Origin of the sequence: Serratia sp. 2880STDY5682894 (assembly GCF_001537385.1) — a bacterium.
In the GTDB taxonomy this organism is placed as follows: domain Bacteria; phylum Pseudomonadota; class Gammaproteobacteria; order Enterobacterales; family Enterobacteriaceae; genus Serratia; species Serratia nevei.
This window is the reverse complement of sequence record NZ_FCJA01000007.1, coordinates 1-56,145: the sequence shown is the minus strand read 5'-3', so window position 1 is coordinate 56,145 and position 56,145 is coordinate 1. Positions and strand designations below refer to the sequence as shown.

Here is a 56,145-nt window from a genome sequence, read left to right as displayed (position 1 = left end):
AACCGGATTTATCGCAGGGTTAAACACGATAACAGGCATTATTGCCATCGCTAAAACCGATGACGATAAATCCGTCGAGCAAATTGCCGAATCAGTTTACGCAGGATCCGCAGGCGAAAAAAGCCGCTTTTATCGGTTACTTGCGCAGCGCCAGTTTCACCGCGCCGGCGCCCAGCGCCATCAGCAATGCGGCGGCGATCAGCACCGTAATAAACGCGCGATCAAAGGCCAGACGCGCCAGCTGCGTCAGCTGCTGCGCGCGATCGGCCGCCAGCCCGGCCGCCAGCCGCAGGGCTTCGTCGATGCTGTCGTAGGCCAAATCGCTGACCGGCAGCTCCGCCGGCAGTGCCAGGCTGTGGCTGTAAACCGCCGTCATCAACCCGCCGAGCAGCGTCACGCCCAGCACGCCACCCAGTTCGTAGGAGACGTCTTCGATGGACGCCGCCATGCCGGACTTCTCCTCCGGCGCGTTCAGCATGATGGCGGTAGAAGCGGCGGTGATCACGCCGCCGAGGCCAAAGCCCACCAGCGCCAGGCTGACCAATTGCGGCGCCATGCCGCTCTGGTACCACACGGCAAGACCGGCGATGCCGAGGGTAGTCAGGACAAAGCCGCCGAGGATGATGCTGCGTTCGCCGTAGCGCGGCAACAGCAGGCCGGCTACGGGCCCCGCCAGCGCCGAGGCCAGCGGGATCGGCAAAATAAACAGCGCCGCCTGCAGCGGGCTGAGGCCGAGCACCAGCTGTAGGCGTTGGCTGAGCACCAGCTCGACGCCGATCAGCGCCACCATCGACAGCAGGGCCACGCCGATGCCGCCTGCGAACAGCCGGTTGCGGAACAGGGAGAAATCGATCATCGGGTGGGCGCTGCGCTGCTGACGACGCACGAACAGCACCAGGAACAACACGCCGATCAGGGCCGCCACAAGCAAGGCGCTCACATCAGGCGTCGGCTTGCTCAGCTCCTTCAGCGCATAGATGGCGCCGACCAGACCCATCATGATCTGCACCGAACCGACGATGTCCGAAGGGCGCGGGTTATCGCCACCGCAGCGCGGGATCAGTTTCCACGCCAGCGGCCAGACCAGCAGTACGACCGGCACATTGATCAGGAACACCGACCCCCACCAGAAATACTCCAGCAGCAGGCCGCCGACCACCGGGCCGATGGCCGCGCCGCCGGAGGCCACCGAGGCCCAGATGCCGATTGCCAGCGCGCGTTCGCGTTCGTCGGTAAAGACGTGGCGCACGATGGACAGCGTGGCGGGCATCATCATTGCCGCGCCAACGGCGAGGAACACCCGGGCGGCGATCAGCCACTCGGCGGTGGGCGAGAACGCGGCGCACAGCGACGCGACGGCAAACACCGGCAGCCCGGCGAGAAACAGCCGCTTATGGCCGATGCGGTCGCTCAGCATGCCGGCGCCGGGCAGCAGGCCGGCCACCACCAGCGGGTAGGCGTTGACGATCCAGAGTTTTTGCGAGGCGCTGGCGTCCAGCGCCTGGGTTAAGCGCGGCAGGGCGGTATATAACACCGTCATATCGATGACGATCAGGAAAAGGGCGCTGGCGACCATCGTCAGGATCAACCAGCGGTTCTTGGCGTACATAATTCATATCCAGTTAACGTGGGCGGCGCGGAGGCGCCGCCATTGGGGTAACCCACCGGCGATGCCGGGTGGTATACTGATGATAATATATATCCATACGTTCGTATTGAAAAGAAGGGTTTCTTAATGGGACGTCAACGCAGCATCGATCGCGACAAGGTTTTGGACACCGCCGAAGAGATCGTCGCCACCCAGGGGGCCGCCGGCTTGACCATCGACGCCGTCGCCAAAGCGATGGGGATCTCCAAGGGCGGGGTGCAGTATTGTTTCGGCAGCAAAGACGCCCTTATCGATGCCATGTTCGATCGCTGGGGCAGTGCCTATGAGACGCTGTTCACGGCGATCGCCGGCGACGAGCCTTCGCCGCAGACCGCCGTGCGGGCGCATATGCTGGCCACCCACAGTTCGGATCAGACCTCCAGCGCCAAGGCCGCCGGGCTGATGGCGACGTTGATTCAAACGCCGGAGCATCTGGCGAGCACGCGCGAGTGGTATCGCAGCCGCATCGCCGGTTTGGATTTGACGACCGAAGAAGGCAAGCGCGCGCGCCTGGCGTTTCTCGCCACCGAAGGCGCCTTTATGCTGCGTTACTTTGGTTTGATGGATATCGACCAGGCGGAATGGGAAACGATGTTCGCCGATATGCAGGCATTGATATTGACGGGCGGCGACAAGTAAACGCCGGGACAAGCGGCAGGAGCAGCCTGCCGCGGGCTAAGCCTGATTATTTATAGGCTATCGCATTGATGGTTTCGAAGGTGGTTTTCCCCTCGCGGCCGATAATGACGTAATACTTACCGCCTTTTTCATCTACCGCTTTCGACAGACGCGCATGGTCGATCCCCACGGTGTCGTCGCCGTCTTGTGAAATGGTCACCGGACCGATCTCGGTATGTTTCGCCGCCTCTTCCCGAGTGATTTCAATTGCCGCCAGGGAAGAGAATGAGGTGAACGCCAGCAGTGCCAAGAGATATTTAGTTGCCTTCATAATTATTCCTTTTGGAAGATAAAAACGACCCGTAACTGCATCTTGACTACGGCTCAAGTGTAGGTCAGCGGCGGCGCTTTACCATGCAACGGCAAAAAATAGTCTCAGACGGCGGCGCCTATCACACTGATAGTTAGTCAAGGGGGCGGCGAAAGGCGTATGTTTATCGAACAAGATATTCCCTCGAAGAACCTTTAAGCCAGCCACTCCGTGCTGGCTTTTTTTTTGCAGACAAGTGCCATAGCAGGGCCCCCTGGAGCCAGGGGGCGGGGGATTATTTGCGGGCATCCAACAGCGCTTGAGCGTTCTCTGCGGTAACGACGGTCCACGGAATGTAGTAATGCTTCTGCGTGCCGCCCTCCCATTTCAGATCCTTGGCGTACTGCTTCCAGATATCCGACTGAGGTTGATAGCTTTCACCTTTCACGGCGCGCAGCGCGACGTCGATGGACCCCTGCATCTGGCCTTTGGCATCTTGCAGGATAGAGACCATTTCACCGGCCTGCACCGCATGAATCGCGTCGGAAACGCCGTCAACGCCGGCAATCGCGAAGTCTTTCACATTCAGGCCGGCGCCTTTGATCGCCTCGATAGCACCCAGCGCCATCTCGTCATTTTGGCCGATCACGCCGTTGATTTTACCCCGGTGTTTCTGCAGCCAGTTTTCCATCAGCGGCTGCGCTTCCGCGCGTGACCAGTTGGCCGTTTTGCGCTCAAGTACCGTGACCTGGCCGGCGCCGCACTCGGCAATCGCTTTATCGTTGCCCTTACCGCGCTGGATCTCGCCGCTGCCGCCTTTCGGGCCTTCGATAATCACCACGTTTACCTTGTGGTTCTTGCAGTCGAGTTTGTCCAGGACGGCTTTGGCTTCCAGATACCCCCCCAACTCGTCATTAGACACCACTTCAGACGTCATCGCGTCCGTGTTCAGGCGCGCGTTGGTGACCACCACCGGGATTTTGGCTTCGTTGGCATTAGTGACGATATCGATATTGGCCTCAAAATCCATAGGGTTGACGATAATGGCATCGGCGCGCGTCTGGATAGCGGTGGCGGCCTGATCGTTTTGCACCGATGCATCATAACGTCCATCGTAGAAGGTCAGCACGGCTTCGCCGCTTTTCACCGCCGGGTGTTCCTTGCCGAACCTTTCCATCAATTGCACGAACTCGGCTTTGTTGCCGTACATCAATACCGCGATTTTAACCGGGGCGGCCTGAGCTGCCGACAGGCTACCCAGCATCATGGCTGAGGCAAACAACGCTATCTTGGTCTTATTCATGGTTTTCTCCTGGTAGAGTTGGGTCTGATGTTATTAATCGCGCTGTTGCTTACGCGAGGGGTCGAGCAAGACGGCAAGAACGATCAATGCGCCTTTGATAATCTGTTGGTAATACGATTGCACGCCGAGCAGATCGAGGCCGTTATTCATCACCCCGATAATCAGCACGCCGAAGAAGGTGCCGACCAGCGTACCGACGCCGCCGGCCATGCTGGTGCCGCCGATCACCACCGCCGCGATGGCGTCCAGCTCATACCCAGCACCGGCGTTGGTCTGCGCCGAGCCGGTGCGCGCCGTGAGGATCAGGCCGGCGATGCCGGCCAGCGCGCCGCACAGCGTATACACCAGTATTTTGATGCGGGTGACGTTAATCCCCGAGGTGCGCGCGCTTTTCGGGTTGCCGCCGACGGCGTAGATGTAGCGCCCGAAGAGGGTTTTATTCAGCACGAGCCAGGCGAGGGCGAACAGCACGATGAAGATGATGACGGGCACCGGAACGCCGCCGACATAGCCATTGCCCAACCAGCGGAAATCGCTGTTCAATTGCGATACCGGATTGCCGTTGGTGGTCAACATGGTTAAACCGCGCGCCGCGGAGAGCATGCCCATGGTGACGATAAACGGCTGCAGGCGGTAGCGGGCTAACACGGTGCCGTTCACCAGGCCGCAAACGATGCCGATACCGAGCGCCACAATCAGCGGTGCCATGACGGCGGTCGCGGTATCGCCGATAGCCAATCCGCTGTTGTTGGTAGCGAAGCGGGCGGCGACGATCCCGCTTAGCGCCAGCACCGATCCCACGGAGAGATCAACCCCGGCCGTGATAATGACGAAGGTCATGCCGATGGCAAGAATGCCGTTGATCGAGACCTGGCGCAGGACGATCAGGGTGTTTTCATTGCTGAGAAAATAGTTGCTGCTCCAGGCCCCCTGAGCGACCTGATATTCGCCAATCAGCGCCACGGTCAGGCACAGGGCGAAAAAGGCGATGATAATGCCGTATTTGTGCATGCGGCGCTTATTGCGGGTGAAAAATGAAATTCCTGGTGATAAGGAGTGGGCGCTGCTCATTTTTTTTCTCTCTCTGTTAAACCGCAAGTTTCATCAGTGCTGCCTGGGTCGCATCGGCTGCCGAAAGCTCGCCGGCCAACTGCCCGTCACGAAACACCAATATGCGATCGCTCATGCCGATAATTTCCGAAAGCTCGGAGGAAACCATGATGATCCCTTTGTTTTGCAAGGCGAACTCCGACATAAATCGATAGATCTCTTTCTTGGCCCCGACGTCGATACCGCGCGTCGGCTCGTCGAGCAGCAAAACCTCCGGATCCAGCAGCGCCCAACGGCCCAGCACGACCTTTTGCTGGTTGCCGCCGCTCAGGTTGCCCACCGGCTGTTCGCCGTCATGGGTTTTAACGTTGAAGCGCTGGATCATGTCGCGGGTCCGCGCCTGCTCCCGTTTCTCGCTGACAAACCCCATCCGGCTGATGGCGGCAAAAGAGGCGATATTGATGTTTTCACTGACGGAGCGGCACAGCACCAGGCCGGTTTCCTTGCGATCTTCCGTTACGTAGGCAATACCGCTGTCGATGGCCTTGCGCGGAGAATGGCGGTTCAGCGTCTTGTCACCCAAGCGGATCGTGCCGCTGTCGGCATGTTGAATGCCGAAGATAAGATCGAGAAACTCGCTGCGGCCCGAGCCCACCAGCCCATAGATGCCCAGGATCTCACCGTGCTTAAGCTGCAGGCTGATATCTTTTATCTTGCTGCGCCAACACAGGTTGTTGACCTCCAGCAAAACCTCTTCGCCGGGCTGATTGAATTTGGCGAACTCGCTGTCGTACTCGCCGCCAATAATGTGTTCGATCAGCTGTTCACGGGTGATGTCGGCGATATAGCCTTCATGGATGTAGGCGCCGTCGCGGAAGATGGTGTAGCTGTCCGCGATTTGGAATATCTCTGACAAACGGTGAGAGACGTAGATAATGCCTTTACCTTTCGCCGCCAGTTGCTGAAGCGTCTGAAAGATTTTCTGCGCATCCTCTTCGCCAATCGCCGAGGTGGGTTCATCCATGATGATGATGTCGGCATTGGCATGCGACAGCGCCTTGGCGATCTCGACCAGCTGTTGCTCGGCGACGCTCAGGTTGCGCATTTTTTCTCGGGCGTCGATCTTGAAATCGAGTTCTTTGAGCAGGCGGGTCGTGCGCTGGTTGAGCGTTGCGAAGTCGACGAACCCCAAGCGTCTCGGCTCGCGGCCCAGCCAAATGTTTTCGGCCACCGTCAGATCCGGGATCGCGCTCAGTTCCTGCTGCACGATGGCGATGCCGGCGTTGAGGGCTTCCCGAGGGTGATGAAATTCACAGCGTTGGCCATTGATAAAAATGTCGCCGCCATCGGGTTGAATAAAGCCCATCAGAATGCTGAGAAAGGTGGATTTGCCCGCGCCGTTGCCGCCGCACAGGGCATGGATGGATCCGCGCCGCAGGCAAAACTCCGCATTCTTGAGCGCCACGACCGGGCCAAAGGCTTTTTTGACGCCGCTGACCTCCAGCAGGTAGGCGGGCGCTGGCGTATGGGGATCTTGCGTCACAGTTGCACCTCCGGGTAGGTCTGCTGCAAGCGTTGCAGGTACCGTTGATAAAGCGTCTCGTATTGTGCCTGTCTGCCGGCGTTTGGCCGTGTGCGCGTGGCCTCATCCAGCGCAACGAAGCGTTGGCACAGTTCGGCCAGCAACGCGCCGGCGTTCCGGCGCGGATCGTCAGCCAACATTGTCGCCCACATCGCCTGAATGGCGCCGCCCAGCGCGGCGGTCTCTTTGGCTTTCAGACAGACCACCGGGCAGCCCATCACGTCCGCGACGATTTGTCGCCAGGCGGCGCTGCGGGCGCCGCCGCCGGTGAGGCGGATTTCGCGCGCTTCGATGCCCTGACGGCGAAACAGCTCGATGCCATAGCGCAACCCATACGTGGCACTTTCGACTACCGCCAGGCAGAGATTGGCGCGGGTAAAGTTGTCGCTATCGAGGTTATGCAGGCTGGCGCGCGCGTGGGGCAGCGGCGGAACGCGTTCGCCATTGAAGAACGGCAGCATTTCGACACCGCCTGCGCCGGGCGAGGCCTGCGCCAACAACGCGTTAAAGCCGGCAAGATCTTCATCCAGCAGCGTTTGCACTGCGGTGGTGGCCGAGGTGACATTCATGGTGCAAATCAAGGGCAGCCACCCGTTGGTGCTGGAGCAGAAGCCGGCAATCATGTCCGATTCCGCCGCGACGGGGGCGGCAGACCAGGCGAACAGCGTGCCGGAGGTGCCCAGGCTCAGGGTGAGGGTGCCGGCCTCGATGTTGCCGGAACCGATGGCCGCCATCATGTTGTCGCCGCCGCCGGTCGATACCCGTACCGTTGGGCCGAGGCCGAGTTTTTCCGCCGCGGCGGGGCGCACCGTGCCGATGCAGCACTCCGCGCTTTTGAGCGGCGGCAAAGCTTGCCACAGGCGGCCGCTGTCATCGATGAGCTCGACGGCGGTTTTGCTCCAACTACGGCTGCGCACATCGAACAGCCCGCTGCCGGAAGCGTCGCCATATTCTGCTACGCGCTCCCCGGTCAGCCAGAAGTTCAAATAATCATGGGGCAGCAGCACGGTGTGCAGTTTTGCCCACAGCGCCGGATGGTGCGTCTTGAACCAAAGGATTTTTGACGCGGTATAGCCGGTGGCGAGCCGCAAACCGAGTGTTTCCAGCGAGCCGTTGGCGCCGCCGAGCTGTTGCAGGAGCCGTGCGTTTTCTTCCGCGGTTTCGGTATCGCACCACAGCTTGACGCTGTGCAGCACGTTGCCGTCTGCGTCCAGCGGCACAAACCCATGTTGTTGGCCCGATACCCCCAGAGCATGAATCTCCCGCGCATCAACGCCAGCGTTAGTCACGGCTTGGCGAAAAGCGATGACTAACGCCTCAATCCACCAGTCGGCCTCCTGTTCGCGCCGGCCATTGGCTTGGCTGATGAGACGGTGAGGGGCATTGCCCTCACCGAGGATCGCGCCCTGTGTGCTGTCGACAATCACGACTTTCGTGCCTTGCGTACCGCAGTCTATGCCAGCATAGAGCGTCATAGGATTACTCCATCTCCAGCATGATTTTGATGTCCGAGGCATGTCCCGCCGCCGCGCGCTCGAAGGCGGCCACGCTGTCGGAGAACTTGTAGGTTTGGCTTATCAACGGCTGGACGCGCAACTTGCCGCTGCTCAACAGCCGCAGCGTGCGCGGGTACATGTTGGCGTAGCGGAAAATGGTCTTGAAGGTGATTTCTTTGGCCTGCGCGGCGACGATATCCAGCGGCGCGGCATCGATCGGCATGCCGACCAGCACCGCGGTCGCCCCTGGCGCCGCATGTTCGGCCAGCGTTGCGATAGCCGGTTTTGCGCCGCTGCATTCAAACACGACATCGGCGCCATTGCCGCTGGTGAGCGTGGCCACTTTCCCCGCCAGGTCGCCGGTTTTGATATTGACGGCGTGCAGCCCCTCGTAACTGGCCGCCACGGCGAGTTTCTCGTCAAACTGGTCGCAAATAATGACGTCCGAGCAGCCGCCCGCCAGCGCCGCGAGGGCGGTGACCACGCCGATCGGCCCGGCGCCGATCACCAGGGCGATATCGCCGGGTTTGATCCCGGCTTTGGTGGCCGCTTGCATGCCGATGGCCAAGGGTTCCACCATGGCGCCTTCAGCGAAACTGACGTTGTCCGGCAATTTGAACGTGAAGGCGGCAGGGTGGATGACGGTTTCGCGCAGGCAGCCGTGCACCGGCGGCGTCGCCCAGAAGCGAACGGCCGGGTCAAGGTTGTAAATACCGGCGCGCGTCTGGGCAGAGTTGAGATCGGGAATGCCGGGCTCCATGCAAACGCGATCGCCGACGCTGAGGTGAGTGACGTTTTTACCTGTCGCGAGCACCACCCCGGAGGCTTCATGGCCGAGCACCATCGGGGCGTTAACCACGAACGGGCCAATGCGGCCATGCTGGTAATAGTGCACATCACTGCCGCAAATGCCTACGGAATGAATTTTTATCTGTACATCATCGGGCCCCAACGCCTCGGCAAGCTGGACGTCCTCGATAGCGATTTCTCCCGCCTTCGCCAACACTAATGCTTTCATATGGCCTCCTGGTGAATCATTTTTATGGTAACGGTATCATTTTAGTGAGGCGATATTGGGCCAAAGCGAGTGGTTAAACTGTGATCAATGTTGGAATTACTCGACGGGGGTTAATTTTGCTGGTGGGTTGTTATTCAATATGGGGATAGCGATCACAAAATCGGCGGGGCAATGACGGTTTTAATATCAGCGCGTTGATATCGATACCGTTACTTTGCAGGGGGAAATGATGAAGATACACCAAAGCGCCAGAGCCGCTACGCTGGGATATTTGCGCCAGGCGGACATTGTCCTGACCGATGAAGAGCAGCAACGTATTGAAATTGCAACATTTGGCTTGGCCGACTATCCCGTGTCAGGGCTGCAGCTGCTGACCTACGTCAACTCACCTCGGTATTGTGCGAAAGAGCTGGTGCTGTTTCCGGGGCAAACCTGCCCGGAACATTTGCATCCTCCTTTCGCCGGCACGCCCGGCAAGCAAGAGACTTTCCGCTGCCGTTGGGGCGCGGTGTTCCTGTTTGTCGATGATGAAAACCTGACGCTTAATGACGCCGGCGGCGAACCGGTATGCCGGGTACCCGAGGGCGCGGAGCCGTGGTATACCTGCAATCGCTATATCCTTTTGCGGCCCGGCGAGCAATATACCATCGCGCCCAATACCCGGCACTGGTTCCAGGCTGGCGAGCAGGGCGCCGTGGTGTCCGAGTTTTCTTCCGAGAGCCGTGATGAGCTGGATATTTTTACCGATCCCCGGATTAATCGTCTTGCCGGCGTAAACCATTAGCGCCATGAACCAAGTTCTGTCATGATGCTAAAAATGATACAAAATGATACCTTAAGGCTAAGGAGCTGCATTTGGCAGGGGATCGAGGACGGAAAGCGACGCTGGCTAGCGTCGCCGCACAGGCAAACGTCAGTAAAATCACCGCGTCGCGGGCATTTTCACAGCCGGACAAGGTTCATCCGGAAACGCTGCGCCGCATTCGGGAGACCGCTGCCGAGCTCGGCTATGTGGTCAATGCCGCGGCGCGCAACCTGCGGGCAAAAAGCAGCAGAACCATCGGCATCGTCAACCCTGATATGGCCAACCCGTTCTTTGGCGGCCTGACGCGGCTGATGACGCTTGAAGCGCAAAAAATGGGATATGACACCCTGGTGTTCGACTCCTATGAGTCTCAGGAAAGCGAAGACAGAATCATCGACAAACTGATTGGCTACAACGTCGATGCGATCATTCTCTCGGTCATTTCCAACGATCATTTGTACCAGCCTTCCTACCTAAAACGGTTGGAAACCTTGAATATTCCGGTGGTGCTGATCGACCGGGAGCTGGACAATCGCCACTGCAGCGGGGTGTATATCGATAACCTGGACTGCGGCCTCCAGGCGGGGCGCTGGCTGCTGGAACAGAAGGCGCAGCGGGTGGTGGTGGTCTCCGGGCCGGAAAATTCCAACGTGGCGCGTGACAGGGTCACTGGCTTGCAAGCGGCATTACAAGGCAAGGTGGCGTCGCTTGAAGTGCTGTATGCCGATTTCTTTATGGATGTCGCCTGGCAAGAGACGAGCCGTTGGCTGGCCAATAACCGCGCGCCGGACTTTTTCGTTGGCTGCAATAACCAGATCTCCCTGGGTATTATCAAGGCCTGTATCGAACATCGGCTGCCGTTGATGCAGGACGTGTCGCTGTTCAGCATCGATGAGGTTTCACATGCCGAGATCTACGGTTTTCATTTCCCCTGCGTGTCACACGATTTGCAAGAGATCGCCTGGCAAGCGTTGAATCTGGCGATCCGCCGCATTGCCGACCCCGAGATCAAGCCGGGCAAGGTGGTGGTGCGGGGAAAACTGGTCATATAACGCGGCGCACGACACCTGATGGGCGGCACAGGGGCTCACTGAGCCTTGACGTGTCAGTTTGTACCCAGCCCAAACAGCGCTGCCGCATTGCGATCCAAAATGGCGTTCACCTCTTCCTCCGGCAAACCTGCTCGCCGGATGTAGTCTACCGTGGTTTGAAACAGGTCGCCTGGTTGGAACGGAAAATCGGTGCCGAACAGCAACCGCTGTGCGCCGAACGTCGCTGCCGCCGCTTGCAGTGCGGGCACCTGATCGTGGCCTACCGTGTCGTACCACATGCGCAGGGCGGCGCGGCTTGGGGGTTCCGGCGTATTCGGCGCCTCCCACGCGACGGTCTGGTCGAGGCGTTCCAGCGTCATCGGCAGCAGGCCGCCCAGATGCGGCACAATGATTTTCATCTCCGGAAAGCGTTGAGGGAGGCCGTTGAGGATAAAGTGCATGGCGGCGACCGTGTCTTCGATCGGCGCGCCGATCGACCAGGTCAAGGCGTAGTCGGCGATGAGCGGCGAGTGCGCGCCGCGGCCGGCGGGATGAATGGCCAACACGCTGTGGCGGCGGTTGAGTTCCTGATAGAGCGGCTCGAACAGCGGGTTGGCGATAGACAACCCGAGCACTGAGGTGGTGATGCAGGCGCCCAGCATATTGAGCTGGGTAAAGGCCCTTTCAAGCTCGCGTAACGCAACGTCGATATGCGGCAGCGGCAAGGAAGCGATAGCCCGGAAGCGGGTGGGATAACGCGCTACCAGCTCCGCATATTCATCATTGATCCGGCGCGCGGCATCAACGGCCGCCTGCTCGTCTTCCAGATGCGGCGACAGCGGCGTCGCCGACAGGATTTGCATGTCGATGCCGGCCTTATCCAGCAGGGCGAAACGCGCGTCGAGCTCGCGCTCGGTGCGGCCGGCGCCCAGGTGCCGATAGGCGGCAACTTCATGCACGCCATGCGCTTGCAAAAGATCCAGATACTCTGTGCTCCACAGGTGGGCGTGTACGTCGAGTCGCATCGGTCGATCTCCTGAGTTCGCGGCGATGCCGCGGGTTCAGAAGAGTATAGGCAGGCGACGCGACAGCCCCTGGAGGGAGGGCATTTTTTCTACCGACGGGTTAGGGTGAGAGCACGCATTGATCCGGGAACGGCGCGCGAACGGGCGTTCCCGGTATTGGGCGGGCTGGAGATCAGAACACCTGCTTGAACGGCTTCACCGTCACGTCGGCATAGACGCCGGCGGCGATATAGGGATCCTGCTGCGCCCAGGCCTGGGCTTGCGCCAGCGACTCGAATTCGGCGATCACCGTCGAACCGGTAAAGCCGGCGGCGCCGGGATCGTTGCTGTCGATGGCCGGGTTAGGGCCGGCGACCACCAGGCGGCCGGCGTCGCGCAGCGCCTGCAGGCGCGCCAGGTGTGCCGGGCGCACCGCCAGACGGTTTTCCAGCGAGTTGGGGACGTCTTGCGCGTAGATCAGATAAAGCATGTTTCACCTTTAAAATCATGGCTATAAAACGGTGCTACCAAGGTAGCGCAAAAGGCGCGGCAGGGGAACGGTGCGCGGCGAATTTCCCGGCGGATTGGCGCTTATACCTTGAAGCCGCTACTTTTTATTCGTATAGTGCGGCGCGCTTAAACTGATATGCCATTGAGGTGAGGATATGACGGAACTGGTAAGGGAAAAACTCGATTTGCCGGCGGGCAAAAGTAAACTGCTGCTGCACTCTTGCTGCGCGCCCTGTTCCGGCGAGGTGATGGAAGCGATCCAGGCGTCCGGGATCGAGTACGCCATTTTCTTCTATAACCCTAACATTCACCCGCAAAAAGAGTATCTGCTGCGCAAGGAAGAGAACATCCGTTTCGCCGAGCAGCACGGGGTGCCGATCATCGATGCCGATTACGACACCGACAACTGGTTCGCCCGCGCCAAGGGGATGGAGAATGAGCCGGAGCGCGGGATTCGTTGCACCATGTGTTTTGACATGCGTTTCGAGCGCACGGCGCTGTATGCGCATGAGCACGGTTACGACACCATCTCCAGCTCGTTGGGCATTTCGCGCTGGAAGAACATGCAGCAGATCACCGACTGCGGCATCCGGGCGGCGGAAAAATATCCCGATTTGGTGTACTGGGATTACAACTGGCGCAAGAAGGGCGGTTCGTCGCGCATGATAGAGATCAGCAAGCGCGAACGCTTCTATCAGCAGGAATACTGCGGCTGCGTCTATTCGCTGCGCGACACCAACCTGCACCGCAAGGCGCAAGGGCGGCCGCTGATTAAGCTGGGCGTGCTTTACTATGGTGATGAAGAATAACGCTTAATCACCGCAATCAACCCGCTACGGCGGGTTTTTTATTTTTTGACGCCCGGCCAAACGTTAATGAAGCGTGTTGTTCCGGCGATAAAAAAGCAACGGTGAGGTTAATATCCTTATGAGTTTGCTGGTTTTAGCCGCGCAGACTGACGATTAAAGCGATAGTTTGCCTTTCGTTATTGAATATGATTGCTATTTGCATTTAAACTTGGCGAACCAGAGGAAACAGAATCATTATGCCGCTAAAAAAGATGTTCCTTAATCGCCGTATATCCGTGCCTTTCGTCTTGTCCGTAGGCCTGCACAGCGCCCTGGTGGCGGGATTGCTTTACGCTTCGGTAAAAGAAGTGGTGGAGCTGCCGAAGCCAGAGGACGCGCCGATCAGCGTCATGATGGTCAACACCGCCGCGATGGCCGAGCCGCCACCACCGGCGCCGGCCGAGCCGGAGCCACCGCAGGTCGAACCTGAGCCGGAGCCAGAACCGGAACCTATCGTGGAGCCGCCGCCGAAGGCGATCGTGAAACCCGAGCCGGTCAAGCCGAAACCGAAGCCTAAGCCGAAGCCGAAGGTCGAAAAACAGGTTAAACCGGAGCCGAAGAAGGTTGAGCCGCGCGAGCCGTCGCCGTTCAACAACGATTCACCGGCCAAACCGATCGATAAAGCGCCGGTGAAACAGGCGCCTGCCGCGCCGGTGCAGGGCAACTCGCGCGAGGTCGGGCCAAGACCGATCAGCCGCGCCAATCCGCTCTATCCGCCGCGGGCCCAGGCTTTGCAGATCGAAGGCAACGTGCGGGTACAGTTCGATATCGACAGCGACGGGCGCGTCAGCAACGTGCGCATCTTGTCGGCCGAGCCGCGCAATATGTTCGAGCGTGAAGTGAAGCAGGCGATGCGTAAATGGCGCTATGAGGCCAAAGAAGCGAAAGATCGCACCGTCACTATCCGCTTCAAGCTGAACGGCACGACCGAAGTGAACTGAGTCCGGTAACCACCCAAAAAGAAAGGGTCGCCTCGGCGACCCTTTTTGTATTTGCGGTACAGCCGCCGGCTTATTCTTCGAAGCCAACGCGGAAATTCATTTTGCCCTCAGGCAGCGCGCGCGAGTTGCCTTCCGCATCGACCGCCACATAGGTGAACACCGCTTCGGTCGCCCGGTAGCGCTGGCCGATCGGCGCGGAAGAGACTTTCTTGACCCACACTTCGATATTGATGGTGATCGAGCTGCGCCCGGTGCGGATGCAGTGCGCATAGCAGCAAACCACGTCGCCGACCGCCACTGGTTTCAGGAAGGTCATGCCGTCCACGCGCACGGTCACCACGCGCCCTTCGGCGATCTCTTTTGCCTGGATGGCGCCGCCGATGTCCATTTGCGACATCAGCCAGCCGCCGAAGATATCACCGTTGGCATTGGTATCGGCCGGCATGGCCAGCGTGCGCAGCACCAGCTCGCCGCTGGGTAAAGGTCGTTGTTGTGTCATAGCAGTCTGCTTTTAAAAGGAGGGAATAACATCATACTGCCCGCGGCAAGCGCCGCAGGCATTAACAATTTTGTAACTATTTTTTCTGTTCTTCCGGCATGTGCCGGTAAATATAGATACCGCTGAGGAGGGTGAAGACCAGCGTCAGCACCGTCAGGCCAAAGACTTTGAAATTGACCCAGACGCTTTGCGGCAGCCAGAAGGCGACATAGATGTTCGCCAGGCCGCAGGCCAGGAAGAAGACCGCCCAGGCCAGGTTGAGGTTGCTCCACACTTTGTCCGGCAGCGTCAGCTCTTTGCCCAGCATGCGTTGAACCAGCGGTTTTTTGAGCACCCATTGGCTGATCAGCAGCGCCAGCGCGAACAGCGCGTAAATCACCGTGACCTTCCATTTGATGAACAAATCGTTGTGGAACACCAGCGTCAGGGTGCCGAACACCAGCACCATCAGGAAGGTGATCAGCGTCATCTTCTCGACCTTGCGGTATTTCACCCAGGTGAACACCAGCGCCAGCGCGGTGGCGACAATTAACGCGCCGGAAGCGACGTAAATGTCGTACAGCTTGTAAAAAGCGAAAAAGACAATTAGCGGGAGGAAATCAAGAAACTGCTTCATAAATCAATCCATCATCTGTTCATCGGCCGACTATACCGGATTCGGCGAGCTCTGTGTACCGCCGGGCGTTGCCGATTATCGGCGTTTGGCCGGCGGATTTCTGCCGCGAAAGCAGGAATTTGCATAAACTTACGCAAGAAAGCGCGGGCACATTGCCAGTGCGGGCCGCAGGCCGCATAGTAAGTGTCATAATAACCAGATAATTTACCGCGGAAAACAGCATGCAGTGGAAATCTCTCCAGGCCTTGACGCCGGGTTTGACGCATTTATTGGGGTATCAACGCAGCTGGCTCAAGCCGGATATTCGCGCCGGCCTTTCCGTCGCCGCCGTCGCCTTGCCGGTGGCCATCGCCTATGCCGAGCTGGCCGGGGTCAGCCCGGTGGTGGGGCTCTATTCCTGTATCTTGCCGATGGTGGCCTATGCGCTGTTCGGCTCGTCGCGCCAGCTGATCGTCGGGCCCGACGCCGCCACCTGTGCGGTGATCGCAGCGGTGGTGACGCCGCTGGCGGCGGGTAATATGGAGCGCCATTGGCAACTGACCATCATGATGACCGCGATGATGGGCGGCTGGTGCCTGCTGGCCAGCCGGTTCAAGCTGGGGGCGCTGGCGGATCTGCTGTCGCGGCCGATCCTCAGCGGGCTGCTGAACGGGGTGGCGATCACCATCATCGTCGATCAGATCGGCAAGGTGTTGGGATTCACGGTGCGCCCGGCGCAGCTGATCGAGCGCATCTACGCGCTGCCCGGCAACCTGCTGCACAGCGACTGGTTGACGATGGCGGTGTCGTTGTTGACGCTGGTGACGCTGCTCGGATTTAAAAAATGGCGGCCTAACTGGCCGGCACCGCTGTTTGCCATCGTGCTGGCGGCATTCGTCACCTGGGCCGGCGGCCTGCAGCAGCATGGCGTGGTGACGGTGGGCGGTTTCAGCGGCGTGTTGCCGATCGTCCAGTGGCCGGACTTCCAGCCCGGCTTGCTGCGCGACATGGTGATCCCGGCGCTTAACCTGGCGGTGGTGAGTTTTGTCAGCATGATGCTCACCGCCCGCAGCTTTGCCGCCAAGAACGGTTATGAGGTGAACGCCGACGCCGAGTTTCGTGCACTGGGGCTGGTGAATATCGTCTCCGCGCTGTCGCAAGGTTTCGCCATCAGCGGTGCGGACTCGCGCACCGCGGTGAATGACGCCAACGGCGGCAAGAGCCAGCTGGTGTCGGTCATCGCCGCTGCGGTCATCGCCTTCGTCTTGCTGTTCCTGATGGCGCCGCTGCAGTTTATTCCGGTGGCAGGATTGGGCGTGGTGCTGATGTATGCGGCCTGGTCGCTGCTGGACATTCGCGGCATCTGGGTTTTGCGCCGCCGCAACGCGCAGGCGTTTCGCCTGGCGCTGTTTACCTTCCTCAGCGTGCTGCTGGTGGGGGTGATCAGCGGCATCGGGCTGGCGGTGTTGCTGGGGCTGATGCAGTTTCTGCGCACCGTCTTCCGGCCGACGGAGCAGCTGCTGGGCGTCAACGACGAAGGCATGATCCATTCCATGGGCAACAACAATGGGGTGAAGGCGGTACCTGGCGTCATGATGTATCGCTTCAATTCGCCGCTGACCTATTTCAACGTGGCGTACTTCAAACGCCGTATTCTCAATTTGGTCGACGGTACGCCGTTCCAGCCGCGCTGGGTGGTGGTGGATGCGGTAGCCAGTTTTACCCATGCCGATATCAGCGTGCTGGCGGCCATCGACGAGCTGAAACGCGACCTGTTACAGCGTAATGTTAAGCTGGTGCTGGCGGGGCGCCGCACCGAGCTGACGCGCTGGTTCCGTATCAACCGCTTAGGGCGCGACAAAGAGCTGATTTTGGTGCCGGACCTGTATTTGGCGCTGAAGCTGATTCAGAGTAAGGAGCAGGCGGAAGCCGCCACGGTAGGGTAAATAAAAAGGGGCGCGCCGAAGCGTGCCCCTTGGGTTTTGGTTGCGTCGGCGTTAGCCGCGCAGCAGCATGTACAGGCGGAACAGGTAGATCAGCAGCAGGGCAGACACCAGGTTGCTCAACGCGGTCAACACCACGCTGGCGACGTTCGGCGTCAGCACTGACAGATGGCTCACCAAAAACAGCACCAGCAGCTTGGCCGCCAGCCACAGCATCATCGCCGGCACGATCACGCGCGCATTGGCGAAGGCCAACTTGCTGCTCAGCTTGAGCGAAGCGAACACGCCTTTTTTATCGACGGAGGCGATCACCGGCGCCAGCGCGAAGGCGATCGCCATGAGCACGCCCGGCACCACAAACAGCGTCAGGCCGAGCTGGATCAGCAGGGTGCAGATAAACAGCAGCAGCAGCAGACGCGGCAGATCGGGCGCCGAGGCACCGAGCGCGCGCAGGGCGCTGGTGCGTTCCCCTTGCGACACCAGACGGATCAGCGTCAGCATCCCGCCGACCAGCAGCACGTTGCCGACCAGCGCGGAGAAGGTGGCGGCCGCCGACACTTTCAGCAACACCATCTGCTGTTCCGGCGTCATCTGCTGGATCACTTCCTGAATGCCCATACCGGTAGACGAAGCGAAATCGCTGGTGGTGGCAGCGAGCGTCGCCAACTGTTCGGCATCGGGGCTGAAGGCCTGATTCAGCAGCACGGAGATAAACGCCGTCAACAGCGCCAGCATCAGGATGCTGGCCAGTTGGTTGCGTAAAAAGTTAAAACTGTCACGGTACAAAGCGTTGGCCGTGATAGGCATGCAGACTCCTTGGCGTCGGGAAAACAGAGATAAATCAGTGGGTGATTGTACCCTGTTCCACGCCGCTGTGGCACCCCGCGAATTGCACTACGCCTATTTCTTCAACGATCGTCGTCTCAGGCAGCGAGAGCGGCAGGGGCACCGGCAGGGGCGGCAGCCCGTAGCGTTCCCGGGCGCGATCGCAGGCTTCGTTGCGCAGGCCGTTTTCGCCGGACTGATCGAACTCTCTGCACGGGCTGGGCCGATTGAGGTAGATCGAGCAGGACACGGCTTTGCCGATCTCGCCGTCCAGCGCGTTGCAGCGGGGGGACTTGCTGTTGGTCCCCTGCATGCAGCGCAGGAACGGGCTCAAAGGCTCCGTTAAGGAAAGGGGAACGGTGCCGCCGCCGTCTTCGGCTTCGGCCCAATAGAATGACACTCGAAAATAACCGCAGCATGCGCCGCAGCTGACACAGGGATTAAGGATTTCGCTCATCTTGATTGCCCACCGACTCCTTACGGCACCAACCAAAACCAACACGGAAAATGAAATTACCTCAGCCGCATTTTTCTCCGCAACCGAAATTTGAACATGTAGATAATTTGCAACAAAATCGATTTTTTGATGCAGATCAATCCTTGATTTATTAAGCGGTTAGGTAACCTTGTTTTTAGTGGGATTTTAAATTTTTACACATAAGATGTGATCTCGATGGGATCACAAATACCCGAAAGTAGGTATATTCCCCCTCGAGCGATTAACCACACAAATGGAATGGATAATGAAAAAGACAACTCTGGTGGTATTGGCGACGATGATGGCGCCTATGTTGGCAAGTGCGCATCAGGCCGGTGATTTCCTGTTCCGCGCGGGCACCGCAACGGTGCGTCCAAATGCGGGTTCGGACAACGTATTGGGGTTGGGTTCGCTGGATGCGAAAAATAACACCCAGCTCGGTCTGACCTTCGGTTACATGGTGACGGACAACATCGGCGTTGAGTTGTTGGCCGCAACGCCATTCCGCCACAAGGTTACGCTGGGCGGCACCGATCTGGCGACCGTTCACCAATTGCCGCCTACGCTGATGGCGCAATACTACTTCGGCGACAAGCAGGACAAACTGCGTCCTTACCTGGGCGTCGGCGTTAACTACACCACCTTCTTCGACGAGAAGTTCAACGACTACGGCAAAAGCGCCGGGTTGAGCAATCTCGACCTGAAAGACTCCTGGGGTGTGGCGGCGCAGGCCGGCCTGGATTACAACCTGGATGAACACTGGATGCTGAACATGTCGGTGTGGTGGATGAACATCGAAACCAAAACTCGCTTCAACGATGCGAATGGCGGGCACCACAGCTTCGATACGCGTCTGGATCCGTGGGTGTTCATGTTCGGGGCGGGTTATCGCTTCTGATGAAGGCCGCAATCAGGGAGGCGTTGCGCCTCCCTGTGTCGGTATTATTTAATCTGCATTACGTTTTCAACCGATTTCACACCGGCCACGCCGCGTGTGACCTGCACCGCACGGTTGGCGTCATCGCTGGACGTCACAAAGCCGCTCAGCTGCACGCGACCTTTAAAGGTTTCCACGCTGATCTCGCGCGACTTGATGTTTTTATCCGCCAACAGTGCCGATTTCACTTTGGTGGTGACTACGGTGTCATCGATATAACCGCCTGTTCCCTCTGATTTTGCCGTCGGCGCGCAAGCGCTCACCGCGACCGCCACAACGGCTGCCATGCACAAGGCTGAAAGGGTTTTAAACAGCTTCATAAATTACTCTCCATGCAATGTTATGGTTGAAATTCGCTACGGTTTTTCGCCGCAGCGAGCGCATTCCCCAAATCAAACGAAGAAATGCATAGCGAACAAACTTCATTGTGAGACAAGACCTGAGTTTGTTCAAATTTTTGCTGTAAATAAATGGAATAAACTTTGAGGGGAAACAAGCTGTTAAAGCGAGCGCCGGCGGGGCGCTCGCTGGAGAGGATCACGCCCGGGTGGCGCGCTTCATACTGCTGGCGAAGGCCGCCAGCTTGGTCAGCATCTCCGCCGGGTTGGCATGGTGCTGTTCGATGATTTTGACGATTGCCGAGCCGGAGATCGCGCCGGCGGCCCCGGCCTGCAGCGCGGCCTTCACCTGCTCGGGTTCGGAGATGCCGAAACCCTGCAGCGGCGGCGCGGCGTGATACTCGCGCAGTTTGTTCACCAAGTGATGCAGCGGCAGCTGAGCCCGGCTTTCGGTGCCGGTCACCCCGGCGCGCGACAGCAGATAGGTGTAGCCGCGGCCGTGCGAGGCGATTTCACGCAGCAGATCGTCATCGGCGTTCGGTGGGCAGATGAAGATCGGTGCGATACCGTGGCGCGCGGCGGCGGCGCGGAACGGCGCAGACTCTTCAAACGGCACGTCGGCGACCAGCACCGAATCCACGCCCACTTCGGCGCAGCGTTGGTAAAACGCATCGATGCCTTTATGGAACACCAGGTTGGCGTACATCAGCAGGCCGATGGGAATGGTCGGGTGCTTCTGGCGGATGGCCGCCAACATCTCGAAGCACTGGGTCGGCGTGACGCCGGCGGCGAAGGCGCGCAGCGTCGCGCTTTGGATGGTCGGGCCATCCGCCAGCGGATCGGAGAAGGGGATGCCCAGCTCCAGCGCGTCCGCGCCGGCTTCGATCAGGGTGTCGATAATCTGCAGCGACAGCGCCGGATTAGGATCGCCCAGCGTCACGAACGGGACGAAGGCGCCTTCCTTGCTGCTTTCCAGACGCGTGAACAGTTGCTGATAACGTTCCATCAGATTTCTCCCCGTGCTTTCAAAATGTCGTGAACGGTAAATATGTCTTTGTCGCCGCGGCCGGACAGGTTGACCACCAGGATCTGCTCTTTCTGCGGCGTTTCACGGATCATTTTCAGCGCGTGCGCCAGGGCATGTGAGGATTCCAGCGCCGGGATGATGCCTTCATGGCGCGACAGTGCCTTGAACGCTTCCAGCGCTTCGTCGTCGGTTATCGACACGTATTCGGCGCGGCCGGTGCTGTTCAGGTAGGCATGCTGCGGCCCGACGGACGGGAAGTCCAGCCCGGCGGAAATCGAATAGGACTCTTCAATCTGGCCTTCGGCGGTCTGCATCATCGGCGCCTTCATGCCGAAGTAGATGCCGACGTGGCCGTGCTTGAGCGGTGCGCCGTGCTGGCCGGTTTCGATGCCCAGACCGGCGGGTTCCACCCCGATCAGCCCAACGTCGGCGTCATCGATAAAGTCGGCGAACATGCCGATGGCGTTGGAGCCGCCGCCGACGCAGGCGATAACCGCATCCGGCAGGCGGCCTTCGCGCTCCAGCACCTGCGCTTTGGTTTCTTCGCCGATCATGCGCTGGAATTCACGCACGATGGTGGGGTACGGGTGCGGGCCGGCGGCGGTGCCGAGCATATAGTGCGCGGTTTCATAGCTGCCGGACCAGTCGCGCAGCGCTTCGTTGCAGGCGTCTTTCAGGGTGGCGGAGCCGCTGTGCACCGGGATCACTTCCGCGCCCATCAGCCGCATGCGGAACACGTTCGGCGACTGGCGCTCGACGTCTTTGGCGCCCATATAGATGCGGCACTTCAGGCCGAGCAGCGCGCAGGCCAGCGCCGACGCGACGCCGTGCTGGCCGGCGCCGGTTTCCGCGATGATCTCGGTTTTGCCCATGCGCTTGGCCAGCAACGCCTGGCCCAGCACCTGGTTGGTCTTGTGCGCGCCGCCGTGCAGCAGGTCTTCACGCTTCAGATAAAGCTTGGTGTTGCTGCCGGCGGTGAGGTTTTTGCACAGCGTCAGCGCCGTCGGGCGGCCTGCGTAGTTCTTCAGCAGATCGATAAATTCCGCCTGAAATGCCGGATCGCGCTGGGCGCTGACAAAGGCTTCTTCCAGTTGTTTCAGGGCCGGCATCAGAATTTGCGGCACATACTGGCCACCAAATTCGCCGAAGTAGGGGTTAAGCAGCGTCATGAGATTTCCCGTTATTATCCGTTATTAATATAGAGCCGTATTCAGTAGGCGCGCAGGGTCTGGAAGACCGAGGCCAGGCGCGCGGGATCTTTGATGCCCGGTTCGCTTTCCACGCCGGAGTTGAAGTCCAGCCCGGCGCAGCCGAGCTTGGCCGCATCGACGCAGTTGTCGGCGCGCAGGCCGCCCGCCAGCATCACGTTAGTCAGATCTTCGCCTTGCAATACCGACCAGTCGAAGCGTTGGCCGGTGCCGCCGGCGCCGTTGTCCAGCAGATAGCGATCGACATGCTGCAGATCGCGCGCCGGCACCCGATCTTTCACGCTCAGCGCTTTCCAGATGCGGCAATCGGCCGGCAGGCGGGCGCGCAGGGCGCTGATATAGGCCTGGTCTTCCGCGCCGTGCAATTGCACCGCATGCAGCCCGAGGCGCTCAACGGTCAACGCCACGGTATCGACCTGGGCGTCGCAGAACACGCCGACGTACTTCAGCGGCGCGCCGGAGATCACTTCGCGGGCGCGGGTGATGTCCACATAGCGCGGTGAACGCCCAACGAAAATCAGCCCGCCGTAGATGGCGCCGGCCTGATAGGCGGCGGCGGCGTCCTGCGGACGGGTCAGGCCGCACACTTTGTTGTCGCCCAGGATCACGCGGCGCACGGCGGCGCGCAGATCGGCTTCCGACATCAGCGCGCTGCCGATCAGGAAACCGTTGGCGTAATGGCTCAGCTCGCGGATCTGCCCGTAGTTGTTGATGCCCGACTCGCTGATCACCGTCACGCCATGCGGCACGCGCGGCGCCAGTTGACGGGTGCGGTTCAGATCGATGCTCAGATCGCGCAGATCGCGGTTGTTGATGCCGACCACGCGCGCTTCCAGCGCGATCGCGCGCTGCAGCTCTTCTTCACTGATCACTTCGGTCAGCACGCCCATGTTCAGGCTGTGAGCCACCGCGGCCAGCTGGCGGTACTGTTCGTCGGTCAACACCGACAGCATCAGCAGGATGGCGTCGGCCTGATAGTAGCGCGCCAGGTAAATCTGATACGGGTCGATGATAAAGTCTTTGCACAACACCGGTTGGCTGACGGTTTTACTGACCAGCGGCAGGAAATCGAAGCTGCCCTGGAAGTATTTCTCGTCGGTCAGCACCGAGATCGCCGAGGCGAAGTCTTTATAGACCGTGGCGATCTCCACCGGATCAAAGTTCTCGCGAATCAGCCCCTTGGAAGGCGAGGCCTTCTTGCATTCGAGAATGAAAGCCGTCCGGGTGCCCTGCAGCGCGTGGTAGAAGCTGCGTTCGCTCGGTACGATGTCATTCTGAAAGCCGGCCAGGGGCTGTTGCTGTTGTCGCGCCGCGATCCATTGCGCTTTGTCGCGGACAATCTTGTGTAGCACGGTTTCCTGCATCATTTATCCTCTTGCCGCCAGTGCGATGACACGCTCATAGGCCTGCCCGCTGTTGATCATATCCAGTGCCTGCCGCGCATTTTGGCGCAGGTCTTCATGTCCGAATAACTTCAGAAGCAACGCGACGTTGGCCGCGACCGCCGCGGCGTGCGCCGGCTCGCCTTTACCTTGTAACAGCCGCGCCAAAATGTCACGGTTTTCTTCCGGCGTGCCGCCCAGCAAGGCTTCCAGCGGATAGGTTTCCAATCCGAAGGACTGCGGTGTGAGCTGGTAGCTGCTGATTTCGCCGTTGTTCAATTCCGCCACGTGCGTCGTGGCGTGGATCGCCACCTCGTCCATGCCGCCGCCGTGAACCACCGCCGCACGCTGATAACCCAGCACGCGCAGGGTTTCGGCAATCGGCAGCACCAGTTCCGGGCTGTATACGCCGATCAGCGCCAGCGGCGGACGCGCCGGGTTGATCAGCGGGCCCAGCACGTTGAACAGCGTGCGGGTCTTCAGCTGCTGGCGCACCGGCATGGCGTGGCGAAAACCGGTGTGGTACTGCGGCGCGAACAGGAAACACACGCCGAGATCGTCCAGCGCCTTGCGCGCTTCTTCCGCCGGCAGATCCAGGCGGATGCCGAACGCCGCGAGCAGATCCGAGGAACCGGAGCGGCTGGAGACGCTGCGGTTGCCGTGCTTGGCGATCTTCGCGCCGCACGCCGCCGCCACGAAGGCGCTGGCGGTGGAAATATTGATGCTGTTGGTGCCGTCGCCGCCGGTGCCGACGATATCGGCGAACGGGTAGTCAGGGCGCGGGAACGGCTGAGCGTCGTCCAGCAGCGCTTTGGCGGCGCCGGCGATCTCTTCCGGGCGCTCGCCGCGAACTTTCATGCTGATCAACGCCGCCGCCAGTTGGCTCGGCTCCAGTTCGCCGCGCACGATGGCGCTGAATAGCTGTTGGCTTTCCTGCTGGCTCATCGACTCGGCGCGGTACAGTTTCTCAAGAATAGGTTGCATCGTCGTGTTCCTTATATTACTTCGCCAGCGCCCAGGCCAGGGTCTGCTCAAGCAGGCGCGCGCCGTGGGTGGTCAGAATCGATTCCGGGTGGAACTGGAAGCCGCACACGCGGCGACGGTCGTCGCGCACCGCCATCACCATCTCGCCGAAACGGGCGTTGACGGTAAGATCGGCCGGGATATTGCTGCCGACCAGCGAGTGGTAGCGCGCCACCGGCAGGGGGTTAGCCATGCCGGCGAACATGCCTGCGCCATCGTGAACGATTGCCGAGGCTTTGCCGTGCAGGATCTCGCCCGCCTGGCCGACCTGGCCGCCGTAGGCTTCGACGATCGCCTGGTGACCGAGGCAGATGCCGATGATCGGCAGCCGGCCGCGCAGGCGCTGCAGCAGTTCCGGCATGCAGCCCGCTTCGGACGGCGTGCCGGGGCCGGGCGACAGCATCAGCACCGGCTGGGTCATGTGTTCCAGGCGTTCGATGATCACCTCGGCGGCGATCTGGTTACGGTAAATCACCACCTGGTGGCCGCTGGCGCGCAGCTGATCGACCAGGTTGTAGGTAAAGGAGTCGACGTTGTCGAGCAACAGGATATCGGCCATCAGAACACCTCCTTGGCATGGTGCGCAGTGGCGATGGCGCGCAGCACGGCACGGGCTTTATTACGGGTTTCGTCGGCTTCCGCCTGCGGGATGGAATCCAGCACCACGCCGGCGCCGGCCTGCACGGTGGCGATGCCGTCTTCAACGTAGGCGGAACGGATGACGATGCAGGTATCCAGATCGCCGGTGGCGGTGAAGTAGCCCACCGCGCCGCCGTAGCTGCCGCGGCGCGTGCCTTCGGAGGCGGCGATCAGCTGCATCGCCCGTACTTTCGGCGCGCCGCTCAGGGTGCCCATGTTCATGCAGGCCTGGTAGGCGTGCAGCACGTCGAGATCGGCGCGCAGGGTGCCCACTACCCGGGAAACCAGGTGCATGACGAACGAATAGCGGTCCACCTTGGTCAGGTCGGCCACGTAGCGGCTGCCGGCCTGGCAGATGCGCGCCAGATCGTTGCGCGCCAGATCGACCAGCATCAGGTGCTCGGCCAGCTCTTTGTGGTCGGTGCGCATTTCCAGCTCGATGCGGCTGTCGAGATCCAGATCCAGCGAACCGTCCTTACTCCGGCCGCGCGGGCGAGTGCCGGCGATCGGGTAGATTTCGATTTGGCGATTGCCCGCGTCGTATTTCAACGCGCTCTCCGGTGAAGCGCCGAACAGGGTGAAGTCATCATCCTGCATGAAGAACATGTACGGGCTGGGGTTGTTGTCTTTCAAGGTCTGGTAGGCCGCCAGCGGCGCCGGGCAAGGCAGGGAGAAGCGGCGCGACGGCACCACCTGGAAAATCTCGCCCTGACGGATAGCCTCTTGCAGCCCGCTGACCACCGCGCCGTACTCTTCATCGCTCTGGTTGCAGCTCAGCTGCATATTCTCCAGCGTTTGATGCGGGATCGGCTGCGGGGTTTGTTGCAACTCGGTCTGCAGCTGTTCCAGACGTTGCTGCAAACGCTGCGCTTCACTCGCCTGCTCGCTGAAGACGCTGGCCTGCAGACGGGCCGTACCGCGTTGGTGATCCAGCACCAGCAGGGTTTCCGCCAGATAGAAGCAGAAGTCCGGGCAGCGCTGATCCTGGCGCAGCGCCGGCAGGTCTTCGAAACCGGCGACCAAATCGTAGGCAAACAGGCCGCCCAGCATCACGGCTTCGCGCTCGTCCGCCGGGGAGTCCACCAGGGTCAGCAGCGTGCGCAGCGCATCGAACACCGACAGTGAGCGCAAGCGGGCGTCTTCGTCCTGCACCGCGTCGATCGCCGGGAAGGTCAGTTCGCGGCCGTTGGGGCGCGCCTGATTGCGCACCTCGGGTGGCAGCGCTTCGTCCAGCAGCGGCAGCAGCGCTGCGCCGTTGGCGGTCAGCGCCTGCACGCTGACGGTATGACCCAGTGCGGTAATGCGCAGCGCGCTGTCAATCACCAGCAGGCTCTGCAGATTCTGTTTGCTGTTGATTTCCGCCGATTCCAGCAGCAGGGTGGCCGGACGGGCACCGCACAGCTGGTGGAAAATGGTGGTGGGGTCGCCCCGGTAGCTGGCTTGCGCCTTCAGCAATGTCAGTTGTGGTTTGGTGTTCATCATCGGTGGTTCCAGTGAATTCTGTCCATAAAAAAGCCCGCATCAGGTGCGGGCTCAGGAAATCTGCATTGTCAGATGACAGCTATGCGCGATTACACCGCCCGCAAGAGGGAGGTACGCCACCAACCGTGAAGAGAAATATATTTGTTCATTTGCCGACTCTCTCTGTTAACGCTCATCTGACACGGCCGTTGCCGTGAACTTGTGTACTAGTTAACTGGTTCGCGGCGGCAAAGTCAACCCTCTTTTTGCACAATGTTTTAGCGGGCAGCGTGAATTCTATTCATCATCCGCCTGGCGCCTGCGGCCAGGGCAGAATAGATTTCCGTCCGGCCGCCGATCGCGGGTATGATAGAAATCCAAGCCATTGCCGGATAACCGTTTTGACAGACAGTAACCCCCAATCCACCGCTTTTACTCTGTACGACCTCCACAGCCACACGACCGCCTCCGACGGCTACCTGACGCCGACGCAGCTGGTGCAGCGGGCGGTCGAGATGCGCGTGGGCGTGCTGGCGATCACCGATCACGATACCACCGCCGGGTTGGCCGAGGCCGCCGCCGCCATTGCGGAGCAGGCGTTGCCGCTGCGGTTGGTCAACGGGGTGGAAATCTCGACGCTGTGGGAAAATCATGAGATCCATATCGTTGGATTGGGCATGGACGTCGCGCACCCGGCGCTGGTGGCGCTATTGGCGGAACAAACCGAACGCCGCAATCGCCGTGCGCAGGAGATCGGCGTGCGTCTGGGCAAGGCGCGCATTCCCGACGCCTATGCCGGCGCCCAGCGGTTGGCGGGGGCCGGTGCGGTGACCCGCGGCCATTTCGCCCGTTACCTGGTGGAGATAGGCGTGGCGGACAACATGGCGCAGGTGTTCAAGAAATACCTGGCCAAGGGCAAAACCGGCTACGTGCCGCCGCAGTGGTGTACAATAGAACAAGCCATTGATGCGATTCATCAATCGGGCGGTCAGGCGGTGATGGCGCATCCCGGCCGTTACGATCTGACCGCGAAGTGGTTGAAACGTTTGCTGGCGTATTTCGCCGAACACGGCGGCGACGCCATGGAAGTGGCACAGTGTCAGCAGGCGCCGCATGAGCGCTCGCAATTGGCGAAATACGCCCAGGACTACCGCCTGTTGGCCTCGCAAGGCTCTGATTTTCATCAGCCTTGTTCGTGGATCGAACTGGGCCGCAAACTGTGGCTGCCGGGCGGCGTCGAGCCGGTGTGGCGCGATTGGCCGCAGCCGGGCGAGGCGGTCTGATTTTACGCGCGTGGCAACGCGCGCGGGCATCATTTTAGGAGCAAGTTATGAGTCAGCTTTTTTATATTCACCCGGACAACCCGCAGCCGCGTTTGATTAACCAGGCGGTTGACGTGCTGCGCAAGGGCGGGGTGATCGTTTATCCCACCGATTCCGGCTATGCGCTGGGTTGCATGCTGGAAGAGAAGGCGGCGATGGAGCGCATTTGCCGCATCCGTCAGCTGGACGGCAACCACAACTTTACCCTGATGTGCCGCGATCTGTCCGAGCTGTCGACCTACGCGCACGTCGATAATACGGCGTTCCGCTTGATCAAAAACAATACGCCGGGCAACTACACCTTCATTCTGAAAGCGACCAAGGAAGTGCCGCGCCGTCTGATGAATGACAAGCGCAAAACCATCGGCCTGCGCGTGCCGTCGAACCCGATCGCATTGGCGCTGCTGGAGGCGTTGAACGAACCGATGATGTCCACCACGCTGATGCTGCCGGGCAATGACTTTGCCGAGTCCGATCCGGAAGAGATCAGCGATCACCTGGGCAAGGTGGTCGATCTGGTGATCCACGGCGGCTTCCTCGGCCAACAGCCGACGACGGTTATCGATCTGACCGAATCCTCACCGGAAGTGGTGCGTGAAGGGGCGGGTGACGCGGCGCCTTTCCGTTGATGTCAATTGTTGCCACCTTGCCCATTGTCTGAAAATCGGCTGAAGCGACGCTATTTCGCATGAAAGCCGCTATTCTTGAATACTTCAGAATTGATAATGGGCAGGATGCGCAGCAATGATTAAACAGGTTTCTTTTTTAGCGGCCTTATTATTTTCCTCAATGGCAAATGCGGGGTTTTATTCGGGCAGCGGTTTGCTGGCGGAATCCGGCGGTTACGTAAAAAATAAAAGCGGTGAAGCCACCGTGGCCGAAGCGCTGAATGGCGGCATGTTCATGGGATACGTCGCCGGCGTATTCGATACCTATTCCATGCAGGGCAATCGCAATATTTGCCCCGAAGCCGGGATGAGCATCGGCGTAGCCGCCGACGCGGTGATGCAATATTTGAACGAGCATCCTGAGCAGCTGCATTATTCCGCACCGTCGGTGATCATGCTGGCGTTAAGCGCCGCCTATCCCTGCGTCCGCCATTAAGTTCCTATTCCAATTCGTGCGCATTTTTTCATAAGGTGCGCTCGGACTCTTTCCGCACGAACTTCAATAGATCAATGCCTGCTGCACTGTCACCTTATCCCCGTCGGCATTTCCCGAACGGGTCGGGGAGAGACGCGCAGGAGGTAATATGACCGCATTTCACAGCGCCAACATGGCGCTCGACTATCAGGATATCGGCTCAGGGCCGCTCACGTTGGTGTTGCTGCCCGGCTGGTGCGAGCCGAAAACCGTATTTGAGCCGTTCATCGCTCTGGCCGCCGAACGCTATCGGGTGATCAGCATCGACTGGCGCGGCCACGGCCTGTCGTCAAAAGCGGCGGGGATGTCGCTGGCGGCGGACGATTTGCTGGAAGATGTGCGTCAGCTGCTGGCGGCGCTGCGTTTGGACAACGTGATCACCCTGTCAGTGGCGCACGCCAGCTGGCTGGCGGTGGCGCTGGCCGAAGCGTTGCCGCAGCGGATACGGGGCATGGTGTTTCTCGACTGGATTATGACGCAGCCGGAGCCGGCGTTCTTTACGGCGGTGAGCCGCATGCAGCAGCCGCAGCAGTGGCTGGCGGCGCGCGACGCCTTGTTCGACTTCTGGCAGGGCGGCATCCGCCACGATCGGGTCAAACGCCATCTGGAGGTCGAGATGGCGCAGGAAGATTACCGGCTCTGGCGTGCCGCCGGCGTGGCCATCGAACAGGCCTACCGGCAATTCGGCTCGCCGCTGCAACGCCTGGCGGGAATGAGCGCGCCGCCGCCGTGCCGGCATATTTACTCGTTGGATCGCCGCGACGACTATCTGCGGGAGCAGCAGGCATTTGCCGCCGATCAGCCGTTTTTCTCCGTGGTACGGTTAGGGGAGGCTCGTACTCACCTCGGCATTCTGGAACGGCCCGACGCGGTGCTGTGGGCGGTGGAGGATTTTTTGTCCATCGCCCTCAAATAACAGGATGGCGCTATTATACTGGCTGTCGAAATCGTTACGGCACCCCTGAATTAAGAGGTCATAATGTCATTGAAAAAGCACTTGGAGCAACTGTTCAATTATAAGCAATGGGCGGATGCGGAGGCCTTCGCCGCCATTCGAAAAGTGGACGCCGATGCTTGGCCTAAGCAGCGTCATTTGATGCTTCGCTTGATGAATCATATCTATGTCGTCGATCAGATTTTTATCGCCAATTTGCAAGGGCAACGCCATGGCTATACGGCGTTGAACACCCAAGAAACCCCAACGTTGGAAGCGCTGGAAGAGGCGATGTTGGCCAGCGATCGTCGCTACCTCGCGTATATCGCTTCGCTGAGCGAAGCGCAACTGGATGAGCGCATTCATTTTATCTTCGTCGACGGCGGCCCTGGGGATATGCTGCGACGGGAAATGTTGGCGCACGTTGAACACCATGGCTGCTACCACCGTGGTGCGGTGGGATGGCTGATTACTGAAAGTGCTGTCAAAGCGCCACAGGATGTTTTGACCGTGTTTGTACGCGATGGGGGTGTAGCTTAATCGTCGAACGCTATACCAACATAACGCAGACAGGAGGATGCGGTGGCCGAAACCCACCGATAAAGTGGGTTTCAACACCTTAGAAAGCCTGTATAATGCGCGGTTCGATCCTGATAAACGTATTATTACCGTGGTGGCGCTTGGCCGCGGCGGTTATCCCCCCGACGCCTGTGAAGGCGACATTAGAGGTTGCTCAATGAGCGAAAAGTTACAGAAAGTTTTAGCGCGCGCCGGGCATGGCTCGCGTCGTGAAATCGAAACCATGATTGAAGCCGGGCGCGTCAGCGTCGACGGCAAGGTCGCCAAGCTGGGCGATCGCGTTGAAGTGACGCCGGCGATGAAAATTCGTCTGGACGGTCATGTCCTGTCGATCAAAGAATCCGAAGAGGTGGTTTGCCGGGTGCTGGCTTACTACAAACCGGAAGGCGAGCTGTGTACCCGCAGCGATCCTGAAGGTCGCCCGACGGTGTTCGATCGCTTGCCTAAGCTGCGCGGTTCACGCTGGGTGGCGGTAGGGCGACTGGACGTCAACACCTCCGGTCTGCTGTTGTTCACCACCGATGGCGAACTGGCCAACCGTCTGATGCACCCGAGCCGAGAAGTGGAGCGCGAGTACGCGGTGCGCGTGTTCGGCCAGGTTGACGATGCGAAAGTGAAGCAGCTGAGCAAGGGCGTGCAGCTGGAAGACGGCCCGGCCGCCTTCCGCACCATCAGCTTCCAGGGCGGAGAAGGCCTCAACCAGTGGTACAACGTGACCCTGACCGAAGGCCGTAACCGTGAAGTGCGTCGCCTGTGGGAAGCGGTGGGTGTGCAGGTTAGCCGCCTGATCCGCGTGCGCTACGGCGACATCGATCTGCCGAAAGGCCTGCCGCGCGGCGGCTGGGCCGAGCTGGATCTGCCGGCGATCAACTACCTGCGCGAGCTGGTGGAATTGAAGCCGGAAACGGTCAGCAAAATGCCGGTGGAGCGTGAACGCCGCCGCGTGAAGGCCAACCAGATCCGCCGCGCGGTCAAGCGCCACTCTCAGGTGGCCGGCAGCGGCCGCCGCAGTGCGCCAGGCAGCAAGCCGGGTAAACCGGGCAAGCCAAGCAAACGCAGCTAATCCCTCATTCTGGCCCCGTTCGGGGCCAGAACTTTTTGTTACCAATCGATCCCCTGTTGCGCCTTCACGCCTGCATCGAACGCGTGTTTCACCGGCCGCATCTCCGTGACCGTATCCGCCAGTTCCAGCAGATCGCGATGGCAACCGCGCCCGGTCAAGATCACCGTTTGGTGCGCAGGGCGCTCCAGCAACGCTGCCTTCAGCTCTTCCAGTTCCAGATAGCCGTAGGTCAGCATGTAGGTCACTTCGTCCAGCAGCACCAGATCCAGGCTGCTGTCGGCCAGCATGCGTTTGCCGTGCTGCCACACCGCCTGACAGGCGGCGGTATCGCCGGCTTTATTCTGCGTCTCCCAGGTAAAACCGGTGGCCATCACCTGGAATTCAACGCCGTGTTGCTGCAGCAGGTTTTTTTCGCCATTGGGCCACTCGCCCTTGATGAACTGGATCACCCCGGCGCGCATGCCGTGGCCAACCGCCCGGGTGACGGTGCCGAAGGCGGCCGTGGTTTTACCCTTGCCGTTGCCGGTAAACACCAGCAGCAGGCCGCGCGTGTCCTGCGCGGCGGCGATGCGGGCATCGACCTGTTCTTTCAGGCGCTGCTGGCGCTGTTGATGACGATCTTCCGCCATGAAACGCTCCTTATTATTCGGCCGCGCCGGGTTTACGGTTCGGCTGCGCGTCGAAGCTCATGCCGGTTTTGCGGCGGCTGTCTTCGCCCATCAGATACAGATACAGCGGCATGATATCGGCCGGGGTTTTCAGCTTGTTCTTGTCTTCGTGCGGGAAGGCAGATGCGCGCATTTTGGTGCGGGTGCCGCCCGGATTGATGCAGTTCACCCGCAAATTGCGGTTTTTATACTCGTCTGCCAACACCTGCATCATGCCCTCGGTGGCGAACTTCGACACCGCATAGGCACCCCAGTCTGCGCGGCCGGTGCGCCCGACGCTGGAACTGGTGAACACCAGCGAACCGGCGTGGGATTTCAGCAGCAGCGGCAGCAGCGCCTGAGTCAGCATAAAGGTGGCGTTGACGTTAACCTGCATCACCTCTTGCCACATGGTCATCGACAGGTCGGCCATCGGCGCGATGTCGCCGAGCAGGCCGGCGTTGTGCAGAACGCCGTCAAGGCGGGGGATCTGGCTCGCCAGATCGTCGGCTATCTGCCGGCATCGCTCCGGAGTGGCGTGCAGCAAGTCCAGCGTCACTACCCGGGCCGGGGCGCCGCCCTGGGCCGCTATCTCTTGTTGTACCGCCAGCAGCTTGCTCTCGGTGCGCCCCAGCAGCACCAGCTGAGCGCCGAAGCGCGCGTAGGTCAGCGCCGCTTCACGGCCGATGCCGTCGCCGGCGCCGGTGACCAAAATGATACGTTGTTCGAGCAGATCTTGTTTGGGTTGGTAATGCACGATAAATCCTCGCCTGGGTGGCTGTTCTCCCGCGAATATCGGGGAGCAAGGGTGAAACGCGCGGCCGGGGCGGGAGCGAAGGCTCGACCATCTGCGGGCCGCGCAGCGAATCCGTCTCATCGTATTGATGAATAATGGGTGTTATATGCCTTAATCCGTGGGCATTTTCAATGCGTAGCAGGCTGAAATGGCATTCTTTTGTAACAAAAGCACGGCGGCGGCGCCTTGGTTCGGCCTTGAATCGTCCCCATAGTGATGATCCGTGCGCAATGAATTTTCATTTAGCCGCGACAGCAGCCGCTGCGGTTGGCTAAAATGGAAAGAAGCATACTAACAACCTGTAAATAAAGGCGGAATCTGTGGAGTTTATATCTGTTTATGGCCTGTTTCTGGCCAAGGTCGCCACGGTGGTGCTCGCCATCGCCGCGTTGGCCATCCTGGCGGTCAGTTTGGGGCAACGCAAGAACCGCCAGAAAGGGGAGCTGCAGCTGACCGATCTCGGTGAACAGTATCGCGAGATGCAGCGTGATATGCGCCTGGCGCGTATGGATACCGCCGAGCAGAAGGTCTGGCTGAAACAGTTCAAGAAGCAGACCAAGGCCGACGACAAGCTGAAGAAGCAGCGCGCCAAGTCCGGCGCGGTGGAAGTGACTAAGCCGTGCCTGTATGTGCTGGACTTCAAGGGCAGCATGGACGCGCACGAGGTGACCTCGCTGCGCGAAGAGATCTCGGCGGTGCTGGCGGTAGCGTCGGCGCAGGATGAAGTTCTGTTGCGCCTGGAAAGCCCGGGCGGGGTGGTGCACGGCTACGGCCTGGCGGCCTCGCAGCTGGAGCGCCTGCGCAAAGGCGGCATTCGCCTGACGGTAGCGGTGGATAAAGTGGCGGCCAGCGGCGGCTACATGATGGCCTGCGTCGCGGATCGCATCGTGGCGGCGCCGTTCGCCATCATCGGCTCCATCGGCGTGGTGGCGCAGATCCCGAACTTCCACCGCCTGCTGAAGAAGAACGACATCGACGTGGAGTTGCACACCGCCGGGCAGTTCAAACGCACGCTGACGCTGTTTGGCGAAAACACCGAACAGGGGCGCGAGAAGTTCCGCGAAGATCTGAACGAAACCCACGAGCTGTTCAAGCGCTTCGTGCATGAGCAGCGCCCGTCGCTGGACATCGACAGCGTCGCCACCGGTGAGCACTGGTTCGGTTCACAGGCGAAAGAGAAGGGGCTGATCGACGCCATCGGCACCAGCGATGACTTGCTGATCGCCGAGCTGGACAACCACGAAGTGATCGCCGTGCGCTATACGCGCCGCAAACGCCTGATGGATCGCTTCACCGGCAGCGCGGTGGAAAGCGTCGATCGCTTGCTGTTGCGCTGGTGGCAGCGTGGTGAAAAGCCGCTGCTGTAACGGCGGCGATAGCGTGAATCAACGGGGGCCAACTGCCCCCGTTTTCTTTTCTCAATCGACCAGGTGGTATTTTTCCGAAAGCAGATGGGCCAAGTGTTTAAACATATTAAATACCGCGGTGGTTTTGGCGGTGGGCAATCCATCGGCATCCAAAAAGTATTCGCCGCGGAAAACTAAAACGCCGCTTTTTTGTTCAACGTCGGTGGCGATCATGCCGTGCAGATAATCTTCGTGTTGGCGGATGATGTTATTTGCTTCCGCCAGCAGGGCCTCGCGGCCGATAGGGGCAGTATTTGTGCGCATTTATTAGACTCCAAACTAAAAACTCTGCGCATATTCTAACGCCGGTTCGCTTTTATCCGCAAACCGACTAAGGTTTATTTGCCGTCTGGATGGCCATGGGCGGCCGCCGGTTGGCGAAATCGGTCTTTCCGTGCTAATTAGGTTGCGTGACGCTTTTTATCAGGTACAGTGTGGGATTTTGCGGCGTCGGGTGGAAGGTTTTGTTTACGCCATGAATAAAACTCACACAGCCATACTTCTGGGGCATGGGTGAATAGCAGGCAGGATCAACAACTTGCGTTCAGGTTGAGCAGTTGGGCAACCAAAAGAAAAAAATCTGTTGATCTCTTGCCAGACTGCCGCAATATAAAAAAAGAGACACGAATTGCCGCGGCACGGCGAGATAAAAGACTTCTTTTTAGAAGAAATAAATTAGGTAAAGGTAAATATGGGTAAAGCTCTCGTAATAGTTGAGTCCCCGGCAAAAGCCAAAACTATTAATAAATATTTAGGAAGTGACTACGTGGTGAAGTCCAGCGTCGGTCATATCCGTGATTTGCCGACCAGTGGCTCAGCCAGCAAAAAGAGCGCTGACTCAACCGAAGACAAAGCCAAGAAAAAAGTTAAAAAAGATGAGAAGGCGGCGCTGGTAAATCGCATGGGCGTCGACCCTTACCACGGCTGGAAAGCGCATTATGAAATCCTGCCGGGTAAAGAAAAAGTGGTCGCCGAGTTAAAATCGTTGGCGGAAAACGCCGACCACATTTATCTCGCAACCGACCTTGACCGCGAAGGGGAAGCCATCGCCTGGCACCTGCGGGAAGTGATCGGTGGGGATGACAAACGCTTTAGCCGCGTGGTGTTTAACGAAATCACCAAAAACGCGATCCAGCAGGCGTTCAAACAGCCGGGCGAGCTGAACATTGACCGCGTCAACGCGCAGCAGGCGCGCCGGTTTATGGACCGCGTGGTGGGCTATATGGTCTCGCCACTGCTGTGGAAGAAAATCGCCCGCGGCCTGTCCGCCGGCCGCGTGCAGTCGGTGGCGGTGCGCCTGGTGGTTGAGCGCGAGCGCGATATCAAGGCCTTCGTGCCGGAAGAGTACTGGGAGCTGCATGCCGATCTGCTGGCGAAGGGCGAAACCGCGCTGCAGATGGAAGTGACCCATGCGCACGACAAACCGTTCAAGCCGGTCAACCGCGAGCAGACTCACGCCGCGGTCAAACTGCTGGAAAAAGCCCGTTACACGGTGCTGGATCGCGAAGACAAACCGACCAGCAGCAAACCGGGCGCGCCTTTCATTACCTCCACGCTGCAACAGGCCGCCAGCACCCGCCTGAGCTTCGGCGTGAAGAAAACCATGATGATGGCGCAACGGCTGTATGAAGCCGGCCACATCACCTATATGCGTACCGATTCCACCAACCTGAGCCAGGATGCGCTCAACATGGTGCGTGGCTATATCGGCGACAACTTCGGCGACAAATACCTGCCGAAGGCGCCAAATCAGTACAGCAGCAAAGAGAATTCGCAGGAAGCGCACGAAGCGATCCGTCCTTCGGACGTGAACGTGCTCGCCGAGCAGTTGAAAGACATGGAAGCGGACGCGCAGAAGCTGTATCAGCTGATCTGGCGCCAGTTCGTCGCCTGCCAGATGACGCCGGCGCAATACGATTCCACCACGCTGACGGTGAAGGCCGGCGATTATCAGCTGCGGGCCAAGGGCCGTACGCTGCGCTTTGACGGCTGGACCAAGGTGATGCCGGCGCTGCGCAAGGGCGATGAAGATCGCACCCTGCCATACGTCGAAATCGGCAGCGAGCTGGATCTGCAGAAACTGATCCCAAGCCAGCACTTCACCAAGCCGCCGGCGCGCTATAGCGAAGCCTCGCTGGTGAAAGAGCTGGAAAAACGCGGTATCGGCCGTCCGTCCACCTACGCCTCCATCATCTCGACCATTCAGGATCGCGGTTATGTGCGGGTGGAAAGCCGCCGCTTCTATGCCGAGAAAATGGGCGAGATCGTCACCGATCGCCTGGAAGAAAACTTCCGCGAGCTGATGAACTATGACTTCACCGCGCGCATGGAAGACGGTCTTGATGAGGTTGCCAACAACCAGGCCGAGTGGAAAGCGGTGCTGGACGAGTTCTTCGTCGACTTCAGCGAGCAGCTGGAAACGGCGGAGAAAGATCCGGAAGAAGGCGGCATGCGGCCTAACCAGATGGTGATGACCAGCATCGACTGCCCGACCTGCGGCCGCAAGATGGGTATCCGTACTGCCAGCACCGGCGTGTTCCTCGGCTGTTCCGGCTATGCGCTGCCGCCGAAGGAGCGCTGCAAAACCACCATCAATCTGGTGCCGGAAGCGGAAGTGCTCAACATCCTCGAAGGCGACGACGCGGAAACCAACGCGCTGCGCGCCCGCCGTCGCTGCAAGAAATGCGGTACGGCGATGGACAGCTACCTGATCGACAACCAGCGCAAGCTGCACGTTTGCGGTAACAACCCGGCGTGTGACGGCTATGAAATCGAAGAGGGCGAGTTCCGCCTGAAAGGCTACGATGGCCCGGTGGTGGAATGCGACAAGTGCGGCTCGGAAATGCACCTGAAAATGGGGCGTTTCGGCAAGTACATGGGCTGTACTAACGAGAACTGTAAAAACACCCGCAAGATCCTGCGTAACGGCGATGTCGCGCCGCCGAAGGAAGATCCGGTGCCGTTGCCGGAGCTGCCGTGCGAGAAGTCCGACGCCTATTTCGTGCTGCGTGACGGCGCTGCCGGCGTGTTCCTGGCGGCCAACACCTTCCCTAAATCGCGCGAGACCCGTGCGCCGCTGGTGGAAGAGCTGGCTCGCTTCAAGGATCGCCTGCCGGAGAAGCTGCGCTATCTGGCCGATGCGCCGGTGGCGGATGCCGAAGGCAATAAAACGCTGGTGCGTTTCAGCCGTAAAACCAAACAGCAGTACGTCTCCTCTGAAAAAGATGGCAAGGCGACCGGTTGGTCCGCGTTCTACGTGGACGGCAAGTGGGTCGAAGGCAAGAAGTAAGGCCGCTGTCCTGCCAGTAAGATGAAGAACCAGCCCCGGCGGCTGGTTTTTTTATTGGTGAAAAGCGACAAACGGATCTATCCTTTGCTGTTTTTATCCCTCCGCCACCGCCGTTTCACGTTGATACCAATGCAAAATAATCGTTATCATAGTGTGACGCGGATCTATACTTGAAGCTGCAACGTGGTATAGTGGTTATATAAAAAGTTTTTTTATTATTAAAGCTTATTAACAACGGCGTTTTCTTCACCATCAGGGTAAAACACGGTGTTTATGGCTTGTGAGTTTCAGCATACCGGGGCGACACCGATATACCTGGCTGCGGGTAAGCCGCAGTGTTTAACCTAGGATGGTATAAGATATGAAATTGCAGCAGCTTCGTTACATTGTGGAAGTGGTTAACCACAACCTGAATGTCTCCTCGACGGCAGAAGGGCTCTATACCTCGCAACCCGGCATCAGTAAACAGGTGCGCATGCTCGAAGATGAGCTGGGCATCCAGATTTTCGCCCGCAGCGGCAAACACCTGACCCAGGTCACCCCGGCCGGCCAGGAAATCATTCGCATCGCACGTGAAGTGCTGTCCAAGGTCGACGCCATTAAAGCCGTCGCCGGTGAACACACCTACCCGGACAAAGGCTCGCTGTACGTCGCCACCACGCATACCCAGGCCCGCTACGCCTTGCCCAACGTAATCAAAGGCTTCATCGAGCGTTACCCGCGCGTCTCGCTGCACATGCATCAGGGTTCGCCGACGCAGATCGCCGAAGCGGTCTCCAAAGGGACCGCCGATTTCGCCATCGCCACCGAAGCGCTGCACCTGTACGACGATCTCATCATGCTGCCGTGCTACCACTGGAACCGTGCGGTAGTCGTGAAGCCCGATCATCCTTTGGCGGGCAAAAGCAGCATCAGCATTGAAGAGCTGGCGGCTTACCCGATCGTCACTTACACCTTCGGCTTTACCGGGCGTTCGGAGTTGGATACCGCCTTCAACCGCGCCGGCCTGACGCCGCGCATTGTCTTTACCGCCACCGACGCCGACGTGATCAAAACCTACGTGCGTCTGGGATTGGGGGTGGGGGTGATCGCCAGCATGGCGGTGGATCCGGTGCAGGATCCGGATCTGGTGACGGTGGATGCGCGTGATATCTTCACCTACAGCACCACCAAGATCGGTTTCCGCCGCAGCACCTTCCTGCGCAGCTACATGTACGACTTCATTCAGCGCTTCGCGCCGCACCTGACGCGCGATGTGGTAGACAGCGCGGTGGCGCTGCGCTCCAACGAAGAGATCGAAGCGATGTTCAAGGACATCAAACTGCCGATTAAGTAACCATCGACGATATCAAATCAATCCCGGTTAGGCGCCTGCCTAACCGGGTTTTTTTTAGCCCGGAAATCCGTACTGATTACCGTAAATGCCTGGTATCACAATGAAAAAAAGTCTCTGGATTGTTCTGTTCTTGTTGCTCACCCTTTTGTTGCTGCGCTACCTACCAGACGGCATTTTCGACAGCTTCGTTTCCAACAACATAGAAATTAGCGGTGATGGTGAAATAGGGATGAATAATTTCGACTCGGTTGTCATTGCCATTAAATTGGGTGTCTCTGCCATCATTGCGGCGGTTGTCCTAATAGTCTGTCGCCGCCTGGTGCGTAAACCCCGCTAAAGCCGCGAAATCTTCCCAGCCAAAACGCCGCCTCGTCGCGGCGTTTTTGTTGGCGCATTGCCTAACCCCTTGGCGGCGCTCGCACTTCCTTCCCGCTGATTGTTCCCGCCTATCGTTGTGATCAAATCGTGTTGTTATCAAAACGTTAACTTATCTTTGTGGTATCTTTAAACAAGACCTCACTGATTACCCTGTTTTAGTCACAATAAGAAATGGAGGAGCTATGTCGTCCGATCTTCGTGAAACAAGTCTGGATAAGCTGGTTGCGCTGAATAGCGAGTATTACTACTACAGCCTGCCGCTGGCGGCGAAGCAGCTGGGTGATATCGACCGGTTGCCGAAATCAATGAAAGTGCTGTTGGAGAACCTGCTGCGCCATGTGGATGGCGACACCGTGCAGGTTGACGACCTCAAGGCCATCGTTGCCTGGCTGCAAACCGGCCATGCTGACCGTGAGATCGCCTACCGTCCGGCGCGCGTGCTGATGCAGGATTTTACCGGCGTACCGGCGGTGGTGGATCTGGCGGCGATGCGCGAAGCGGTACGGCGGCTGGGCGGCAACGTCGACCAGGTGAACCCGCTGTCGCCGGTGGATCTGGTGATTGACCACTCGGTTACCGTCGATGAATTTGGCGATGACAACGCCTTTGAAGACAACGTGCGTATCGAAATGCAGCGCAACCACGAGCGCTACACCTTTTTGCGCTGGGGGCAGAAAGCCTTCAACCGCTTCCGCGTAGTGCCGCCGGGCACCGGCATCTGTCACCAGGTTAACCTTGAATACCTTGGCCAAACGGTCTGGCACAGCGACGAAAGCGGCCGCCGCGTGGCTTATCCCGATACGCTGGTGGGCACCGATTCCCACACCACCATGATCAACGGCCTCGGCATCCTCGGCTGGGGCGTCGGCGGCATCGAAGCGGAAGCGGCGATGCTGGGCCAGCCGGTGTCGATGCTGATCCCGGACGTGGTCGGCTTCAAGCTGACGGGCAAGCTCCGCGAGGGCATTACCGCCACCGACCTGGTGCTGACCGTGACCCAAATGCTGCGCAAGCACGGCGTTGTCGGCAAATTCGTCGAGTTTTACGGCGACGGGCTGGCCGATCTGCCGCTGGCGGACCGGGCAACCATCGCCAACATGTCGCCGGAGTTCGGCGCCACCTGCGGTTTCTTCCCGGTGGATGACGTTACGCTCGGCTATATGAAGCTCAGCGGCCGCAGCGCCGAACAAATCGCACTGGTGGAAGCCTACGCCAAAGCGCAGGGCATGTGGCGTAACCCGGGTGATGAACCGGTCTTCACCAGCTCGCTGGCGCTGGACATGTCAACCGTGGAAGCCAGCCTCGCCGGGCCGAAACGCCCGCAGGATCGCGTTGCGCTGCCGAATGTGCCGCAGGCGTTCAAGGCCGCTACCGAGCTGGATATCGGGGGGCACAAAGCCAATACCGACAGCAAAACCTTTACGCTGGACGGGCAGCAGCACGAACTGCGCGACGGCGCGGTGGTGATCGCGGCGATCACCTCCTGCACCAACACCTCCAACCCGAGCGTGATGATGGCGGCCGGCCTGCTGGCGAAAAATGCCGTCAAGAAAGGGCTGCGCAGCAAACCCTGGGTAAAAACCTCGCTGGCGCCGGGATCCAAAGTGGTAACCGACTACTTCGACAGCGCCAAACTCACCGCCTATCTGGAAGAGCTGGGGTTTAACCTGGTGGGGTATGGCTGCACCACCTGTATCGGTAACTCCGGCCCGCTGCCGGATCCGATCGAGCAGGCGATCAAAGAGGGCGATCTGACCGTGGGCGCGGTGCTGTCGGGCAACCGCAACTTCGAAGGGCGTATTCACCCGCTGGTGAAAACCAACTGGCTGGCCTCGCCGCCGCTGGTGGTGGCTTATGCGCTGGCGGGCAGCATGAAGATTGACCTGACCAAAGAGCCGCTGGGCGAGGGCAACGACGGTCAACCGGTCTACCTGAAGGATATCTGGCCGAGCAGCCAGGACATCGCTCAGGCGGTGGAAGAAGTGCGCACCGAGATGTTCCATAAGGAATACGGCGAAGTGTTCGACGGTGACGCCAACTGGCAGGCGATCCAGGTGGCCGGTTCGGCAACCTATCAGTGGCAGGAGGATTCTACCTATATCCGCCATCCGCCGTTCTTCAGCACCATGAAGGTGAAACCGGATCCGGTGCAGGACATAAAAGACGCGCGCATTCTGGCGATTCTGGCTGATTCGGTGACCACCGACCACATCTCGCCGGCGGGCAACATCAAGCGCGACAGCCCGGCGGGGCGCTACCTGAGCGAGCACGGCGTGGTGCCGCAGGATTTCAACTCCTACGGCTCGCGCCGCGGCAACCACGAAGTGATGATGCGCGGCACCTTCGCCAACATCCGCATCCGCAACGAAATGGTGCCGGGCGTGGAAGGCGGTTATACCCGCCATATTCCGTCGCAGCAGCAGCTGTCTATCTACGACGCCGCCATGCAGTATCAGCAGGAGAAGGTGCCGCTGGCGGTGATCGCCGGGAAAGAGTACGGTTCCGGCTCCAGCCGCGACTGGGCGGCGAAAGGGCCGCGCTTGCTGGGCGTGCGGGTGGTGATTGCCGAGTCTTTCGAGCGTATCCACCGCTCCAACCTGATCGGCATGGGGATTTTGCCGCTGGAGTTCCCGCAGGGGGTGACGCGCAAAACCCTGGGGCTGACCGGGGATGAGCAGATCAGCGTCGGCGGCCTGCAGCAGCTGCAGCCGGGCCAGACGGTGCCGGTGCATATCACCTATGCCGACGGGCGCAAGGAAGTGATCGACACCCGTTGCCGCATCGATACCGGCAATGAGCTGACCTACTACGAAAACGACGGCATTCTGCACTATGTGATCAGGAAAATGCTGTAATTAAGCAATAAAAAGGGCGCCGCAAGGCGCCCTGATTGTTTCCGCCGCGGCGGCGATCACTTCTGGTCGAGCAAATGGCCCATTTTGGCGGCCTTGGTCGCCAGGTAGTGTTCGTTCTTCGGGTTGCGGCCGACGATCAGCGGCACGCGCTCGCTGATGTTGATGCCGGCTTCGGTCAGGATCTCGACCTTTTTCGGGTTGTTGGTCAGCAAACGCACCGCGTCGACGCCCAGCAGTTTGAACATGTCGGCGCACAGGGTGAAGTCGCGCTCGTCGGCGGCGAAGCCGAGCTGGTGGTTGGCTTCCACGGTGTCTGCGCCCTTATCCTGCAGGGCATAGGCGCGGATCTTGTTCAACAGGCCGATATTGCGGCCCTCCTGGCGATGATAAAGCAGGATGCCGCGGCCTTCTTCGGCGATCTGCTCCAGCGCGGCTTCCAGTTGAAAACCGCAGTCGCAGCGCAGGCTGAACAGAGCATCGCCGGTCAGACATTCGGAATGCACGCGCGCGAGCACCGGCGCTTCGCCGGAAATATCACCGAATACCAGCGCCAGATGGTCATGCCCGGTCGCCAGTTCTTCGAATCCTACCATCAGGAAATCGCCCCAAGGTGTCGGCAGTTTAGCCTCTGCCACCCGTTTAAGCTGCATGTCACTCTCCACAAAAGCGTACGATTCAATCATTGTCGCGCATCCTAAGTCCGGTTCGGTAAATTGACCAAGACTAAAACGTGCTACGCCGATCTCTATTTCGTTAATTATCGGCTATTTTGCCACAACTTCTTGCCGGGCGGTGCTCAGCAAACCAGCAGATGGCGTTTTCTGGCCACCTATTATTGCGATAGGTTGCCTATCTGTTTAATTTTTCGCGTGTTATCAAGATTACACTCTTGTTACACTGCAGCCTGATTCACGCAGAGGAAGAATAGAATGTACGAGATAGCAAAACGCACGGCGGGCGGCGCACTGCTGCTGCTGTTGATGCCGCTGGCGGTCTGGGTATCCGGTTGGCACTGGCAACCCGGCGGCAATGAGCCGCTGCTCAAAGCGCTGTACTGGGTGACCGAAACCGTGACCTCGCCATGGGGCATTCTGACCAGCGCTATCCTCTGCGGTTGGTTTTTGTGGTGCCTGCGCTTTCGCCTGAAGGCGGCTATCGGTCTGGCGCTCCTGCTTTTCGCCGCGCTGGTGATCGGGCAGGGGGTGAAGTCGTTAATCAAGGATCGGGTGCAGGAACCGCGGCCGTTCGTGGTATGGCTGGAGCAAACCCACGGCGTGGACGGCAAATACTTCTATTCGCTGCATCGCAAAGAGCGCAGCGCGCTGGTGCGCGAGCAACTGCAGGATCAGACGCTGGTGCCGAACTGGCTGCGCAAGCACTGGCAGTTTGAAACCGGCTTCGCTTTCCCGTCGGGGCACACCATGTTCGCCGCCACCTGGGCGCTGTTGGGCGTAGGGCTGCTGTGGCCGCGCCGCCATTATAAAACCGTCGCGCTGCTGATGGTGTGGGCGACCGGCGTGATGGGCAGCCGTCTGCTGTTGGGCATGCACTGGCCGCGCGATCTGGCGATGGCCACGCTGATCAGTTGGCTGCTGGTGGTGGTTACCTGCTGGCTGGCGCAGCGCTGGTTCGGCCCGCTGACGCCACCGCCGCAAGAGCAGCAGGAAATTGCGGCGCGCAAGCCGGAATAAGCACGCTTCTCGCAGGCGCCAGTCAGGCGCCTGCCACCAACACCTTCACCCCTACCTTCTCAAAGGCCTGTATGGCGGTATTGCTGATACCGTCGTCGGTAATCAAATAGTCGATATGCTGCCAGTCACAGGGCAATGCGAACATCGACACCTTATCGATCTTGCTGGAGTCGGCAACCACATACACCGTGTTGGCTGCGTTGATCATCGCCATTTTCAGTTTGATGTCGGTTTCGCTTGGGAAACTGAGTCCGTGACGGGGTGAGATACAGGCCGTCGCGAGGAACAGTTTCTGGGCCAGCACGTTTTCGAAGAAGCTGGCGGCTTTATCCCCGGAAGTGGAGAGCGTCGGAAATTTGAACGAGCCGCCGGTCAGCAAAATGTTCACGCCCGGTTCGCCCCCCAGCTGCAGCGCGATATTGACGCCGGTGGTGATAACGGACAGTTTCTTGATGTGGCTCAGGTGATTGGCGATAGCCGTAGTGGTGGTGCCTGAATCAAGAATGATGGTGTCGCCCGGTTCGATAAAACCGGCGGCGAGCTTGCCGATGCGATCCTTGGCGGTCAGGTTGACCTGGCGTTCCAACAGCATGGCATGGGTATTTTGCTTGCCGTCGACCAGGGTTGCGCCACCGTGGAAGCGCTGCACGTAACCTTGTTGCTGCAGAACCCGCAGGTCGGTACGAATGGTCGCCTCGGTCAGCTTGAAGGTATCGGTAAGCATTTTGACCGTCGCCGAGCCGTCTTCGCGGATCATGTCGAGGATCTTTTCGCGCCGTTGCTGCATTTCCGCCAGCTGTTCGCTTTTGCTTTTCAATCGAAAGACTCCTGCACCTGTCAGTTCCCGCCGCGCGGTTTGCCACGGCAATTCCTTAATTGATGTGCTGAATTCTAGCTTGCGATTATTGATAAAGCTACGGATAAACCCGGGCAATCCCCTTTGGTTTTTATTCGAAAATCAATGAGGTCAGTAAAAAAACAGCGGTAAAAACGAACTTAAAGTAGTCTTGTGATTCATATGTAATTGTTATTTAAACATTTTAATGATTTGCGGTTTTGCCTTTTGAGTGCTTTTGTTTGAAATTTGATCTTGCCCACATTAATTATCGTTTTTGCTGCATATGATTTCCATTCGAAAATCAAAGGCGAGTTAGCGGATCGGTTTCGATGCGATAACGATAATCAAGGCGCTTAAGCAGAGGTGACGATGGACTTCCAGGCGATTAAAAACACGGCGCGCCTGGCGCGCCGATATGTGGTGACCATGAACCATAAGGCAGGCAAGGGCCATACCGGCGCCGACCTATCGGAAATCGACATCATCTGCACCTTGTATATGGCGGTGATGGATCGCAGCAATGTCCGGCCCGATCAGGATCGGTTTATTTTGTCTAAAGGGCACGGCGCCGGCGGTTTTTACTGCAGCTGCGCGGCGATGGGCCTGCTCGATCCGGCGGTGCTCGATCAGTTCATGGGCGACGACACCTTGCTGGCCGGGCATCCGGTGCGACAGAAACTGCCGGAACTGGTAGAGATTAACTCCGGCGGTTTAGGGCATGGCCTACCGATCGCCGTGGGGCTGGCGCTGGGCAACAAATTGGCCGGGCGCGCACATCGCCGCGCTTTTGTGCTGCTGGGCGACGGTGAGCTGGCGGAGGGATCCAACTGGGAGGCGGCAATGGCGGCCAGCAAATTCAAGCTGGATAACCTGATTGCCATCGTCGATCGCAACCGGCTGCAGTTGGCGGGTAAGACAGAGGCCATCATGCCGCTGGAACCGCTGGCGGAAAAATGGCGCGCTTTCGGTTTCGAAACCCTGGAGTGCGACGGGCACGATCCGGCGGCGCTGGTGGCGGCGATCCAACGCCCGAGCCAGGACAAGCCGCGGGTGATTTTGGCCAATACCGAAAAGGGTCACGGCGTGTCGTTTATGGCTAACGTTGCCGCCTGGCATCACGCGGTACCGGACGAACAACAGCTGGCGCAGGCGCTGGCGGAACTGGAGGGGTGAACATGCAGGATTTACGCGATGCCGTGGTGACGGCGTTGATCGAAGAGCAGCTGGCGGGTGCCGATCTGAGCGTGATGGTCGCGGACTCCACGTCCACGTCGAAAATTGCACCTTTCGAGCAGGCTTATCCAGAGCGGGTGGTGAACGTCGGAATTGCCGAACAGAACATGGTGGGCATGGCCGCCGGCATGGCGCTCAGTGGCCGTACGGTCTTTACCGCCAATGCCGCGCCTTTTCTGTTTGCCCGTTCTAACGAACAGATGAAAAACGATGTTTGCTACACGGAAACCAACGTGAAAATGCTCGGCCTGAATGCCGGGTTCGGCTATGGGCCGCTGGGGGCGACGCACCATTGCATGAACGATATCGCCATCGCCCGCACGCTGGGCAATCTCAGCGTCTATGCGCCTGCGGATGCGCGGCAAGCGGCAGAGATTGTCCGCCATGTCATCGCGCAACCCGGCCCGGCCTATATCCGCATGGACAGCGACAAGCTGCCGGTGTTGAACGCGAGCTATCACTTCCGCCCCGGAGAGCCGGAGGTGTTGCATCAGGGCTCTGACAATCTGGTGTTTTGCCTGGGGACGGTGGCTCATGAGGCGATGAAGGTACTGGCGTTGGGCGAAAACCCGACCATCGTCTCGTTGCCTTCGCTCTGGCCACTCAACGAGGCGGCGGTAGTGGCGTTGATGCGTTCGCACCGTCGGGTGCTGACCATGGAGGAGCACGCCCTCAGCGGCGGCCTGGGTACCATCATCGGTGAACTGTTGCTGCGGTATCAGCTGTCGCGGCCGTTTACCGCACTGGGCGTGCCGGCTTACGAATTTACTCACAGCAGCAGCCGGGCGGCGCTGCGGCGTCAATATGCCATCGACGCCGCAGGATTGCAGGCTCAGTTAACGCAATAGGGGGAATGCGATGGATCGGAACGAATACGACGTCAATTTACGCTACGGTGTCGATAGCCGGATGTCGCTGGCAGGGAAGGTTGTCGTGATCACCGGCGGTCTGGGCGGCATCGCGATGGCCGCCAATCGCCTGCTGTTGGAAAAGGGCGCGCGCCTGGTATTGATGTATCCGGCCTTTGAACAGGACAAGGCCGCGGCGGCGCTGCGAGAGTTGGGGGAAGAACAGGTGTTCTGCCAGGTATGCGACGTGACCGATTCCGACTCGGTGGCTGCCGCCTTCAATGCGGCTCAATCTCGCTTTGGTCGGCTCGATATCCTGGTCAACTGCGCGGGCTACGTCAATTTGCAGCCGGCGACGGAGGTCACGCTCGAGGAGTGGCAGCGCCATCTGGCGGTCAATCTCACCGGGCCCTTCCTGTGCTCGCAGGAGCTGGCGCGCCGTGCGATAACCGCCGGCCACGGCGGGAAAATCATCAACATCGCATCACAGGCGGCCTCCATCGCCATTGACGATCACTGCGCTTACACCTCCGCCAAGGCAGGGCTGCTGGGCATGACCAAGGTGATGGCCAAAGAATGGGCGCCGCACGGCATTACGGTCAACACGTTATCGCCCACCGTGGTGCTGACGCCTATGGGAGAGAAAGCCTGGCGCGGCGAGAAGGGCGAGGCGATGAAAAAACTGATCCCGCTGGGGCGTTTTGCTTATACCGACGAAATTGCGGCGGCGATCCTGTTTTTTGCCAGCAACGGCAGCGACATGATTACCGGCGCGGACCTGATGATCGACGGCGGTTTTACCATTTGGTAAGCGGCAACCGCAGCGATCGCCAACACCAGACGATGTTCAACACAACGATAAGAGAACACCATCATGAGAAAAATAGCCACTTACCTTACCCTGCTCACCGGTTTTGCCTGCACCTCTGCCATGGCGGCGGAAAAGGGCACGATCGCCATTCTCGTCAATTCGCTGGATAACCCTTATTACTCCGCAGAGGCCAAGGGGGCCGAGAGCAAGGCCAAGTCCCTCGGTTACCAGACGCTGGTATTGTCGCACGGCGAAGACGTTAAGCGCCAGGGGGAGCTGATCAGCCTGGTTATCGGCCGCAAAGTACAGGGTATCATTTTGGATAACGCCGATTCCCAGGCCAGCGTCGCCGCCGTGCAGCAGGCGAAAAACGCCGGTATTCCGGTGGTACTGATCAACCGCGAGATCCCGGTCGATGGCGTAGCGTTGGCGCAGATCACCCATAACAACTTCCAGGCCGGCTCGGACGTCGCCAACCAGTTTGTAGAAAAAATGGGAGAAACCGGCAAATACGCCGAGCTGACCTGCAACCTGGCGGATAATAACTGCGTCACGCGCTCGCAGTCGTTCCACAACGTGATCGACCAATATCCTGAGATGGTCAGCGTGGCGCGTCAGGATGCCAAGGGCAATCTGCTGGAGGGAAAACGCATCATGGACAGCATTCTGCAGGCGCATCCGGACATCAAAGGCGTGATCTGCGGCAACGGCCCGGTGGCGCTGGGGGCAGTGGCGGCGCTGAAGGCCGCCGGCCGGCAGGATGTCACCGTGGTGGGCATCGACGGCAGCAACGATGAACGCGACGCCATTCTCAACGGTAGCCTCTATGCCAGCGTGATGTTGCAGGCGCAGGCGATCGCCGCGCAGGGCGTTGAAATCCTCGACGGCTATTTCCAATCCGGCAGCTATACCGGCAAGGAGCGCGTGATGTTCCGCGGCATCCTGATCGGCAAAGACAATGCGCAACGGGTCAGTGACTTCAACTTCAAACCGTAATCCGCGCTGAGCGGTGTCTTTCATCACCCCGTCCCGGCGGCGGGGTGCGATCGGAGGTGTTGTTATGTCGATGCGCATTGCGCTGGCCGTCACCGTCGTCCTGACGTTGAGCGGTTGCCGTATCGTCTCGGAGAAAAAGCTGGCGGAGCTTCGCTCCCCGGTGAATCCGCATGTGGCGCAGGCGGCGGAGATTTACCGCAGCCAAATCGCCCCGCAAACGATCAAAACGGCGCAGCCGCTGGGCGAGCTGATCGCCCGGATCGCCCAGGCCAAGGATTTTGACAGCGCCTGTGGTCTGCTGGGGTACCGCGCTCAACCGGAGTTTCCTTGTTATTTCAACGTTAAGGTCAGCGGTGAAGTCGCGGCGGTGAACACCCGGTCGCGCAGCGGAAAATTAACGCTCAAACTGACCGATGCGCCGCTCAGCAGCGTGGAGGTGCAGATCGGGCCGGTTTATCGCGGTACGGCGTTGCGCGACAGCTATCGCGGCCTGAGCTACAGCGATTTCAATGACCAAGCGTTGTTCGGCGATTTTGCCAGGGCGATTAATCAGGCTTCGATCGACGAACTGGCCGGATCCCAACCCAAGGTGGGTGACCACATTACCGTGTATGGCGTATTCAGCAGCTGGCAGGCACCTGTCGAGCCGCTGTTGATCACGCCGGTACGCATTCAACCTTAAGGGGGCGTGATGAGCGAACCGGTCATTATTCAAACGCGCAACGTTTCGCGTCTCTATCCCGGCGTCACGGCATTGGATAGCGTGAGTTATCAAGTGTTTCGCAATCAGGTCAACGTGCTGATCGGCGAAAACGGCGCCGGTAAATCGACCATGATGAAGCTGCTGGCGGGGGTGGAAACCCCGTCCTCCGGCACCATCGAGCTGGAGGGAAAAGCGGTGACGTTAACCTCCACGCAGAAGGCGGAGCGGCTCGGGATCAGCATTATTTTCCAGGAGCTGAATCTGTTCCCCAACCTGTCGGTGATGGACAATATTTTTATGGCCAACGAGTTCTTCCAGCGTGGCCGCATCAATGTGGACTATCAATATCAGCTGGCCAAAGCCTTGCTGCAGCGGCTGGAGTTGGACATCGATCCGCATACGCCGTTGGGCAGCCTCGGCATCGGTCATCAGCAGCTGGTTGAAATTGCTCGCGCGTTGGCGAAGGACACCCGGGTGCTGATCATGGATGAACCAACATCGGCGCTGAGCCAGGCTGAGGTGCGCACGCTGTTTCGGGTGATCGCCGATCTGAAAAAACGCGGCGTCACCATCATCTACATTTCTCACCGTCTGGAAGAGCTGATGGAGATTGGCGATCGCATCACGGTGTTCCGCGATGGGCGTTTTGTTGCCGCCGAGCCGGTCTGCAACGTTAGCATTCCGTGGATCATCGAAAAAATGGTCGGGGAAAAGAGCAAGCACTTTGATTATTGCGCGGCAGAGCAAGGGGATGAAGTGCTGAAGGTCGAACGGTTGACGCTGCCGCGTGAAAGCGGCGGCTATTGCCTTGACGACGTCAGTTTTTCACTGCGCAAAGGGGAAGTGATCGGCATTTATGGCCTGTTGGGCGCCGGCCGCACCGAACTGTTCAAGGTGATCAACGGTGTGATGCGCCAGACCGCCGGCCGCATTCTGCTCAACGGCGAAAGCGTGGAGCGGCTGGGATTTCGTCAACGCATGGCATTGGGCATGGCGCTGGTGCCGGAAGACCGGCAGGCGGAGGGATTGGTGCAGATGATGTCGATCAAGGCCAACATGACCCTGGCCAGCCTGGGGCGCAATGCACTTCGGCCGTTGGCGGCGGCTGGGGAGTGCGCGCTGGTCGATGGCATGATCGAAAAACTGGCGATCAAGGTGAGCGACCGGGAGCTGCCAATCACCAGCCTCAGCGGTGGCAATCAGCAGAAAGTGGTGTTGGGCAAGGCGCTGCTGACCGGGCCGCAGGTGGTGTTTCTCGATGAGCCGACGCGCGGAATCGACGTCGGCGCCAAAACGGACGTTTATCACCTGATTGGCGCTATGGCACGCCAGGGGCTGGCGGTGATGTTCTCTTCGTCGGAGCTGGATGAGGTGGTCTCACTGGCCGACCGGGTGATGGTGATGGCGGACGGGAAGCTGACGGCCGATCTGCCGCGCGAACGGGCCGATCGCGAAACGCTGATCCGCGCCTCAACCCCACATGCATAAGGATAAGGCAATGCAAACCAAGTATCGGTTGTATATGTATTTGCTGCAGGCGCGCACCTTCATCGCCCTGTTGCTGGTGGTGCTGTTTTTCAGCAGCATGGTGCCGAATTTTCTGACCGTCTCCAATCTGCTGATCATGACGCAGCACGTGGCGATTACCGGGTTGCTGGCGGTTGGCATGACGCTGGTGATCCTCACCGGCGGCATCGATTTGTCGGTCGGCGCGGTGGCGGGCTTGTGCGGGATGATCGCCGGTGCGCTGTTGACCGTCGGTATCCCGCTGTGGGACGGCAACCGGCTGTTTCTCAACGTTTTCGAAGTGATCGGTGCGGTGGCGCTGTTGGGCGTATTGTTGGGGTTGGTCAACGGCACGCTGATTACGCGGCTCGGCGTTGCGCCATTCATCTGTACCCTGGGCGCAATGTACGTGGCGCGTGGGGCGGCGTTGCTGACGGCGGACGGCAAAACCTATCCCAATCTGGTGGGCATGGAAGCGCTGGGCAACACCGGTTTCGCGGCCCTGGGATCTGGCACCTTTCTGGGCATTTACAATCCGATTTGGCTGATGTTGGCCATCGTGTTGTTGGGGATCTATCTCACCAAGAAAACGCCGCTTGGGCGCTATATCTATGCGATTGGCGGCAATGAGCCGGCAGCGCGGCTGTCGGGGGTGCCGATCGTCAAAGTGAAAATGTTCGTCTATGCCTTTTCCGGGCTATGCGCGGCGCTGGTGGGGCTGGTTATCGCTTCACAATTGCAAACCGCGCACCCGATGACCGGCAATATGTTCGAGATGGACGCCATCGGCGCGACGGTACTGGGTGGTACGGCGCTGAGCGGTGGCCGCGGCAGGGTATTCGGTTCGATCATCGGTGCTTTTGTGATCGTTTTTCTGGCGGACGGCTTGGTGATGATGGGCGTCAGCGAGTTCTGGCAAATGGTGATTAAAGGATTGGTGATCGTCACCGCCGTGGTGATCGATCAGTTCCAGCAGCGTTTGCAAAGCAAGGTCATTTTGATGCAGCGCCAGGAAAAAAAAGCGGTGCAGCCGCTGGCTGAGGTGAGCCATGGCTAAAGCGGATTGCATTGTCGCGTTGGACGAGGGCACCAGCAACGCCAAGGCCGTGGTGGTGGATGCTCAGGGGACGATCGTTGCCAGGGCCAGCAGGCCGCTGACGCTGCAGACGCCGCAACCCGGTTGGGTGGAACAGCGGGGCGAGGCCTTACTGGAAGCCTCTCTGGCGGTGCTGCGGGAAGCGATTGCGTTGGCCGGGGCATCCCGTATTGCCGGTATCGCCATCAGCAACCAGCGTGAAACCGCCATCGGCTGGCGACGTTCCGACGGCCAGCCGATCGGGCCGGCCTTAACCTGGCAATGTGCGCGCGCTGCCGATTTTTGTGAACGGCTGCGGCACGATCGGCAGGCCGAAGTGGTGCGCCACGCCACCGGTCTGCCGCTTTCACCGCTGTTCTCGGCGTCGAAAATGCGTTGGTTGCTCGACCATTGCGAAGAGGGGCAACGGATGGCGGAGAACGGGGAGATCTGCCTTGGTACCATCGATGCCTGGCTGCTGTGGCAGTTGAGCGGAGGACAGGCATTCGGTTGTGATACCTCCAATGCCGCTCGTACTCAATTGCTGAACCTTGCTTCCGGCGATTGGGACGAGCGGATGCTGGCGCTGTTCAACATTCCCCGTCAGGCGCTACCGACGATCCACCCTTCCAGTCATCTGTTCGGCACGACGTTGGGATTGGAAGGCATTGCCGACGGCATTCCGATTGGCGCGATGGTGGGCGACTCGCATGCGGCGCTGTACGGCCATGCGCTTGGCCAGGCAGGGCAGGCTAAGGCCACTTATGGCACCGGATCATCGGTGATGGCGCCGATCGCCGAAGCGCTATGCGGTACGAGCGCTTTGGCAACGACCGTCGCCTGGCACGATGGTGGGCGTATGCAGTATGCGCTGGAGGGCAATATTCCCCACACCGGCGACGCCATTGCCTGGATGCTGGATATCACCGCCATACCGCCGGGGGACGAGGCGCTGTTAAGTGAGCTGCCTGTTCGCGTGCCCGACAGCGGAGGCGTTTATTTTGTACCGGCATTGACCGGGGCCGGTGCGCCCTGGTGGGACGAACAGGCGCGCGGCGTGATCTGCGGGCTCAGTCGCGGCACGCGGCGGGAACATGTGGTGCGGGCCGCTTTTGAAGCGGTGGCTTATCAAATCGCCGATGTGATCGACGTATTGCGGCAACAGCCGGGCTTTGTACTGCAGGGGTTAATGGCCGATGGCGGCCCGAGCCGCAATGACTGGCTGATGCAGTTTCAGGCCGATTTGTTGGGTTGCCCTGTGTGGCGCAGCAACACGGCGGAACTCTCGGCGCTGGGGGCGGCGCTGATGGCGATGCGCTGCCTGTGGGGGACTTCCGATCGGCAACTGGTGGCATTGTTGCCCCAACATGATGAATTTAAACCCGATATGCAGCGCCATCGGCAGCTGCAGGAAAACTACAGCGCCTGGCGGCAGGCGGTACAACGCACCTTGTGGCGGCCGCAAGCGGCTGCATTGATGACAGGAGAACAACCATGAATCGTGATTTCACGGGAAAAACCGTGGTGATTACCGGCGCATGCCGCGGCATTGGCGCGGGTATCGCCGAACGTTTCGCCAGTTTGGGTGCCAATCTGGTGATTGCATCGAATGCGGAACGCATTCTGACCACGGCGGAAACGCTGCGCCAGCGTTATCGGGTGGCGGTTCTGCCGATTATCCTCGACGTGACCGATGAAGCGCAGGTGATTGATTTTTATCGTCAGGCGTGGGAGCGATTCGGCGCGATCGACGTTTCGATTCAAAATGCCGGGGTGATCACTATCGATCGTTTTGACCAGATGCCCAAAAGCGATTTTGAGAAAGTGTTGGCGGTAAATACCACGGCGGTCTGGCTCTGCTGCCGGGAGGCGGCCAAATATATGGTCGGCCAACGCCGGGGGCGGCTGATCAACACCTCTTCCGGTCAGGGACGTAACGGGTTCATTTACACACCGCATTACGCCGCCAGCAAAATGGGCGTGATCGGCATTACGCAGAGTTTAGCGCTGGAACTGGCACCGCATGGCATCACCGTCAATGCATTCTGCCCCGGCATCATTGAAAGCGAGATGTGGGAATATAACGACCGCGTTTGGGGCGAAATTCTCAGTGGCCCGGAAAAAACCTATGGCAAAGGAGAGTTGATGGCCGAGTGGGTGGCGGGGATTCCGCTTAAGCGCGCCGGTCAACCCGAGGACGTGGCGGGCCTCGTGGCTTTCCTTGCCTCGGACGATGCCGACTATATTACCGGCCAGACCATCAATGTGGACGGCGGGTTAATCATGTCCTGACGTGACCATGTCACAAAAAGGCGGCGTCGGATCGGCGCCGCATTAACCGCTTACATTTTCCCGCCATTGCAATCCGCCCGGCCGCCCCCATATCCTTATAAATTCGACGTTTTGAGAAGCTTTCTCATCAATTTGTTCGCTAAGGCCGTTTACTGCCGAATATGCCAGCAGATATGTGGTTTTATCGTGCCGCAGGGTTTCCCTGCCGCAACGGGAAATGCTAACTTAAGGGTTAGGGACGCCACGTTTTGGCATCGTTCATCCGATTCACTCGGCATCGCGGGAAAGAATGTGAAATATTTGCTGATTTTTTTGTTGGTTCTGGTGATCTTCGTGATTTCCGTCACCTTGGGTGCGCATAACGATCAGGTGGTCAATTTTAACTATCTGGTTGCGCAGGGCGATTATCGCGTATCGACCCTGTTGGCCACGCTGTTTGGCGCCGGTTTCGTTCTTGGCTGGATCATTTGCGGCCTGTTTTACCTGCGCACGCGCATTGCGCTGGGCCGCGCCGAGCGCAAGATCAAAAGGCTGGAGCTGCAGCTTGAGCAGCCCGCTGAATCGGCGGCTCAGCCCGTTGTCAGCAAGGAATAATCCTCTATGTTAGAACTGCTGTTTCTGTTGCTGCCCGTGGCTGCCGCGTACGGTTGGTACATGGGGCGCAGAAGCGCTCAGCAGGATAAACAGCAAGAAGCCAACCGCCTGTCGCGTGAATACGTGGCAGGGGTGAACTTTCTGCTTTCCAACCAGCAGGACAAGGCGGTCGATCTGTTCCTCGACATGTTGAAAGAGGACAGCAACACCGTTGAAGCCCACCTGACGCTGGGTAACCTGTTCCGTTCGCGTGGTGAAGTCGACCGCGCCATCCGCATCCATCAGGCCTTGATGGAAAGCGCCTCTCTGACCTTCGAACAGCGTCTGCTGGCGGTACAGCAGCTGGGCCGCGACTATATGGCGGCCGGGCTGTACGATCGTGCGGAAGACATGTTCAGCCAGTTGACTGACGAAGCGGATTTTCGCGTATCGGCGCTGCAGCAACTGCTGGTGATCCATCAGGCCACCAGCGATTGGCAAAAAGCGATCGACGTGGCGGAAAAGTTGGTCAAGCTGGGTAAAGAGAAACAACGTGTCGAGATCGCACACTTCTATTGTGAACTGGCGCTGCAGGCGATGGGCAGCGACGATCTCGATCGGGCGATGAGCCTGCTCAAGCGTGCGGACGCAGCCGATAAACAGTGTGCGCGCGTGTCCATCATGTTCGGCCGCATCTATATGGCGCAAAACGACTACGCCAAAGCCGCCGAGTCGCTGCAACGCGTACTGAGTCAGGATAAAGAGTTGGTCAGCGAAACGCTGCCGATGCTGCAGGAATGCTACACCCATCTGCCGGAACAACAGCACAACTGGGCTGAATTCCTGAAGCGCTGCGTAGAAGAGAACACCGGTGCCACCGCCGATCTGATGCTGGCCGAGATCATCGAGCAGCACGAAGGGCGCGACGTGGTGCAGGTCTATATCAACCGCCAGCTGCAACGCCATCCGACCATGCGGGTATTTTACCGGCTGATGGATTATCACCTGGCGGACGCCGAAGACGGCCGGGCGAAAGAGAGCCTGCTGCTGTTGCGCGATATGGTCGGCGAGCAAATTCGCACCAAACCGCGTTACCGCTGCCACAAATGCGGCTTCACCGCGCACTCGCTCTATTGGCATTGCCCGTCGTGCCGCGCCTGGTCATCGGTTAAACCGATCCGCGGCCTGGATGGGCAATAACGCCGCGGCACCAAAATAAAACGGGGCGATTTATCGTAATGCCGATCAGTTAAGGATCACTTGAACGATCCTGTCGCTGTGTAAGAATCCGTAATCTCTCTGAGATTACGGA

53 protein-coding genes, 1 pseudogene and 1 other annotated feature are annotated in these 56,145 nt (G+C 59.4%); of the genes and pseudogenes, 30 read left to right on the top strand and 24 right to left on the bottom strand.

Annotation, left to right across the window (positions count from 1 at the left end):
- Positions 1 to 136 precede the first annotated feature (136 nt).
- Positions 137 to 1,609 (bottom strand): multidrug efflux MFS transporter SmfY, encoded by a 1,473-nt coding sequence (smfY, locus tag AWX27_RS16500; RefSeq protein WP_038877262.1) that lies wholly within the window; start codon positions 1,607 to 1,609, stop codon positions 137 to 139.
- Positions 1,610 to 1,735: 126 nt separating this feature from the next.
- On the opposite strand from smfY, the gene AWX27_RS16495 reads away from it, so the two are divergent.
- Positions 1,736 to 2,287: a TetR/AcrR family transcriptional regulator gene (locus tag AWX27_RS16495; protein ID WP_038877264.1), complete on the top strand. Its 552-nt coding sequence runs from the start codon at positions 1,736 to 1,738 to the stop codon at positions 2,285 to 2,287.
- Between the two features lie 46 nt (positions 2,288 to 2,333).
- Here the strand turns inward: AWX27_RS16495 and AWX27_RS16490 are convergent, their stop codons facing one another.
- The 6 genes from AWX27_RS16490 to AWX27_RS16465 form a co-directional block, all read right to left on the bottom strand.
- The gene (locus AWX27_RS16490) at positions 2,334 to 2,597 is read right to left on the bottom strand and encodes a hypothetical protein (RefSeq protein WP_019452732.1); all 264 of its coding nucleotides are present in this window, start codon (positions 2,595 to 2,597) and stop codon (positions 2,334 to 2,336) included.
- 274 nt (positions 2,598 to 2,871) lie between these two features.
- A complete protein-coding gene (locus AWX27_RS16485; protein ID WP_060423804.1) occupies positions 2,872 to 3,879 on the bottom strand; it encodes a substrate-binding domain-containing protein in 1,008 nt (335 codons plus the stop codon).
- 33 nt (positions 3,880 to 3,912) lie between these two features.
- Entirely contained in the window at positions 3,913 to 4,890 is a 978-nt protein-coding gene (locus AWX27_RS16480) for an ABC transporter permease (RefSeq protein WP_369819331.1), read from the bottom strand.
- 76 nt (positions 4,891 to 4,966) lie between these two features.
- Positions 4,967 to 6,472: a sugar ABC transporter ATP-binding protein gene (locus AWX27_RS16475; RefSeq protein WP_060423798.1), complete on the bottom strand. Its 1,506-nt coding sequence runs from the start codon at positions 6,470 to 6,472 to the stop codon at positions 4,967 to 4,969.
- Positions 6,469 to 7,986: a xylulokinase gene (gene xylB, locus AWX27_RS16470; protein WP_060423794.1), complete on the bottom strand. Its 1,518-nt coding sequence runs from the start codon at positions 7,984 to 7,986 to the stop codon at positions 6,469 to 6,471. The genes AWX27_RS16475 and xylB overlap by 4 nt, the downstream gene beginning before the upstream one ends.
- 4 nt (positions 7,987 to 7,990) lie before the next feature.
- Positions 7,991 to 9,025 (bottom strand): NAD(P)-dependent alcohol dehydrogenase, encoded by a 1,035-nt coding sequence (locus AWX27_RS16465; RefSeq protein ID WP_060423792.1) that lies wholly within the window; start codon positions 9,023 to 9,025, stop codon positions 7,991 to 7,993.
- A 229-nt stretch (positions 9,026 to 9,254) separates the two neighbouring features.
- Here AWX27_RS16465 and AWX27_RS16460 point away from each other — a divergent pair, with 229 nt between their 5' ends.
- Positions 9,255 to 9,809, top strand: a complete 555-nt coding sequence (locus AWX27_RS16460) for a D-lyxose/D-mannose family sugar isomerase (RefSeq protein WP_080432897.1) — start codon at positions 9,255 to 9,257, stop codon at positions 9,807 to 9,809.
- 71 nt (positions 9,810 to 9,880) lie between these two features.
- A complete protein-coding gene (locus tag AWX27_RS16455) occupies positions 9,881 to 10,882 on the top strand; it encodes a LacI family DNA-binding transcriptional regulator (protein ID WP_060423786.1) in 1,002 nt (333 codons plus the stop codon).
- A 53-nt stretch (positions 10,883 to 10,935) separates the two neighbouring features.
- Here AWX27_RS16455 and AWX27_RS16450 read toward each other — a convergent pair whose 3' ends face one another.
- Both AWX27_RS16450 and AWX27_RS16445 read right to left on the bottom strand, forming a co-directional pair.
- A complete protein-coding gene (locus tag AWX27_RS16450; RefSeq protein ID WP_060423783.1) occupies positions 10,936 to 11,886 on the bottom strand; it encodes an amidohydrolase family protein in 951 nt (316 codons plus the stop codon).
- Positions 11,887 to 12,058: 172 nt separating this feature from the next.
- Positions 12,059 to 12,355, bottom strand: coding sequence for a YciI family protein (locus tag AWX27_RS16445; RefSeq protein WP_033634770.1), 297 nt, complete (start codon positions 12,353 to 12,355; stop codon positions 12,059 to 12,061).
- Positions 12,356 to 12,530: 175 nt separating this feature from the next.
- On the opposite strand from AWX27_RS16445, the gene AWX27_RS16440 reads away from it, so the two are divergent.
- Together AWX27_RS16440 and tonB are read left to right on the top strand one after the other, a co-directional pair.
- Positions 12,531 to 13,184 carry an epoxyqueuosine reductase QueH gene (locus AWX27_RS16440; RefSeq protein ID WP_025303057.1) on the top strand — a complete coding sequence of 218 codons (654 nt, stop codon included), beginning with the start codon at positions 12,531 to 12,533 and terminating at the stop codon, positions 13,182 to 13,184.
- A 236-nt stretch (positions 13,185 to 13,420) separates the two neighbouring features.
- Positions 13,421 to 14,164: a TonB system transport protein TonB gene (gene tonB, locus AWX27_RS16435; RefSeq protein ID WP_049271333.1), complete on the top strand. Its 744-nt coding sequence runs from the start codon at positions 13,421 to 13,423 to the stop codon at positions 14,162 to 14,164.
- Between the two features lie 70 nt (positions 14,165 to 14,234).
- On the opposite strand, the gene yciA is transcribed toward tonB, so the two are convergent.
- Both yciA and AWX27_RS16425 read right to left on the bottom strand, forming a co-directional pair.
- A complete protein-coding gene (gene yciA, locus AWX27_RS16430; protein ID WP_004932085.1) occupies positions 14,235 to 14,663 on the bottom strand; it encodes an acyl-CoA thioester hydrolase YciA in 429 nt (142 codons plus the stop codon).
- A gap of 76 nt (positions 14,664 to 14,739) precedes the next feature.
- Positions 14,740 to 15,279, bottom strand: coding sequence for a septation protein A (locus AWX27_RS16425; RefSeq protein ID WP_004932082.1), 540 nt, complete (start codon positions 15,277 to 15,279; stop codon positions 14,740 to 14,742).
- 221 nt (positions 15,280 to 15,500) lie between these two features.
- Here AWX27_RS16425 and AWX27_RS16420 point away from each other — a divergent pair, with 221 nt between their 5' ends.
- A complete protein-coding gene (locus AWX27_RS16420; RefSeq protein ID WP_038877273.1) occupies positions 15,501 to 17,204 on the top strand; it encodes a SulP family inorganic anion transporter in 1,704 nt (567 codons plus the stop codon).
- A 51-nt stretch (positions 17,205 to 17,255) separates the two neighbouring features.
- On the opposite strand, the gene AWX27_RS16415 is transcribed toward AWX27_RS16420, so the two are convergent.
- Together AWX27_RS16415 and AWX27_RS16410 are read right to left on the bottom strand one after the other, a co-directional pair.
- Complete coding sequence (locus AWX27_RS16415; RefSeq protein ID WP_049232944.1) at positions 17,256 to 18,008, bottom strand: YciC family protein; 753 nt, start codon at positions 18,006 to 18,008, stop codon at positions 17,256 to 17,258.
- Between the two features lie 34 nt (positions 18,009 to 18,042).
- Positions 18,043 to 18,483, bottom strand: a complete 441-nt coding sequence (locus AWX27_RS16410; RefSeq protein WP_060423779.1) for a YkgJ family cysteine cluster protein — start codon at positions 18,481 to 18,483, stop codon at positions 18,043 to 18,045.
- 286 nt (positions 18,484 to 18,769) lie between these two features.
- Here AWX27_RS16410 and ompW point away from each other — a divergent pair, with 286 nt between their 5' ends.
- Positions 18,770 to 19,402 (top strand): outer membrane protein OmpW, encoded by a 633-nt coding sequence (gene ompW, locus AWX27_RS16405; protein WP_019452715.1) that lies wholly within the window; start codon positions 18,770 to 18,772, stop codon positions 19,400 to 19,402.
- Positions 19,403 to 19,446: 44 nt separating this feature from the next.
- On the opposite strand, the gene AWX27_RS16400 is transcribed toward ompW, so the two are convergent.
- The 6 genes and pseudogenes from AWX27_RS16400 to AWX27_RS16370 form a co-directional block, all read right to left on the bottom strand.
- Positions 19,447 to 19,761 (bottom strand): BON domain-containing protein, encoded by a 315-nt coding sequence (locus AWX27_RS16400; protein ID WP_025303053.1) that lies wholly within the window; start codon positions 19,759 to 19,761, stop codon positions 19,447 to 19,449.
- A gap of 217 nt (positions 19,762 to 19,978) precedes the next feature.
- Complete coding sequence (gene trpA / locus AWX27_RS16395; protein ID WP_038877280.1) at positions 19,979 to 20,785, bottom strand: tryptophan synthase subunit alpha; 807 nt, start codon at positions 20,783 to 20,785, stop codon at positions 19,979 to 19,981.
- On the bottom strand, positions 20,785 to 21,975 hold the full coding sequence (trpB, locus tag AWX27_RS16390; protein ID WP_033634762.1) for a tryptophan synthase subunit beta: 1,191 nt from the start codon (positions 21,973 to 21,975) through the stop codon (positions 20,785 to 20,787). The genes trpA and trpB overlap by 1 nt, the downstream gene beginning before the upstream one ends.
- Before the next feature lie 41 nt (positions 21,976 to 22,016).
- The gene (trpCF, locus tag AWX27_RS16385) at positions 22,017 to 23,378 is read right to left on the bottom strand and encodes a bifunctional indole-3-glycerol-phosphate synthase TrpC/phosphoribosylanthranilate isomerase TrpF (RefSeq protein WP_080432917.1); all 1,362 of its coding nucleotides are present in this window, start codon (positions 23,376 to 23,378) and stop codon (positions 22,017 to 22,019) included.
- Positions 23,379 to 23,381: 3 nt separating this feature from the next.
- Positions 23,382 to 24,978: pseudogene (gene trpD / locus AWX27_RS25380) on the bottom strand (bifunctional anthranilate synthase glutamate amidotransferase component TrpG/anthranilate phosphoribosyltransferase TrpD).
- On the bottom strand, positions 24,978 to 26,540 hold the full coding sequence (locus AWX27_RS16370; RefSeq protein ID WP_060423772.1) for an anthranilate synthase component 1: 1,563 nt from the start codon (positions 26,538 to 26,540) through the stop codon (positions 24,978 to 24,980). The pseudogene trpD and the gene AWX27_RS16370 overlap by 1 nt, the downstream one beginning before the upstream one ends.
- Positions 26,541 to 26,564: 24 nt before the next feature.
- Positions 26,565 to 26,668: a sequence feature (Trp leader region), on the bottom strand.
- A gap of 252 nt (positions 26,669 to 26,920) precedes the next feature.
- Here AWX27_RS16370 and AWX27_RS16365 point away from each other — a divergent pair.
- The 6 genes from AWX27_RS16365 (at position 26,921) to rluB (ending at position 31,560) form a co-directional block, all read left to right on the top strand.
- The gene (locus AWX27_RS16365) at positions 26,921 to 27,802 is read left to right on the top strand and encodes an RNase RNM (protein ID WP_049232948.1); all 882 of its coding nucleotides are present in this window, start codon (positions 26,921 to 26,923) and stop codon (positions 27,800 to 27,802) included.
- Between the two features lie 47 nt (positions 27,803 to 27,849).
- Positions 27,850 to 28,470: an L-threonylcarbamoyladenylate synthase gene (locus AWX27_RS16360; RefSeq protein WP_049232951.1), complete on the top strand. Its 621-nt coding sequence runs from the start codon at positions 27,850 to 27,852 to the stop codon at positions 28,468 to 28,470.
- Between the two features lie 115 nt (positions 28,471 to 28,585).
- Entirely contained in the window at positions 28,586 to 28,945 is a 360-nt protein-coding gene (locus AWX27_RS16355) for a Rap1a/Tai family immunity protein (RefSeq protein WP_016927523.1), read from the top strand.
- Positions 28,946 to 29,093: 148 nt separating this feature from the next.
- The gene (locus AWX27_RS16350) at positions 29,094 to 29,900 is read left to right on the top strand and encodes an alpha/beta fold hydrolase (protein ID WP_060423769.1); all 807 of its coding nucleotides are present in this window, start codon (positions 29,094 to 29,096) and stop codon (positions 29,898 to 29,900) included.
- A gap of 63 nt (positions 29,901 to 29,963) precedes the next feature.
- Positions 29,964 to 30,458 carry a DinB family protein gene (locus AWX27_RS16345; protein WP_060423766.1) on the top strand — a complete coding sequence of 165 codons (495 nt, stop codon included), beginning with the start codon at positions 29,964 to 29,966 and terminating at the stop codon, positions 30,456 to 30,458.
- Between the two features lie 196 nt (positions 30,459 to 30,654).
- Complete coding sequence (gene rluB / locus AWX27_RS16340) at positions 30,655 to 31,560, top strand: 23S rRNA pseudouridine(2605) synthase RluB (RefSeq protein WP_025303042.1); 906 nt, start codon at positions 30,655 to 30,657, stop codon at positions 31,558 to 31,560.
- Between the two features lie 38 nt (positions 31,561 to 31,598).
- Here the strand turns inward: rluB and cobO are convergent, their stop codons facing one another.
- Positions 31,599 to 32,189 carry a cob(I)yrinic acid a,c-diamide adenosyltransferase gene (gene cobO / locus AWX27_RS16335; protein ID WP_033647573.1) on the bottom strand — a complete coding sequence of 197 codons (591 nt, stop codon included), beginning with the start codon at positions 32,187 to 32,189 and terminating at the stop codon, positions 31,599 to 31,601.
- Positions 32,190 to 32,202: 13 nt separating this feature from the next.
- Positions 32,203 to 32,964, bottom strand: coding sequence for a YciK family oxidoreductase (locus AWX27_RS16330; protein ID WP_060423763.1), 762 nt, complete (start codon positions 32,962 to 32,964; stop codon positions 32,203 to 32,205).
- 359 nt (positions 32,965 to 33,323) lie between these two features.
- On the opposite strand from AWX27_RS16330, the gene sohB reads away from it, so the two are divergent.
- Entirely contained in the window at positions 33,324 to 34,370 is a 1,047-nt protein-coding gene (gene sohB, locus AWX27_RS16325; protein WP_060423759.1) for a protease SohB, read from the top strand.
- Positions 34,371 to 34,421: 51 nt separating this feature from the next.
- Here sohB and AWX27_RS16320 read toward each other — a convergent pair whose 3' ends face one another.
- A complete protein-coding gene (locus AWX27_RS16320; protein ID WP_004930700.1) occupies positions 34,422 to 34,673 on the bottom strand; it encodes a YciN family protein in 252 nt (83 codons plus the stop codon).
- A gap of 427 nt (positions 34,674 to 35,100) precedes the next feature.
- Between AWX27_RS16320 and topA the strand changes: the two genes are divergently transcribed.
- The 4 genes from topA (at position 35,101) to acnA (ending at position 42,267) form a co-directional block, all read left to right on the top strand.
- A complete protein-coding gene (topA, locus tag AWX27_RS16315) occupies positions 35,101 to 37,698 on the top strand; it encodes a type I DNA topoisomerase (protein ID WP_038881773.1) in 2,598 nt (865 codons plus the stop codon).
- A 361-nt stretch (positions 37,699 to 38,059) separates the two neighbouring features.
- Entirely contained in the window at positions 38,060 to 39,034 is a 975-nt protein-coding gene (gene cysB, locus AWX27_RS16310) for an HTH-type transcriptional regulator CysB (RefSeq protein WP_004930690.1), read from the top strand.
- 100 nt (positions 39,035 to 39,134) lie between these two features.
- On the top strand, positions 39,135 to 39,371 hold the full coding sequence (locus AWX27_RS16305; protein ID WP_060424102.1) for a hypothetical protein: 237 nt from the start codon (positions 39,135 to 39,137) through the stop codon (positions 39,369 to 39,371).
- 223 nt (positions 39,372 to 39,594) lie between these two features.
- Entirely contained in the window at positions 39,595 to 42,267 is a 2,673-nt protein-coding gene (acnA, locus tag AWX27_RS16300; RefSeq protein WP_060423756.1) for an aconitate hydratase AcnA, read from the top strand.
- A 56-nt stretch (positions 42,268 to 42,323) separates the two neighbouring features.
- Here acnA and ribA read toward each other — a convergent pair whose 3' ends face one another.
- A complete protein-coding gene (gene ribA, locus AWX27_RS16295; protein ID WP_019452695.1) occupies positions 42,324 to 42,917 on the bottom strand; it encodes a GTP cyclohydrolase II in 594 nt (197 codons plus the stop codon).
- A 279-nt stretch (positions 42,918 to 43,196) separates the two neighbouring features.
- Between ribA and pgpB the strand changes: the two genes are divergently transcribed.
- On the top strand, positions 43,197 to 43,958 hold the full coding sequence (pgpB, locus tag AWX27_RS16290) for a phosphatidylglycerophosphatase B (RefSeq protein WP_049271297.1): 762 nt from the start codon (positions 43,197 to 43,199) through the stop codon (positions 43,956 to 43,958).
- A gap of 22 nt (positions 43,959 to 43,980) precedes the next feature.
- Here the strand turns inward: pgpB and AWX27_RS16285 are convergent, their stop codons facing one another.
- Entirely contained in the window at positions 43,981 to 44,775 is a 795-nt protein-coding gene (locus tag AWX27_RS16285; protein ID WP_060423753.1) for a DeoR/GlpR family DNA-binding transcription regulator, read from the bottom strand.
- Positions 44,776 to 45,165: 390 nt separating this feature from the next.
- Here AWX27_RS16285 and AWX27_RS16280 point away from each other — a divergent pair, with 390 nt between their 5' ends.
- The 11 genes from AWX27_RS16280 (at position 45,166) to lapB (ending at position 56,033) form a co-directional block, all read left to right on the top strand.
- Positions 45,166 to 45,969: a transketolase gene (locus AWX27_RS16280; protein WP_060423750.1), complete on the top strand. Its 804-nt coding sequence runs from the start codon at positions 45,166 to 45,168 to the stop codon at positions 45,967 to 45,969.
- A 2-nt stretch (positions 45,970 to 45,971) separates the two neighbouring features.
- The gene (locus tag AWX27_RS16275) at positions 45,972 to 46,877 is read left to right on the top strand and encodes a transketolase family protein (RefSeq protein ID WP_049200073.1); all 906 of its coding nucleotides are present in this window, start codon (positions 45,972 to 45,974) and stop codon (positions 46,875 to 46,877) included.
- A 10-nt stretch (positions 46,878 to 46,887) separates the two neighbouring features.
- Positions 46,888 to 47,688 (top strand): GolD/DthD family dehydrogenase, encoded by an 801-nt coding sequence (locus AWX27_RS16270; RefSeq protein ID WP_060423747.1) that lies wholly within the window; start codon positions 46,888 to 46,890, stop codon positions 47,686 to 47,688.
- A gap of 63 nt (positions 47,689 to 47,751) precedes the next feature.
- Positions 47,752 to 48,684, top strand: coding sequence for a D-ribose ABC transporter substrate-binding protein (locus AWX27_RS16265; protein WP_043147551.1), 933 nt, complete (start codon positions 47,752 to 47,754; stop codon positions 48,682 to 48,684).
- A 64-nt stretch (positions 48,685 to 48,748) separates the two neighbouring features.
- Positions 48,749 to 49,366 carry a DUF2291 family protein gene (locus tag AWX27_RS25130; RefSeq protein WP_060423744.1) on the top strand — a complete coding sequence of 206 codons (618 nt, stop codon included), beginning with the start codon at positions 48,749 to 48,751 and terminating at the stop codon, positions 49,364 to 49,366.
- 9 nt (positions 49,367 to 49,375) lie between these two features.
- Positions 49,376 to 50,875: a sugar ABC transporter ATP-binding protein gene (locus AWX27_RS16255; RefSeq protein WP_060423741.1), complete on the top strand. Its 1,500-nt coding sequence runs from the start codon at positions 49,376 to 49,378 to the stop codon at positions 50,873 to 50,875.
- Positions 50,876 to 50,885: 10 nt separating this feature from the next.
- On the top strand, positions 50,886 to 51,950 hold the full coding sequence (locus tag AWX27_RS16250) for an ABC transporter permease (RefSeq protein WP_060423738.1): 1,065 nt from the start codon (positions 50,886 to 50,888) through the stop codon (positions 51,948 to 51,950).
- Positions 51,943 to 53,466, top strand: coding sequence for an FGGY family carbohydrate kinase (locus tag AWX27_RS16245; RefSeq protein WP_060423733.1), 1,524 nt, complete (start codon positions 51,943 to 51,945; stop codon positions 53,464 to 53,466). The genes AWX27_RS16250 and AWX27_RS16245 overlap by 8 nt, the downstream gene beginning before the upstream one ends.
- The gene (locus AWX27_RS16240; RefSeq protein WP_049271279.1) at positions 53,463 to 54,260 is read left to right on the top strand and encodes an SDR family oxidoreductase; all 798 of its coding nucleotides are present in this window, start codon (positions 53,463 to 53,465) and stop codon (positions 54,258 to 54,260) included. The genes AWX27_RS16245 and AWX27_RS16240 overlap by 4 nt, the downstream gene beginning before the upstream one ends.
- A 291-nt stretch (positions 54,261 to 54,551) precedes the next feature.
- Positions 54,552 to 54,854, top strand: coding sequence for a LapA family protein (locus AWX27_RS16235; RefSeq protein ID WP_060423730.1), 303 nt, complete (start codon positions 54,552 to 54,554; stop codon positions 54,852 to 54,854).
- 6 nt (positions 54,855 to 54,860) lie between these two features.
- Entirely contained in the window at positions 54,861 to 56,033 is a 1,173-nt protein-coding gene (gene lapB / locus AWX27_RS16230) for a lipopolysaccharide assembly protein LapB (protein WP_025303023.1), read from the top strand.
- The last annotated feature ends 112 nt before the right edge of the window (positions 56,034 to 56,145 follow it).

Bases quoted from the DNA above. Each gene is read 5' to 3' on its own strand.
- AWX27_RS16495 (WP_038877264.1), top strand. From the start codon at position 1,736: ATGGGACGTCAACGCAGCATCGATCGCGACAAGGTTTTGGACACCGCC.
- smfY (WP_038877262.1), bottom strand. From the start codon at position 1,609: ATGTACGCCAAGAACCGCTGGTTGATCCTGACGATGGTCGCCAGCGCC.
- trpA (WP_038877280.1), bottom strand. From the start codon at position 20,785: ATGGAACGTTATCAGCAACTGTTCACGCGTCTGGAAAGCAGCAAGGAA.
- AWX27_RS16270 (WP_060423747.1), top strand. From the start codon at position 46,888: ATGGATCGGAACGAATACGACGTCAATTTACGCTACGGTGTCGATAGC.
- AWX27_RS16265 (WP_043147551.1), top strand. From the start codon at position 47,752: ATGAGAAAAATAGCCACTTACCTTACCCTGCTCACCGGTTTTGCCTGC.
- AWX27_RS16445 (WP_033634770.1), bottom strand. From the start codon at position 12,355: ATGCTTTATCTGATCTACGCGCAAGACGTCCCCAACTCGCTGGAAAAC.
- AWX27_RS16240 (WP_049271279.1), top strand. From the start codon at position 53,463: ATGAATCGTGATTTCACGGGAAAAACCGTGGTGATTACCGGCGCATGC.
- AWX27_RS16280 (WP_060423750.1), top strand. From the start codon at position 45,166: ATGGACTTCCAGGCGATTAAAAACACGGCGCGCCTGGCGCGCCGATAT.
- AWX27_RS16360 (WP_049232951.1), top strand. From the start codon at position 27,850: ATGAGTCAGCTTTTTTATATTCACCCGGACAACCCGCAGCCGCGTTTG.
- cobO (WP_033647573.1), bottom strand. From the start codon at position 32,189: ATGGCGGAAGATCGTCATCAACAGCGCCAGCAGCGCCTGAAAGAACAG.
- AWX27_RS16425 (WP_004932082.1), bottom strand. From the start codon at position 15,279: ATGAAGCAGTTTCTTGATTTCCTCCCGCTAATTGTCTTTTTCGCTTTT.
- AWX27_RS16350 (WP_060423769.1), top strand. From the start codon at position 29,094: ATGACCGCATTTCACAGCGCCAACATGGCGCTCGACTATCAGGATATC.
- AWX27_RS16480 (WP_369819331.1), bottom strand. From the start codon at position 4,890: ATGCACAAATACGGCATTATCATCGCCTTTTTCGCCCTGTGCCTGACC.
- AWX27_RS16305 (WP_060424102.1), top strand. From the start codon at position 39,135: ATGAAAAAAAGTCTCTGGATTGTTCTGTTCTTGTTGCTCACCCTTTTG.
- xylB (WP_060423794.1), bottom strand. From the start codon at position 7,986: ATGACGCTCTATGCTGGCATAGACTGCGGTACGCAAGGCACGAAAGTC.
- trpB (WP_033634762.1), bottom strand. From the start codon at position 21,975: ATGACGCTGCTTAACCCCTACTTCGGCGAATTTGGTGGCCAGTATGTG.
- AWX27_RS16320 (WP_004930700.1), bottom strand. From the start codon at position 34,673: ATGCGCACAAATACTGCCCCTATCGGCCGCGAGGCCCTGCTGGCGGAA.
- AWX27_RS16355 (WP_016927523.1), top strand. From the start codon at position 28,586: ATGATTAAACAGGTTTCTTTTTTAGCGGCCTTATTATTTTCCTCAATG.
- AWX27_RS16450 (WP_060423783.1), bottom strand. From the start codon at position 11,886: ATGCGACTCGACGTACACGCCCACCTGTGGAGCACAGAGTATCTGGAT.
- AWX27_RS16420 (WP_038877273.1), top strand. From the start codon at position 15,501: ATGCAGTGGAAATCTCTCCAGGCCTTGACGCCGGGTTTGACGCATTTA.
- AWX27_RS16245 (WP_060423733.1), top strand. From the start codon at position 51,943: ATGGCTAAAGCGGATTGCATTGTCGCGTTGGACGAGGGCACCAGCAAC.
- topA (WP_038881773.1), top strand. From the start codon at position 35,101: ATGGGTAAAGCTCTCGTAATAGTTGAGTCCCCGGCAAAAGCCAAAACT.
- AWX27_RS16485 (WP_060423804.1), bottom strand. From the start codon at position 3,879: ATGAATAAGACCAAGATAGCGTTGTTTGCCTCAGCCATGATGCTGGGT.
- pgpB (WP_049271297.1), top strand. From the start codon at position 43,197: ATGTACGAGATAGCAAAACGCACGGCGGGCGGCGCACTGCTGCTGCTG.
- acnA (WP_060423756.1), top strand. From the start codon at position 39,595: ATGTCGTCCGATCTTCGTGAAACAAGTCTGGATAAGCTGGTTGCGCTG.
- AWX27_RS25130 (WP_060423744.1), top strand. From the start codon at position 48,749: ATGTCGATGCGCATTGCGCTGGCCGTCACCGTCGTCCTGACGTTGAGC.
- AWX27_RS16400 (WP_025303053.1), bottom strand. From the start codon at position 19,761: ATGAAGCTGTTTAAAACCCTTTCAGCCTTGTGCATGGCAGCCGTTGTG.
- AWX27_RS16410 (WP_060423779.1), bottom strand. From the start codon at position 18,483: ATGAGCGAAATCCTTAATCCCTGTGTCAGCTGCGGCGCATGCTGCGGT.
- ribA (WP_019452695.1), bottom strand. From the start codon at position 42,917: ATGCAGCTTAAACGGGTGGCAGAGGCTAAACTGCCGACACCTTGGGGC.
- AWX27_RS16440 (WP_025303057.1), top strand. From the start codon at position 12,531: ATGACGGAACTGGTAAGGGAAAAACTCGATTTGCCGGCGGGCAAAAGT.
- rluB (WP_025303042.1), top strand. From the start codon at position 30,655: ATGAGCGAAAAGTTACAGAAAGTTTTAGCGCGCGCCGGGCATGGCTCG.
- AWX27_RS16275 (WP_049200073.1), top strand. From the start codon at position 45,972: ATGCAGGATTTACGCGATGCCGTGGTGACGGCGTTGATCGAAGAGCAG.
- AWX27_RS16250 (WP_060423738.1), top strand. From the start codon at position 50,886: ATGCAAACCAAGTATCGGTTGTATATGTATTTGCTGCAGGCGCGCACC.
- tonB (WP_049271333.1), top strand. From the start codon at position 13,421: ATGCCGCTAAAAAAGATGTTCCTTAATCGCCGTATATCCGTGCCTTTC.
- AWX27_RS16415 (WP_049232944.1), bottom strand. From the start codon at position 18,008: ATGCCTATCACGGCCAACGCTTTGTACCGTGACAGTTTTAACTTTTTA.
- trpCF (WP_080432917.1), bottom strand. From the start codon at position 23,378: ATGCAGGAAACCGTGCTACACAAGATTGTCCGCGACAAAGCGCAATGG.
- AWX27_RS16490 (WP_019452732.1), bottom strand. From the start codon at position 2,597: ATGAAGGCAACTAAATATCTCTTGGCACTGCTGGCGTTCACCTCATTC.
- AWX27_RS16370 (WP_060423772.1), bottom strand. From the start codon at position 26,540: ATGATGAACACCAAACCACAACTGACATTGCTGAAGGCGCAAGCCAGC.
- yciA (WP_004932085.1), bottom strand. From the start codon at position 14,663: ATGACACAACAACGACCTTTACCCAGCGGCGAGCTGGTGCTGCGCACG.
- cysB (WP_004930690.1), top strand. From the start codon at position 38,060: ATGAAATTGCAGCAGCTTCGTTACATTGTGGAAGTGGTTAACCACAAC.
- AWX27_RS16465 (WP_060423792.1), bottom strand. From the start codon at position 9,025: ATGAAAGCATTAGTGTTGGCGAAGGCGGGAGAAATCGCTATCGAGGAC.
- lapB (WP_025303023.1), top strand. From the start codon at position 54,861: ATGTTAGAACTGCTGTTTCTGTTGCTGCCCGTGGCTGCCGCGTACGGT.
- AWX27_RS16345 (WP_060423766.1), top strand. From the start codon at position 29,964: ATGTCATTGAAAAAGCACTTGGAGCAACTGTTCAATTATAAGCAATGG.
- AWX27_RS16460 (WP_080432897.1), top strand. From the start codon at position 9,255: ATGAAGATACACCAAAGCGCCAGAGCCGCTACGCTGGGATATTTGCGC.
- ompW (WP_019452715.1), top strand. From the start codon at position 18,770: ATGAAAAAGACAACTCTGGTGGTATTGGCGACGATGATGGCGCCTATG.
- AWX27_RS16255 (WP_060423741.1), top strand. From the start codon at position 49,376: ATGAGCGAACCGGTCATTATTCAAACGCGCAACGTTTCGCGTCTCTAT.